This window comes from Microbacterium sp. PRC9 (assembly GCF_031844125.1).
Classification (GTDB): domain Bacteria; phylum Actinomycetota; class Actinomycetes; order Actinomycetales; family Microbacteriaceae; genus Microbacterium.
In genome coordinates, this window is record NZ_JAUZUR010000013.1 from 1 (window position 1) to 56181 (window position 56181).

Sequence of the window (56181 nt, forward strand, 5' to 3'; positions counted from 1 at the left end):
ATGCCTCGCAATCAGGGTCGCCCGGACTCCCGACGCGATTCGCCTCTGCGTTTCGACTCGCGAGCTCGCTCAACGACCACGTTCCTCGCTCGCTCAACGACCGGAGCAAAATGACTGACACACTCACTCCCGCCCCCGCCGTCTACACCGATCCGACGGGCGCCGACCGCCACCTTCCGGATCCCGAGGCCGACGCCCGCGTTCGCGCAGACGACCGCGGCCACGTGTTCCACTCGTGGAGCGCGCAGGCGCTCATCGATCCGCTTCCCATCGCCGCGGGTGAGGGGTCGACCTTCTGGGACTACAACGGCAACGCCTACCTCGACTTCAGCTCCCAGCTGGTGAACCTCAACCTCGGGCATCAGCATCCGGATCTCGTCCAGGCGATCCAGAATCAGGCTGGTCGTCTCACGACGATCCAGCCGTCGATGGCCAACGACGTGCGCGGCGAGCTCGCCCGCCGCATCGCCGAGGTCGCGGGCGACGGCTTCGAGAAGGTGTTCTTCACCAACGGCGGCGCCGATGCGAACGAGAACGCCGTGCGCATGGCGCGCCTCGTGACGGGCCGCCGCAAGGTGCTGTCGATGTACCGCAGCTACCACGGCAACACCACGACTGCGATCTCGCTGACCGGCGACCCGCGCCGCTGGCCCAACGAGCCCGCCGACGGCTCGACCGCGAAATTCTTCGGCCCCTACCCGTACCGCTCCGCGTTCCACTCGTCGAGCGCCGAGGAGGAGACGCAGCGCGCGCTCGAGCACCTCGAGCAGACCATCGTGCTCGAGGGCGCCACCACGATCGCGGCGATCATCATCGAGACGATCGTCGGCACGAACGGCGTGCTGGTGCCGCCGCCGGGATATCTCACCGGCGTGCGCGAGCTGTGCGACCGCTACGGCATCGTCTACATCGCCGACGAGGTCATGGTGGGCTTCGGCCGCGTGGGCGAGTGGTTCGCGTTCCAGGCGTTCGACGTGAAGCCTGACCTCATCACCTTCGCGAAGGGTGTGAACTCGGGCTATGTGCCACTCGGCGGCGTCGTGATCTCCGACACGATCGCCTCACACTTCGACACCGTGTCCTTCCCCGGCGGGCTCACGTACTCGGGCCACCCGCTCGCGTGCGCGGCGGGCGTCGCCACGTTCGAGGTGTTCGAGCGCGACGGCATCCTCGAGCGCGTGCGCGACCTCGGATCGCGCGTCGTGGAGCCGCGCCTGCGCGACCTCGCGTCGCGGCATCCGTCCGTCGGCGACGTGCGGGGAATGGGCCTCTTCTGGGCGATCGAGCTCGTCAAGGACCGCAAGACCCGCGAGCAGCTCGTTCCCTTCAACGCGAGCGGGACGGATGCCGCACCCATCGCCGCGGTCGCCGCGGCGTGCAAGCGGGAAGGGGTGTGGCCGTTCACGCACTTCAACCGCGTTCACGTGGCGCCTCCGCTCGTGATCACCGAGGACGAGCTGGTGCGTGGACTCGACGTCATCGCCCGGGCCCTCTCGACCGCCGACGAGTACGTCACGCGCTGATCAGCATCCTTTTCCGGCCCCGCGTCCACTTCGGACGCGGGGCCGCTGCACGCCCGTCATTCGAATCGTTCCGATGCGCGGGAATGAATCATCCCTCCCCGCCGTTATCTCTGTACTCAGCACCATGTGCTGCTCCAGGAGGGGACCGTGGGAAAGAACTACATCGACATCGAGAACGACCAGGGCGAGATGCTGCGCTACCGCAAGCACGTCAACGGTCGGGGCCTGATCGCGCACGGAGCGAAGGTGCACCCCAGCGCCATCGTCGAAGCGGGGGCGTATGTCGAACCGGGCGTGCAGATCGCCGCGGGCGCGCACGTCGGCCGGGGCGTATGGGTCGAGACGGATGCCGTGATCGGACCCGACGCCGAGATCGCACCGCACGCCCACATCGGGCCGCGCGCGGCCATCGGCCCGCGCGCGAAGATCGGCGTGCGCACCCAGGTCGGGCACGACGCCCGTGTCGCCGGAGGCTCGCTCATCGGCGACGACGAGACGATCGCCGACGGCGAGCGCGTCGCCACGGACAAGCGCGGACTGCGCCTGGCTGCCTGATCGTCGCGGTGGCGCGTCGGCGCCACCGCATAGGCTCGCGTCGTGCTCAGACGCGTGCTCATCGGAATCCTGCTGCTCGTCATTTCGGGCACGGCCTGCTGGTGGTTCGTCGGGCGCGACGCGGGCGCCGAGGTCGCACAGCCGGCACCGGGCATCTCTTCCACGATGCCGGCGATCCCGGCCGACGCATTCGAGATGACCGTCGAGAGCGTCCACGACGGCGACACGCTGCGCGCTCGCGTCGCCGTCCCCAACGCCGTCGTCGGCGATCTCGAATCCACGCGCGTCCGTCTGCTGGGCATCGACACCCCCGAGATCTCCCCCGAACTCGACTGCTGGGGTGCGGAGGCGACGACGAAGCTGACGTCGCTCATCCCTGTGGGATCGACGATCTGGGTCGCCGCCGACCACGAGGTGCATGACCAGTACGGCAGAACGCTGCTCTACGTCTGGACGCCCGACGGCCGTTTCGTGAACGGCGAGCTCGTCGCGCAGGGCGATGCGCGGGTCGAGGTCTATTCGCCCAATCGCAGCCAGGAGACCCTGCTGCGCTCACTCGAATCCGCGGCCGTCGCCGCGGCGGCCGGGCAGTGGGGCGCGTGCGACTGAGCGGTCACGCGGGTTGAGCGGTCAGGCGAACAGGAACAGCACGAACCCGATGAGGGGCAGCGTGCCCTGGAGGAGCGCCGCCCGCAGGTACCGCAACCCGGTCGTGAGCAGCACCAGCGCGGCGGCGACCATCGACCCCAGCGCGAACAGCACGAGCGCGAGACCCGCCGCGTGGACGGGCGCGGTGTCGCTTCCCGCGAAGAGCAGCACCAGCCCGATGACGACGCCGATCGCGAGGAACAGGTTGTAGAAGCCCTGGTTGTACGCCATCGGCTTCGTCGTGTCGGCGGCCGCCTGGTCGGCCACCCCGAACCGCTTCCAGATCTTCGGTTGCGTCCACTGGACGCTCTCCATCACGAAGATGTAGACGTGCAGGAGCGCCGCGAGCGCCGCGAAGACCGTTGCCAGAATCGCCACCATGAGCGAACCATATCGTCCCGGCTACGCTGAACGCATGGCGAAGGGCGGGTCGCGCACAGGCGGACGAGGTCGCGGCGCATCGGGCAAGCGTCCGGGCGCAGCATCCGCGTCGTCCTCGAAGGCGAAGCCCGCCAAGACGCGGCGGCCGCAGCCGTCGCCCGGGCCGTCGCCGACGCCGCCCGTCGAGCCCGCCATGCCCGCGACTTTCACGCTCGGCGCGATCCCGGGTGCGACGCCCGGCAAGTGGATCGACATCTGGAACGACCGGATGCCGCGGACCAGCCTCGAGCTCGTGCCCCTGGCGGTCGCCGATCAGCGTCGCGCGCTCCTCGACGGCGAGGTCGACGCGGCGCTCGTGCGGCTGCCGCTCGACAAGGACGGCCTCCACGTCATCCCGCTGTACGACGAGGTCCCGGTGGTCGTGTGCGCGAAGGACTCGCACCTGACCGCCGCTGAGGACGAGCTCGACGCGGCGGATCTCGTGGGCGAGGTGCTCATCGTGCCGCAGGACGACGTGCTCGCCATCCAGCTCCCCGGCAGTGTCGCGCCACGGTTCGCGCCACCGGCCGACACCGGCGAGGCGATCGCCACCGTCGCGGCCGGTGTCGGGATCGTGGTGGTGCCGATGTCGGTCGCACGACTGCATCATCGCAAGGACGTCGAGTACCGCGCACTCAGCGGGGGTCCGCTCTCGACGGTGGCGCTCGCGTGGACGGCTGAGCGGACCACTCCCGCGGTCGAGGCCTTCGTCGGCATCGTGCGCGGGCGCACCGCCAACTCTTCGCGCGGCTGAGCGCGCCTGCGCCGAAGCATGGAATGAGGGGTGCCGCCCCAGTCCCATGCAGCACCCCTCGAGGATCGGCGGCGAAGACCCAGAGCCGATTCTGCGTTCCCCAAGAAGGTCTTCTGTCAGCGCCTCCGACCCCCCGTCGGCTGGGCGCAAGCCGTTCCGATGACCAGGAGCACGCAGCATCCGTCCTGATACACGGAACGCGAAGAAACCTCAGAACCCGGCGCCGTGCACCTGGAACGGGGCGACGATGCCGGTGCGGACGGATGCCGCGGCCAGTGCTTCCGAGGGGGCTACGCCCGCGGCGAGGCCCTCGTGCATGGCCGCGAGGAGCTCGCATGCCGCGTCGTCGGCGACGATGACGGGTGCGGCGATGACGCTGCGAACACCCGCGTGCAGCCACACCCTCGTCATACCCAACGCCTCTTCGCCCCACCTCACCGAGGAACGACCGACCTCGCACGCCGACAACACGACAGTGTCGGGGACGACCGGGATGAGGTCGATGTCGTAGCCGAACAGGGTGCCGTCGGCGAGTTCCAGACCGGAGAACATCGGGTTGTCGAGTGCGTGACGGCCATGGGCGGCGACATGCAGCACGTCGACCTCAGAGGCCAGAGCGGTGACCTCCGTGACTGTCGCTTCGGCGCCGGTTCTCACCTGGGCTCGGCTCCACGCGGTCGAAGCCGCGGACACCTCCTCCTCTCCGCGGGCGACGCGGGGGCCGGCTGCGAAGCCGGCGGACCTCGGCGCGCGCGCAGCACTCGAGCGCTGAGCGATCCAGGAGGTGACTGACGTCGCCACCGACAGGGGGCGACGGCCGATCGCGGGGAGCATCATCCACGGGACACCGGAGAGGACGCCCGCGGCCGTGACGAGGATCCGTTCCGCGCCCGAGAGCGCGCGAACGGGAGCGCAGAGGATCCGCGACAGGGTCGCCAGCCGCTCGTCGAGCCCCCGGCGGACCACCGCCGCCATCGGCCCCGCGGTCACCGTCGCCGCCATGTCGAGATCGGCCCGCAGGCCCCGCAGCGCGAGCCTCACGGCATTCCAGTCCAGTGCGATCAGTTGTCGGCTCCCGCGTGTGATGGCGAGTGCAGCGAGCTCGACTCCGTCGAACACGTAGGACACGAGCGCATCGCCGTCACCCAGTTCTGCGACGGCGTCGTCGAGCGTCGCGCGGACTCTGAGTTCACCGGCGGCGGTGTGCGACCACTGCCGCTGACGCGCGCGGTCGCTGAGGAGAGCGGCCCGCGGTGTGGCGAGCCATTCACCGTCCGGCGCCGCGGCGCGCAGCACCCGCAGCTCCGCGAGATCTGCCGCCAATTCGGGGTCGGGCGGCGGGCGAAGCGGTGGGAAGGATCCCATCACCGAGCGTGCACGCTCAGACCATTCGAAGACGGCGGCATGGTTGCCTGATCTGAGGGCCGAGGCCAGCCCGGTCGTGATCAGCCCCGCACCCTTCATCGCCGCGGAGACCTGTATGTCGAGGCTCCCCACGGCATGGCGGGTGCGATCCAACAGATCGAGCCCGGCGGCAGCGTGACGACGGGTGTCGGCCTCGCGGCCCTGTGTGGCGGCATGTGCCGCGCGCACCTCATGCGCGAGGAGCCCCACCTCCAGCGGAGTGCGCCGTCCGATACGCATGACCGGCTGAGCGCCGCCGTGGCCGCTCCTGATGCGCGCCAACGCGTCCGTGAGCCGGAGCGCCTCCGCCTCGGAGTTGAATCCGTGCGCCTTGAGGCCCGCCGTGACATCCAAGACTCTCGTGCGCGCGGGCAGCCGCTGTCCCGCCCTCACCGGACCCCCGGCGCGGTCGACCCGCCCGACCGTGAGCCTGGCACGCAGACCGATCGCCTCAGCACGCACAGCCCAGCCCGAGCTGCCGATCGTGGCGAACCGCCGCGCCGATGCGGCGGCCACCCGTGCCGCGCGGACCGGATCGTGGCTGAGCAACGATCGAGCGAGGTTGTAATCCGCCGTGGCACGGTCGCGCGGAGCACGATGGCGACCGAACGCTTCCGACACCGCTGCGAGACTGCGCTCGGCCTCTGTCACCAACCCTGCTTCGCGGAGCACCTCCGCGCGGTCGAGCTCGTTCACGGCCGCCCACATCGCTGACTCCCCATCGAGCGGTTCCCGGACGGACTGCATCGTCTGCAGGGCCGCCACGAGATCCCCGCCGAGCATGAGCGCATAGCCGCGGTTGTGCACGGCGAGGTTCGCCTCGGTGTCCATGCCCGCTGCCCGATAGGCACCCTCCGCCAGGTGGAGATCCGAGACAGCCGCGTCGAGACGGCCGCGCTGCATGTCGACGAGACTGCGGTTCATCCGCATGTTGGCCTGACGCACCGGCTGATCGCTGAGCCCACGGATGCTCTTGTCCAGCCACCCTGCCGCGTCATCGAGCAGCCCGCGTTCCAGCGCGAGCGACCCGAGCTGACCGTGCAACTGGGCGATCGCGGCCTCCGACAGACCGTCCCGCCCGAGGGCGTCCAGGCACAGCTGCTCGCCACCATCCACGTCGCCGAGGCGAGCGAGCACGTAGGCCGTCGTGCCCGCGATGCGCGCACCGAGCTCGATGTCGCCCTCGGCTTCGGCGCGCGCGGCACCGGCCGCGAGCACGCGCCGAGCGTCTATGAAGCTCCCTCGGGTCGCGAGATGCCAACCCCGCTGGTAGAGCTGTTCACCGGTCGCCGCCACACAGCCATGATGGACCCACCCGGCAGACGAGTGCGACCGGCAGGCCCCGCCAGCCGCACTCTTCTCTCCCTGGCTAAGGGGCCGTCTGACCCGGGAGCGGTGTCGACTTGTCCCGCACCTTCACCCATTCGAGCGCCTTTGCGACGGGGTCCTGCCCCGGAGCCGCAGTCTTGGCGGCACCGGGATCCATCAGGGATGGAGCGAGAGCCCGTGCGATCCGACCCGAGACGTACGGTGCGGCGAACGAGGTCCCGCTCCAGATCGCGTAGCCACCGGAGAAGTCGTCCGGGTCCAGGCTCTGCCGTCGACGGTTGTCGCGGTCGGCGCGTGTGCCGGCCTGCACGCCGCCCTCGAACGACGGGAACGCGCTCACGACAGAGGTGCCGGGAGCGAAGGCTGTCACCCAATCGCCGACGTTGCTGTACAGCGCGACGGATGTCGCTTGAGGATTCAGCGCCCCGACGGCGATGTGCTGGGCAAGCCCCGGCGGCTCTTCGAGTTTCAGCTCGGGATCGCCGTCCTTGGACAGCGCGGCGGGAAACGCCGGTCGTTCCGTCGCATCGTTTCCGGCGGAGCACACGACGACGCACCCCCGGCGGCGCAGCGCCACGAGTGCCTTATGGAGTCGCAGGCTGAAGCGTCCATCCTCGGGAGTCTCGTGGTAGTAGCCGAGCGAGAGGTTGACGACGTCGACGACGTTCTTCGCCTTGTCCGAGTCCATCCAGAGCGCGAGGTCTTCGAGCGCATCGATGAGCTCGCTCTCGAGCACTGCGCCATTGCTGTCGGCGACACGGATCGAGATGAGATCCGCCTCCGGGCAGACCTGACGGATGATGCCGCAGACGAACGTACCGTGGCCGGCGGCGGCGTCGAGGAACCCATCGAGAGGTCCGGACTGGTCGCCGTGGATCTCGGGATCCGTGAGGGGATCCTCGACACCGATCACGTCCCCGGTTCGGCTCGGCCAGGGGAGCCTACGCCGGACGATCACGGGGTCGACCGTGTCGATCGCATCGGCCGGCTCGTCATCGAGGTCGTCGAAGCGCTCCGGCCTCGACGGCGCGGGCGTGGCCGGCTGTGACGGCGTGGTCTCGGCCGGGAGCCACGGGTGGACACCGCACCCGGTGTCCACGACGGCGACGACGGGCCTGCGGCCGCCTTCGGCGACGACGCGCGTTCGCCGCGGCGCCGTCCCGAGGAACGACACGAGCTCGAGGCCCCCCGTCCCGGGATAGGCGTAGCCCGCGGTTCCGCTCGGGTTGGTCATGCCGTGCGGGTTCGTCATGCCGTGCGGGTTCGTCATGCCGTGCGGGTTCGTCATGCCGTGGGGGTTCGTCATGCCGTGAGGATTGACGCCCACCGGATCGATCGTGAGCACGTGATCCAGCCCGACATTGCGCAGTGCATCGATGTCGACGGACGGCACCTCCACCAGCGGCTGCTGCGGGGCCCGCGATCGGGACTCCGCCCGGATGGGCTCCGCAGCCCGCGCCGCGGTCTTGGCGACGTCGCGACGCACCTCGCGGCGGATCTCCTGACGGCGTTGCTCGCTCACCTCGCTGGGGGCGCCTTGTTCAGAAAGGCCGCGCGCTGCGGGCTCAGGGCGCTGCGACGCGCCCTCCTGTCCGCGATCGGCCTGCTGCTCCGCGGCCAGACGTCGCTGGTATTCGGCTTCCTCGAGGGCCACCCGACGCGCGTGCTGCAGCAGCCGCCAGGCGTCGACGGCGGGAACCGGTTCGTCGTCCCGCTTGTCGCTCGGAAGCTGGATGATGCGCGCCCGCGTGAGAGCGGGCTCGTTCTCCGCAGATGGCCGGATCTCATCGAGGTCGACCTCCCACCCGAGCTCCTGGCCCGCAGCGAGCAGCGCACCCTTCGCGTCGGCGGTCTCACCCGAGATCACGAGATGGCCTGGCGCGTACGCCGAGGGGAACGCCTCCACTCCCGGCACGATGTCCCGACCGGGATCGAGCGGAACGCCGAGCGGGGCGCCCGCCTTCACTCGCGTACGCCACGATCCACCGGCACGCTCGTCTTCGGCCATGTCATCTCCTCACACACGTGGGAGCCGCGGCCCCCAGGCCGCGGCATCCGTTCTTCGTATCTCGAACTGGTTGTCAGACTTCGAACTGCGGGGTCTGGAAGTCGCGCAGCGCGCCGTCGGCGTCGCGCACCACCAGGCGAAGCCGCGCCATCCCGGGCGTGACCTCGTCGAAGGCGAAGCGTCCGTGCTCGCCCGGTTCGGCCGACCACTCGCGGTCGCCCTGGATGAGACGGATGGCGAGGGCCGTGGCGTCCACCCATCCGTCCACGCGCCGGTCGCCGCCCTCGGTGGCGGTCACGTGCAGCAGCACGCTGGTCGTGCCGTCGCTGAACTGGAGAGTCGCCGTGTCGGTCTCGCCGCGCACGGCCGCGAACGTCCCCTCGACCAGCGTCAGGAGTGCGTACTCCCGCGACAGGTCCTCGACGGCGACGGCGGCGACCATCTGGTCCACCAGGTCGGCCGGCACGGGGTCGACGTCCTCCCACATGCGCCGCATCCGTGCGAAGAGCGCGGCGTCGGCCGCAAAGTCCTCAGTTTCCATCGTCGTCACCTCTCCATCCGTCTCCCTCGAGTACGGCGCGTAGCTTCGCGAGGCAGCGCTGGCGGGTCGGTCCGATCGATCCGATGGGCATCGCAAGGTCTTCGGCGATGCGGGCATAGTCGGGGCGGTCCTCGAACGCGACGATCCGCAGCAGGCGCTGGCATCGTTCGTTGAGCGTTCCGACCGCTGTCCAGAGGCGACGGGTCTCGTCGTCCTGCGCGGCGGTCTGCTCGGCGGATTCGTGGACGGGAAGGTGCGGTTCGAGCGACTCGGCCTCGGTGGCATCGGCACGCCGGTGCTGTTTGCCGACTCGCCACGCCTCACGGCGCGCGCACATCGTGAGCCACCCCGACACCGCGAGCGGGTCGTTGATGGTCTCGTGACGGCGCACGAGCGTCAGCCAGGTCGTCTGCACGACGTCCTGCGCCAACGAATGGTCGAGCCCGTACGCCCTCACGACGTGCCATAGCGGCGGCGTCATCAGGCGGACGAGTTCGTCCATCGCACGGCTGTCGCCTTCACGCCACCGCACGAAGAGTGCGGCGGCGCGCTCCCATCGCGCCGGCTCCACGGAGTCGACGGATGGTTCGGCGTCAGCCTGCGTCATAGCGCCCATTCTGTCCACACCATGCCCGAGCGCGATAGTGCGGGTTTGATACACGCACGCCGCCCGAATACCGACGATTTCAGCCGTCTCGCAGGGTCCGGGAGTGGAGACCTAGAATTCGTGCATGACGACCGCGCCGTTGCTCTATGTCTGCGTGCGCCCGCAGCTGGGTGCGGCGGCCGCCGAATACGAGTCCTTCCGCACCGCGATGCACCTCGACGAGAGCCGCCTCGCCCGCCACGACCTGGTGCGCGAACCGCTTCCGGACGACGTGTTCGAGCGCTACTCCGGCTTCCTCGTGGGCGGCAGTCCGTTCAACGTCACCGACCCCGAGTCGACGAAGACCGACGCTCAGCGGCGCCTCGAAGCGGCCCTCGCCCGCATCGCAGAGCGCACCGCGACCGGCGACGGTCCGGCCGCCCTCTTCACCTGCTACGGCATCGGCATCGCGACCCGCACCCTGGGCGGCACGGTGAGCCGTGCCTTCCCCGAGGACACCGGCCCCGTGGCGGTGGAGCTCACGAAGCGGGCCTCGGCCGACCCGCTGTTCGGCGCGCTCGCGAATCGCTTCACCGCGCTCACCGCCCACAAGGAGGGGACGGAGAGCCTGCCGCCGGGAGCGGTCCTGCTGGCGAGCAACGACGGATGCCCCGTCCAGGCGTACCGCGTGGGCGAGCGGCTCTACGCGACCCAATTCCACCCCGAGCCGACCACGAAGGCGTTCACCGAGCGCATGGCCGTGTACCGCGACGACGGCTACTTCGATTCCGCGGACTACGACGCGATCGCGGGACGCGTGCTCGCAGCATCCGTCACGGAGCCCACGCGGCTGCTGCGGGCGTTCGCCGACCGCTTCGCGCCCGCCTGATCACACCTCGGCGTTGCGGACCGCGGTCAGCGCGCGCACTGCGGTGCCGATGAGCGCCGCACCGAGGATCAGTGCGGCGACGACGATCGCCGTCACCCCGATCGCGGTGCTGTGCGGCTCGCCCTCCAGCCGGCCGACCGAGAGCCAGATCAGCCCCCACGCGAGCGCGAGCGCCGGCCCGAGGCGCCAGCGGCTCGCGATCTCGATTCCGAGCCCGATGACGGCGACGGCGATGAGGACGACCACGCCCCACAGGTCCGCCGACGCCTCCCACTCGGGCGCTCCGATCGAAGTCAGCCAGGCCGTGATGTTCGCGACGGTGGCGAGCGTCACCCAGCCCAGGTGCAGGCCCGTGACGCCGTCGACCAGCAGCCGATCGGCCCAGCCGTCGGCGGGCTCGATGACGGTGCGGCTGAACGTGACGCCCAGCAGCGCGAGCAGCACGATGATGGCGAGCACCGTGAGCCCAAGCGAGCCGAACTGGGCCGTGACGAGCCACAGTCCGTTGAGTGCCATCGTGCCGGCGATGAGGTATCCGAGCGCTCGCTGCCGCTCGCTGCTGCGCTGGCGCGGCAGCGCCTGCCACACGGTGTAGGCGAACAGCCCGACGTAGATCGCGGTCCAGATCGAGAACGCCGGCCGCGCCGGCGCGAGGTACGAGCCGTCCTGGTCGAGCGCACCGTCCTGCAGCGCCTGCACCGGCGTGCCGCCGAACAGGCCGGTGCCGACCATGGCGGCCACGATCATGAAGCAGAACGCGCTGATGACGATGATCTGCCGGGCGAGGTCCTTGGCGGTCATCCTCACACGGTAAGGCGCACGCCACCCCGCCACGAGGGCTCTTGACATCCCGTCACCCGACGGATACCGAGGGTCTTACGCGCCGCCCGGCGGGTCGAGCAGCAGGGCGACCCGCTCCGAGAGATAGGCCTCGAGCGGCATGAGTCCTCCGGCGGCGCTCCATCTCACGCTGGGCACGCCATCGGCAGGGAACAGCGGAGCGGATGCCTCGCCCCTGTCGACCGCGCCGGGCTGCAGCATCCGCCATCCGATGTGCACGGTCTCGCCCTCCGCGAAGCCGCCGCGACGTGCGGCGGCGGCGAGTTCGGCGCGCTGCCGCTGGGACTCGGCGGTGTAGCCTCGCCGGGCTTCGTGCCGGGCGCGGAGGATGTCGCCCGTCGCGAAGACGGCGTCGTCGGTGAGGAGCAGCACTCCCAGGTGCCACGCGTCGCCGCGCCGTTCGATGCGGGCGGCGCGCGCCACCCCCAGGAAGCGCTTGGGCACGATCAGTTCGCCGAGCGCTTCGCGGGGCACGTCGGTGAGCCGCGAGCGGGTGGCGTCGAGGAGTTCGAGGGTGCTCACGCCATGTCGTCCAGGAGGGACGGGCTCGCCGTCAGCCGCTCGCCGCGCAGCGCCATGCCGACCAGCGGGAACAGCAGCACCGACAGCATGCCGCCCGCGACGAGCACGGTCTGCTGCGTCGTGTCGAGGATCTTCTCGTCCACGCCGATCTGGGTGACGGCGACGATGATCGGAAGCCCGGTCGCACCCAGGAGCGCGATCGACAGCCGCTCGCGGCGCGAGGACCCTTCGGGTGCGGCAAGCGTCGATGGCAGCCCGCGGACGACGAGAAGCGCGACGAGCACCAGCGGCACCAGCCAGAACAGCACGGGGTCGTCGAGCAGGCCCTGGAGGTCGAACGTGATGCCCGTGTAGATGAAGAAGATCGGCACGAGGAAGCCGAACGCGACGCCCTCGATCTTGCTCTCGACGGCGTCGCGGTCGTGCTCGGAGGCGTCGCGCATGAGGAGGCGCCAGATGATGCCGGCGGTGAAGGCCCCCAGCAGCATGTCGAGGTCGAGGACGATGCTCAGCGCGACGAGGGCGGCGAGGATCACGAACACCACCCGGATCGCGAACTGCCCCGAGGTGTGCAGCGTGGAGTTCACGAACGAGTGCATCGCGCCGCGCGGCACCCGGAACGCGAGCCAGATCGCGAGCCCCGCGAACGCGGCGAACAGCGCCAAGACGATGGTGGACAGGCCCGGCTCGCGGCCGCCGAGGAAGATCGAGATCGCGATGAGCGGCCCGAACTCGCCGACGGCGCCGACGGCGCCGACGGCGCGGCCGAACGGGGTGCGCAGCTCGCCGGCGTCCCGCAGGATCGGCAGGAGGGTGCCCAGCGCCGTCGAGCACAGCGCGACGCCGATCACGATCGCCGCCTCCCCGGGCGCGAGCAGCCAGCCGGCCGCGATGCCCGCGGCGAGGCTGATGATCCACCCGAGCGACGCGCGACGGCCGAGGCGTCCGCGGAACGATCCGAACTCGATCTCGGTGCCGGCGACGAAGAACAGCATCGCGAGTCCGAAGTTGGCCAGGACGTCGACGAAGGCGTTCGGCCCCGCCCAGCCGAGAACCGCGGGCCCGATCAGGATGCCGAGCACGAGCTCGAACACCACCACGGGCACGCGCACCCACCGCCCGAGACCTCGGGCCAGAATCGGGGCGAGCACCCCCAGCAGCGGAATCAGCAGGAGCGTCGAGGGTGTGAGACCGTCCACGCGAACAGACTAGCCAGCCGGGGTCACCCCGCCGAGACCCCCTCGAGCCAGCGGAGCATCGCCGGCAGCGCCAGATAGGCCACGGTCCCATGGTTGGCGAACGGGATCTCGTGGTACGTCACGTCTATGCCGAGGTCGGCCTCGTGCTGTGCGAACTCCGTCGTGTCGGACGGCACGACGAGCTCGTCCTCGAGCCCCTGCGCCAGGAACAGCGGGGCGTCGAACGCGGTCGCCCCCGCCGAGTTCTCGTCGAGCAGGCTCGCCCAAGGCTCGGTCTTCGTGGGATCGCTCATGGTGAAGTCGCCCACGAGCGGCTGCCCGATCTCGTGGAGCTCGGAGATGTTCGTCAGCAGGCACAGCTGGTTCATGCGCGGCACGATCTCTTGCGCGGTCGGCGTGAGGATCCCGTCGAGGGATGCCTCGGGGTAGACGTCCGCGTAGGCGGTGAAGGCATACGACCCGATGGTTACCCCCGAGATGTCGTCGAGGTGTGCGCTCATGAGGCCCGGCAGGTCTGCCGCCGGCGCCGCAGCGGCGACGGCGCGGATGTCGAGCTCTGGCGCGTAGTCGGCCGCCTGCTGAGCGGCGAAGAGCACCGCCTGACCGCCCTGCGAGTGGCCCCACAGCACGACCCGCTCGCTCGCTCGGGCGTCCGTGATCGCGCGCGCGGCCCGCACGGCGTCGAGCACCGCGTTGCCGCCGGTGACGCCGACGAGGTACGAGTCGGGACCTGCCGTGCCCATGCCGACATAGTCCGTCGCGACGACCGCGTACCCGCGGTCGAGGAGGAACCGCAGCCCCTCGATGCCGACGAACGGGTCGAAACCGTACGACGGCGCGCAGTCGCGCGCGGCACCTGTCGTCGGGTGGCCCCACGACACGACGGTGCGTCCGCGCGACGGTGCGGGCGTCAGCGGCGCGACGAGCACGCCGGTCGCGACCGCCGGATCGCCGTGCACGTCGGTGGTGCGGTACATGATCCGCCATGCCCGCGCGGCGAACGGTGCGCCGAGGAGTGCGTCGGCCTTCACGAGCGAGCCCGGCTCACCGTCGGCGGCGTCGTCGGGCTGGGCGTAGAACGCGTCGATCCCGGGGCGCTCGAGCGCATCACCGACGAGCCGCGCCTCCTCTGCGGCGACGACCCCGCCCACGACGGCGAGCGTCGCCGCCACGAAGGCGAAGACGAATCGCTGCCGGCGCGCGCGGCGCGTCGAGGTCCCCATTGCTGCGACGGTAGCGCGTCGCACGCCGGGAACGCGCGCACCGGCACCGCACGGCGGGCGCGGCAACGTGCGTTTCCGGACGGACCTCGGCTCAGTTCTCCAGCTGCCGCTCGGGCGGGGTCAGCTCTGCGCGGCTGCGCCGGTGGCCGATGAGCGCGAGGATCACGCCGCCCACGAGCCACGCGCCGAGGATCGTCCACTGCGCCCACGTAGAGGCCTCCGGGAAGTACATCACCGAGCGCAGCAGGTTCGCCGATGCACCCGGCACGAAGAACTGGACGACCGCGCCCCACGGCTCGGGGAGGAACTGCGGCGGCAGGGCGGCGCCCGCGATCGGGTTCGCGATGAACATCGTGATGACAGCCCCGACGGCGATCCCGGGAGGGCCCATCAACGCTGCCAGCCCGATGATCAGCGCGGAGGTCGCGGCGACGCCCACGCCGAGCACCGCGAACAGTGCCGTGTTCGGTCCGCGGGCGGTCGACGAGTACCTCGAGAGCGCGGCCGCCGTCCTCGCGAGCGGACCCCCTCCGCCCGTTTAGACGGGACGCACTCCGGGGTCGTCGACGGGCCGGGTCGCAGCATCCGGAGCGGTCTCGACAGGGGCGGGCACGGCGGCGATCTCGCGGACGGCGACCGGAGCGACCTGGCCCGCGCCGCCGCCTCGGATCTGCCGGTGCAGACGCTCCATCCGGGCGTCGAGTTCGGCGGCGGTCTCGGCCGCGTCCTTGAGGCTCTCGAGCAGCTCGTCGGGCACGCGCGTCGCGTACTTGTAGTAGATCTTGTGCTCGAGGCTCGCCCAGAAGTCCATCGCGATGGTGCGGAACTGCACCTCGACGGGCACTTCGATACGCCCCGTCGACAGGAACACCGGCACCTCGAGGATCGCGTGCAGGCTCTTGTAGCCGTTGGACTTCGGCGACGCGATGTAGTCCTTGACCTGCAGCACGCGCACGTCGTCCTGGGCGGTGAGCAGGTCGAAGAGGCGGTACACGTCGGCGGTGAAGCTGCACGTGATGCGGATGCCGGCGATGTCGGTGATGCTCCGGCGGATCGAGGCGAAGTCCCCGTCGATGCCCTTGCGCTGCACCTTCTCGACGAGGCTGTCGGGCGATTTCACGCGGCTCGAGACATGCTCGATCGGGTTGTAGTCGTGCGTCAGCAGGAACTCGTCGCGCAGGATGCCGATCTTCGTCTCGACCTCCTGCAGGCCGAAGCGGTACTCCATCATGAAGCGCTGCAGCTCGTCCCGCAGCTCCCGGAGCTCGCTCGGTGAGACGGTGATCTCACCCTCGTCGGACGCCGTCGCGGGCACCAGAGGTGCGGGAGTCGCCATGCCTTTCACGCTAGGCGGCAGTTCTACGAGAGTCCTGTGAGGAACGGTCCCCACGGCCCCTCCGGCCGCATGGGCCCAGCTGCGCCTTCGGCGCCACAGGAGGGTCAGGCGTCGTCGAGGGCGCGCTGGGCGCGCTCGTTCGCCTGGGCGGCGTCCCGGGCCTTCGCCGCCACGTCGGACCGCTCGTCCTCGACCGCGTCGAGCTTCTCCACGGCCGCCCGCTCGTCGGCTTCGAGCGCGGCGAGGTCGCGGCGGAGGTCGTCGATGCGCTCCCGCACGTGGTCGACCCGCTCCTGCGCCTTCGCGCGTCGCGCGTCGACGCGCGCGAGCTCGCGCTCCGCCTCGTTCGCGAGGCGCTCGGCCTCGCGCGCCGCCTTCTCCGCAGCCTTGCGGGCCCGGCGCTCGGCGAGGTCGTCGCGCGGGGGTGCGGACACGGCTCCGGGGAGCGACCCGCCCACCGCGTCGGTGAGCGCGGCCGGGTCGATGTCGCCCGCCTCCAGGGGCTTGACAAGCCGGGCTGTGAGGACGGCGGCCGCGGCCGAGGCATCCATCACCGCCGCATTGATCGTCTTCTCGACGTCGTCCCGCGCGGCCGTGCTCAGGGTGCCGCCCGCCTCTTCCGCGAGCCCCACCGCCTGCTTCGCGAGGGCGGCCACCAGCTGACGTCGTTGGCGGCCGAGGCGCGCCAGCTCGGCGGCGTCGAGGTCGTCCTGTGCTTCGCGGAGCGCGGTCGACAGCTCCACCGCGTCGGCGAGCTGCCCGTCGCGGGCGAGCAGGTTGACCGCCCACGCCGAGACGGTGGGCTTGCGCAGCGCCTTGAGCCGCTTGGCGAGCGCCGGCGCCGCGAGCCCCGCACGGGCGTTGCGGGCGGCCGTGAACTCCGCCGGCGGGAGGGCGTACAGCTCCGCGGCGATCGCGTCGAGCTGTTCGTCGGCGTCGGCCATGCGCCCATTGTGTCCCATGGCCCCGACCGTTCTCAGGACCGACCGCGGCGAGGGCGACCAACGCCGCGTTGCCGCGGTGGCCGAGGCGCGCGGCATCCGGAGCGGTCCTGCAAACGGTTCGGAAGGCCGCGGGATCGCGATCCCGGAAGCCCCGCCGCGAAGAGCTCGCGAGGGGCCGCCAGGGTCAGACGATCTCGTAGAAGCGCCAGAGACCGAACTCGGGGACCAGCACCCGGACGTCGGACCACCCCGCCGAACGCGCGTAGCCGCGGAGGGTCGAGGGGCGCATCACCGTGCCGGTGCCGGCGCTCGGGGTGTGCGAGCGACCGTCGGGCAGGCAGACGAAGAGGCTGAATCCGTAGAGCAGTCGTTCGAGCTCGCTCGCGTTCGCGGCGAAGCGTTCCTCGGTGGCCTCATCCATGATGACGACCATGCCGTCGTCGCTCACCGCGCCGCGCGCCGCCGAGAGCACCTCCACGGGATGCGGCATGTCATGCAGGCACTCGAACGCGAAGACGGCGTCGAACGGGCCGTACTCGGCGACGAGCGCCGCGTCGCACAGCAGGAACTCGACGCGGTCGGCGACCCCGGCTTCAGCGGCGTTCTGCCGGGCCGCCTCGACGGAGGCCTCGTCGATGTCGAGACCGACCACGCGCAGCTGCGGGTACGCCTTCGCCAGGGCGATCGAGGACCAGCCGCCGCCGAAGCCCAGGTCTGCGATGCGGGCATCGGGGCGCCGGAGCACGGCATCGAGCCGGCTGATCCCCGCGAAGAGGTCGGGCAGATCGTCGAACCACGGCCGGTTCATGTCGGCCTGCGCCTCGCGGGCGTGCCGGCCGAGCTGCTCCCAGCTGACGCCGCCGCCGGTGCGGTAGGCGTCGAGGAGGGCGCCGATCTGGGTTCCCGAGGCCGCCATCATACGAGCGAGCGGTTCGAGGTAGGACAGACTTCCCCGGTCGAGCAGCACCTCGGCGACACCCGGAGCGAGGCGGAACCGCCGAGCGGCGGGATCAGCGTCCTCATCCGCGCGCAGGATGCCGGTCGCGCACTGCTGCTCGAGCCACTCGCGGGCGTACCGGGCGTCGGTGTGCGTGCGCTCGGCGAGTTCGTCCGCGGTGAGCCCGTCGGCCCGCGACAGCACGGCGTACCAGCCGAGCTGCGAGCCGAGGTGGACGGCCATGAGGTCCATCCAGCCGAGCGTGGCATCCATGATCCGGTCGGCGAAGGCCGCGGTGGCCTCGGTCTCGGTCGTCACCTCGGACTCGGTGGTCGTCGTGGACATCTTGTTCTCCTTCACGAGTGCTCCGTCTGGTGTCTGACCCCGACGCTACGGAGCGTGAGGGAGCCGCCACGTCCGCAGAACCGCGCAGATCCGCCCCGTGCGTCTGCACCATTCGATGCAGGGCCCGTCACCGAACGCGCTTCCCGGCGTGCTCGCGCCACCATGCGGCGGCGGCCGTGCGCGATCCGACGTCGAGCTTCACGTAGATGTTCGCGAGGTGCCGGCTCACGGTCTTCTCGCTGATGAAGAGCTCGTCGGCGATCTGCCTGTTGGCCCTGCCCTGCGCGACGAGCTCGACGATCTCGCGCTCCCTGGCGGTCAGCGGGCCGCCGTCTTCGGCAGCCGCGGATCGCACGACCACCGGAGGCGCGCCGAGGCGCTCGAAGATGGCACCAGCCTGCTCCCGCAGCTGCGCGGCCAGCGCCGGCTCTCCGCGGAGCTCATGGGCGGTGGCGAGCCAGCAGAGCACGTTCGCCTGCTCCCAGGGCTGCCCCAGGCGCCGGAAGAGGTCGAGGGCGGCGTGCAGCCGGCCCACCGCGCCCGCGGCATCGCCCGCCTGGATCAGGATCATCCCGCGTCCGTGGGCCGCCCACGCCTGGAACCCGTCGCTGCCGAAGGCGCGCGCGTCGTCCTCGAGCTCGTCGAGCAGGTGCTCGGCCTCCCGGGGCCGCCCGTGCGCGAGAGCGATCTCGATCCCCGGACGCAGCAGCCGCGCGCGGCCCATGCGATCGCGCTGCTCGAGCGCGGCGGCGATCATCGCCGCGGCCCGCTCGGTGTCGCCGTCCGCGAGCACCAGCAGCGCCTCTCCCGGCACCGGGTCGATGCCCGCCTCGCTCGCACGACGGTAGGCCTCGCGTGCTCCGGCGGCGTCCCCGCGGAGCCGCCGGATCTCGCCGAGCTGGTTCCATCCCTCACCGGCGATCCAGGGGTGATCGGATCCGAGGTCCTCGCACGCGCGCTCGAGCGCCGCTTCCGCAGCATCCCATTCCCCGCTCGCGGACTGGAGCTCGAGTCGGTGCACGCGGCAGACGCCGGCGTAGAGGACGTGCGCGCCGCGTGCGGCGCACCAGGCCTCGGTCGCGCGGGTCCAGTCGGCCATGCGGCGGAAATCAGCGAGCTCATGGCACACGTGGATGGTGGTGCACAGCACATCGCCCGCCCACTCCGGCTCGAGTTCGTCCGACACGACGCAGAGCATCGCCTCGTCGAGTTGCGCGAATCCCTCGGCCGTTCGCCCCGCCCGGATCGCGTGCATCCCGGCCACGACCGCGCTCAACGCGGACACCGCGGGCCTGCGCAGCGCGTCGGCCAGCTCGCGCATGCGCGACACGCTCTCGGCCGGCCACAGCGCGCCGGTGCCGTCGAGGTCCATGCTCGCCGTGAGGTACACCTCGTACGCGTGCCCACGACCATCCGGAAGATCGGCGAGGATCCGCCGCGCGCGCCGCGCCCACGCCGTGCCGACCGTGATCTCGGCGCGGATCAGGCGCACGAGCGCGACGACGAGCGCCGCTTCGGCCGCGCCCATCGCGTCGCCCTCGTCGGAGAGCACACGGAAGGCCGACTCGAGGCGCCCGAGGCAGGCGTCCTGGCGCCCGAGCCACCACTCGCACGACGCGAGCGCGCGCAGGTCGGCACCGGTGGCCGCGGCGTCGCGGCGGGCCCCCTCGAACGCCTCCCGCGCCGCCTCCCAGTCACCGGACCGGTATGCCGCCCGAGCCTGTTCGAGCACGGCGACCGTGTCCGCCATGCCCGAATGCTACCGCCGTCATCGCGCCGTGTCCGGTCGTCGCTGCGCGACCCGATGCGCGTGCGCCGACACCCCGTACAGCACGAGCATGATCGCCATCGTCGTGAGGTAGAAGCCGTGCAGGATCCAGATCGGCCCGAACGGCAGACTCAGCACGTAGACGGTGTAGACCGCATTGCCGACGTTGCCCATCAGGAGCGCGCTGAGGCTGTACGAGCGCAGGTCGCCGGAGCGCACGGCCTTCACCACCATCGGCAGGTTGGCCGCGGCGAACAGCACGGTCGAGACCGCACCGGCGAGCGTCGCAGCATCCATACAGGGAAGATACGGATGCCGCCCCCGGCGATACATCGGCAGTTCTCCCCATTCCCGCCGGGCGCACCTGCACGATTCAGCCCGCGCGGGTGCGGTCCTGCCGGGACGCTTTCTCCGCCCGTTGCCCCGGGAGCCGCGAGGTCCGGGAATCGCAGAGTCTCAGGCCCACGAATCTGCGAAGTCCGGACTTCGCGGAGAATCTCGGGCCCGGTAGCCGCGAGGTCCAGGAATCGCAGAGCCTCAGGCCCGCGAATCTGCGAAGTCCGGACTTCGCGGAGTCTCGGGCCTGGTAGCCGCGAGGTCCAGGAATCGCAGAGTCTCAGGCCCACGAATCTGCGAAGTCCGGACTTCGCGGAGAATCTCGCCTGATCCGCAAAGACTCCCCGCGAGCCGGCGTCCGGGATTCCCATCGCTGTCGGCCGACGAGCCTGCGAAGTCCGGACATGGACGGGGCGTGAGAGAGAGCGCGGACGCGCCCCCGCGAGAGCGGGAGAGCTCAGGAGGGGAGGACGGATGCTGCCTGCCGCGCGGCGCCGAGAGCCACGTACTCTCCGGGCTCGGGCACCTCGACCGGCAGGCCCAGCACGAGGGGCGCGATCTCGCGCACCGCCGTGGACTGCGCGCCACCGCCGACGAGCAGCGCGCGCTCGAGCGGCACGCCGAGTGCACGGAGGGCTTCGAGCCCGGCGGCGAGCCCCGAGAGCATCCCCTCGACTGCGGCACGCGCGAGGTTCTCGCGCGTCGTCGAGGCGAGCGTCATGCCGGTGAGCGAAGCGGTGGCGTCGGGGAGGTTCGGGGTGCGCTCGCCTTCGAAGTAGGGCACCAGCGTCAGGCCCGCTGCGCCCGGCTGGGCGGACAGAGCCAGCCGCGACAGCTCGGCGTGGTCGACGCCGAGCACGCGCCCGATCGCGTCGAGCACGCGCGCCGCGTTGAGCGTCGCGACGAGCGGCAGGAACCGGCCCGTGCAGTCGGCGAAGCCCGCGACTGTGCCGGAGGGGTCGATCGTGCGCTCCTCGCTCACCGCGAACACCGTCCCGCTGGTGCCGATCGACACGACCACGTCTCCGGGACCGGCCCCGAGCCCGAGGGCCGCGCCCGCGTTATCGCCGGCGCCGCCGCCGACGCGCCGTCCCGCGGCATCCGTCACCCATTCGTCGGGTCCGAGCACGCGCGGCAGCGCGGCGTCGTGGCCGAGGGCGGCGATGAGCAGCTCGTGGTCGTAGCCGCCGGTGGCAGGGTTCCAGTAGCCCGTCCCCGAGGCGTCGGAGCGGTCGGTGACGAGCTCGTCGAGCTCGGGGCCGCGCGGTGACCCGCCCGCAGACCCGAACCCGCGCAGCCGCCAGGTCAGCCAGTCGTGCGGCAGGGCGACGGCGGCCACGCGTGCCGCGTTCTCGGGCTCGTGGTCGCGCAGCCAGCGGAGCTTCGTGATCGTGAAGGATGCCACGGGCACGAGGCCCGTGCGCCGCGCGAGCTCCTCGGCGCCGAACTGCGCCGTGAGGTCGGCCGCGGCCTGCGCCGAGCGGGTGTCGTTCCACAGCAGCGCGTCGCGGACGACGCGTCCCTCGGCGTCGAGCGCCACCATGCCGTGCTGCTGCCCGCCGATCGCCCAGGCCTCGACGTCGTCGATCCCTCCGGCGTCGGCGATCGCCTCCTGCAGCGCGCTCCACCACGCCTCGGGGTCGACCGACGTGCCGTCGGGGTGCGACGAGCGCCCCTGCCTGACGACCGCCTGGGTCGCAGCATCCACGATCACGACCTTGCAGGACTGCGTCGACGAATCGACCCCCATGACGAGGCTCATGTGCGCTCCTTCACGCTGTTCGATCGCGCTCCGACGGCGTCGGCCCCAGACCGTGAGACGACAGATGAGGGACGAGACCCTGGGATTCACCCAGGGTCTCGTCCTGCGACTGTCTTCTCACGATCGAGGCGGGCAGATCGGGAGTCGCGGTCGGTGTGGGATGGCTTCAGCCGCGGGCGCCGAGCAGGTGCTCGGTCGCGAGCTGCTGGAGGCGGACGAAGCCGAAGCCCTTGCCGCCGAGGTACGCGTCGGCGTCGAAGTCCTCATACGCCGAGCGGTCGGCGAGGAAGTCGTCGTACGTCTCACCCGGGTTGAGCGTCGGAACCGACAGCTCGTCGACCTTCGCGGCGGCGAGCGCCTCCTGCACCTCGGGGTCGGCGCGGAAGGCCGCGGCGCGCTCCTTGAGCAGCAGGTAGGTGCGCATGTTCGCCGCGGCCGAGTCCCAGACGCCCGTCTCGTCCTCGGTGCGCGAGGGCTTGTAGTCGAAGTGGCGCGGGCCGTCGTACGCGGGCACGCCGCCGGGGCCGCCGTTCTCGAGCAGGTCGACGAGCGCGAACGCGTTGTGCAGGTCGCCGTGGCCGAACACGAGGTCCTGGTCGTACTTGATGCCCCGCTGGCCGTTGAGGTCGATGTGGAAGAGCTTGCCGTGGAACAGCGCCTGCGCGATGCCGGCGGCGAAGTTCAGGCCCGCCATCTGCTCGTGGCCGACCTCGGGGTTGAGGCCGACGAGCTCGGGGCGCTCGAGCGAGTCGATGAACGCGATCGCGTGCCCGAGCGTGGGCAGCAGGATGTCGCCGCGGGGCTCGTTCGGCTTGGGCTCGATGGCGAAGCGGATGTCGTAGCCCTTGTCGGTGACGTAGTCGCCGAGGAGGTTGACGGCCTCGCGGTAGCGCTCGAGCGCGGCGCGGATGTCCTTGGCGGAGTCATACTCGGCGCCCTCGCGGCCGCCCCACATGACGAACGTCTTGGCGCCGAGCTCGGCACCGAGGTCGAGCTGGCGGAACACCTTGCGCAGCGCGAACCGACGCACGTCGCGGTCGTTCGACGTGAAGCCGCCGTCCTTGAAGACGGGGGCCGAGAACAGGTTCGTGGTGACCATCGGGATGATCAGGCCGGTGTCGGCGAGCGCGCCCTTGAGGCGGTCGATCTGGGTCTGGCGCTCAGCATCCGTCGATCCGAAGGCGAACAGGTCGTCGTCGTGGAAGGTGAGTCCGTACGCGCCGAGCTCGGCGAGCTTCTCGACGGCGTGGACGACGTCGAGGTGATTGCGGGTCGGTCCGCCGAAGGGGTCGGTGCCGTTGTAGCCGATGGTCCAGAGACCGAACGAGAACTTGTCGGCGCGGGTGGGGGTGGGCATGACGCTCCTTCGCGATAAATGTTGCTGCCGACAACCTATACCAGAATGGATGCTGCGTCCACCACGAACGGCGCTTCCCGCGCGAACGGCGCCTCCAGGCTCGCGAATCGATGATCAGATGACGCCGCGGGTCCACGCGTGTCCGGTTGTGACCGGAAGTTCATCAGGCCTTAACACCCGGTTCCGGTCCGAGCGCGGAGAATGATCTCGGGAGCGCGATCCGGTCGCGCGGACGCCGGCGTCAGCCCTGGTCGGCCCATCCCAACACGTCAACCCCCCTGCGCGAAAAGTGCAGGCGAGGCGCAGGATCAGGGCACGACGAGAGGAGCCTCCCCCATGGTGCTCGAGAGGCCGTCCTCACCGGTGAGACGCGGCGCGCTGCGGTCGCGCGTCCTGCCGCCACGGAACGAACTGGCGCCGCGGCGACCGGAGTCGCCGGCGCCCGACGACTCCGCCGTCCGGTGGGAGCGCATAGACATCGATCGCTACGAGGTCAGCACCGCCGGGGCGACCGCCGGCTTCATCGATGTCGTCGGGGCCGTGTTCGTCGTCCTCGCCGGGCCTCGCTACGACCGGGCCGTCGAAGTGCTCCAGACGCTCGACTTCGCCCTGGCGGTCGACGCGATCTCCCCGGCCGGTGCCGAACGCCCGTCCGCCTGATCCTCCACTCCACGCCGTCACACCGGTTTGAAGCCGCACGCAACAAATCTCGAAGTGCCGCCGCGCCGCCCTCTACAGTGAGACGGTGAGCGATCCAACGGCCGCCGAGGGCGTGCGTCAGCGCAACCTGGCCCGGCTGCTGCGCCTGGTGCACCTCGAAGGACCGCTCTCCCGCGCGCGACTGACCGAGGCCACGGGCCTCAATCGATCGACGATCGCGGACCTGGTGGCCGAACTGGTGCGCGAAGGGCTGGTCGTGGAACGCGCGCCCGATCCATCCCGGCGGGTGGGGCGTCCCTCCCCGGTGGTCGCCGCCGACGCACGTGTGATGGCGATCGCCGCCAACCCGGAGGTCGACGCGCTCACGATCGCCGCCGTCGGCCTGGACCGCGGCATCCCGGTCCGCGAGCGCATCGAGCTCGACCGCCTGCTGTCTCCGGACGAGACGGCACGGCTCATCGCGGAGCGCGTCGAGACGTGGCGCGCCGGCGAACTCGCACACGCGCGCATCGTCGGTGTCGGCCTCGCGGTGCCGGGGCTCGTGCGGGCAGCGGACGGGCTCGTCCGCAACGCGCCCCACCTGCGCTGGGTGGACGCGCCGGTTCGCGACCTCGTCGCCGAGGCCACCGGCCTGCCGACCGTCGTGGGCAACGACGCGACGCTGGGGGCGATCGCCGAGCATCTCTACGGCGCCGCGGCCGGCTTCGATGACGTCGTGTACCTCAACGGCGGCGCGAGCGGCATCGGCGGCGGCCTGATCGTGCACGGCAAGCCGCTCCTCGGCGCCGGCGGCTACACCGGCGAGTTCGGGCAGAATCGCCCCGGCATCGCGTCGGCCACCGACCGTCGCGCCGGCGACGGCGTGCTCGAGGACGAGGTCAGCCGAGCCCGGCTGCTCGCCGCCGTCGGGCTTCACGCGGCGGACGAGCCGACGCTCGCCGCGGCTGTGTCCGCAGCGGGCCCGACCGCGGCCGAGGAGGTCGCCCGGCAGCGCCGCATCCTCTCGACGGCGCTCGCCAACGCCGTCAACGCGCTGAACCCCTCGGTGGTCGTGCTCGGCGGTTTCCTCGCGACGATCGCCGCGGTCGATGTGCCGGGACTCGGGACCATGGTCCAGGAGCAGACGATGTCGGCGACCAGCGAGCATCTCCTCATCCGTGTCGCATCACTGGCCGAGGATCGCCTCCTCATCGGGGCCGCCGAGGCCGCCTTCGCCGAGCTGCTCCGGGATCCTGGCGGCGCAGCGCGGAGCTGATTCACGCCGGCGGGGCAGTGGTGTCCCGGGGCACGAGCCGCGTCGGCAGCTTGACATGCGTGACGGCGGGTGTGCTCCCCTCCATCAGCTCCAGGAGCATGCCGACTGCCTCGGCGCCGAGCATCTGCATGGGCTGGCGCACCGTCGACAGCGCGGGCGTCGACTTGGATGCCTCGGGGACGTCGTCGAAGCCGATCACCGACAACTCGCGGGGGATGTCGATACCGAGCTCGGACGCCACCCTGACGATCTCCAGACCGGAGATGTCGTTGGCGGCGAAGACCGCGGTCGGCCGGTCGGGCCGGCGGAGCATCTCGAGTGCGGCCACGCGGACGGCATCCTGCTGGTAGCTCCCCGAGCCGACCAGCGCCGGATCGAGGGGGATGCCCGCATCCGCGAGTGCGCGTCGATAGCCGGCGTCGCGGGCGATCGACGAGCGCAGGTCCGGACGACCCGCGATGAAGCCGATGCGCGAGTGACCGAGCTCGATGAGGTAGCGCGTCGCCTGCAGCGCACCTCCGAAACTGTCGCACTCGACGGTCGGCAGATCGGCAGGACCCGTGTGCGGGTCGATGGCGACGACCGGCACCTCAGCGCCGACGTTCACGACGGTCGGGGTGACGATGATGGCGCCGTCGATGAGTGTTCCGCTGAGGCGCGACAGCGACCGCCGCTCCCATCCCTCCGCGGCACCGTGTGACCCTGAGTAGGCGAGCAGGTCGTACCGCGACTCGCGCAGCGCCTCGCCGACGCCCTTCAGGACCTCGGCACTGAAGGGCTCGAAGTCGGCGACGAGCACGCCGATGACACCCGTCTTGCGCGATCGCATGCTGCTGGCGATCAGGCTCGACTCGTATCCGAGCTCGGCCACGACGGCGAGAACCTTGTCCACCGTCTCGCTGGCCACGCCATAGCGACCGTTCACCGCCTTCGAGACGGTTGCGACCGAGACGCCCGCTGCGGCGGCGACGTCGGTGATCGTGGGACGACGGGCCATGTCTCGAAATCATAACGGCATCGAAACCGTTATTGAAAACGTTTGACAGTTATTTGTTGTCAAAGGACACTTTTCTCGCCCGGTCCGCACGCCGGGCGGTACGCGACCCGATCGCGTCGACCACCAGCACCTCGCAGCAGAGGTGCTCCTCGAAGAAGAGACGGGAATCACATGATGCGCAAGAGGATCCTCGCGGGTTCCGCAGCAGTCATCGTCAGCGCGCTCGCGCTCGCCGGCTGCAGCGCCGGCGGCGGCGGCAGCAGCGACGGCAACGTCGAGATGACGCTGTGGCAGAACTCCACGACAGGCCCGGGCCAGCAGTTCTGGAAGGACGCCATCGCCGCGTTCGAGAAGGAGAACCCCGGCGTCACGATCAAGATGCAGTCGATCCAGAACGAGGACATGGACGGCAAGCTGCAGACCTCGCTCAACGCGGGCGACCCGCCGGACATCTTCCTGCAGCGCGGCGGCGGCAAGATGACCGCGATGGTCCAGGCGGGTCAGCTGATGGACCTGACGGGGAAGATCGAGGGCGAGGCGAAGGAGAACATCTCCGAGGGCTCGTTCAAGGCCGAGACCTACCAGGACAAGGTGTGGGCGATGCCCCTGTCGGTGCTTCCCGGCGGAATCTTCTACAGTCAGGACCTCTACGACGCCGCGGGCGTCACCGAGACCCCGACGACCATCGACGAGCTCGTCGCGGCGAACGACAAGCTGAAGGCGACCGGCGTGGCGCCGCTCGCCCTCGGCGCGAAGGACGCCTGGCCGGCTGCGCACTGGTTCTACTGGTTCGCGCTGCGCGAGTGCGCCCCGAAGACGGTCGAGGAGACCGGCGACTCGAAGGACTTCAGCGACCCGTGCTGGCTGAAGGCCGCCGAGGACCTCGCCGATTTCGCCGCCACGGAGCCGTTCAACGACGGCTTCCTCACCACCTCCGCCCAGCAGGGCGCCGGCAGCTCGGCCGGCCTCGTCGCGAACCACCAGGCCGGTGGCGAGCTGATGGGCGCGTGGGACCCGGGCGTGATCGCCTCGCTCACCCCTGACGAGAAGCCGCTCCCCGACCTGGCGTGGTACCCCTTCCCGGAGGTCTCCGGCGGCAAGGGCGAGCCCGGCTCGATGATGGGTGGCGTCGACGGCTACTCGTGCTCCGCGAAGGCACCCAAGGAGTGCGTCGACTTCCTCAACTTCGTCGCGTCCGACGACCAGCAGACCGCGTACTACAAGGCGTTCAACTCGCCGCCCGTGAACCAGGCCGCACAGGCCGAGGTCACCGAGCCCTACCTGAAGCAGATCCTCGAGGCCTACAACGCGGCCCCGTTCGTCTCGCAGTGGCTCGACACGGTGCTCGGGCAGAACGTCGGCAACGCACTCAACGTGGCGGTCGTCGACATGCTCGCCGGACAGAGCACGCCCGACGAGATGATCGCTGCGGCCAACTCGGCCGGCGCGAAGGGATAAGGAACACCCGCATGCACAAGAGCGCGACACCGAGTACGGACGATCGCCCGGAGACGGATCGCGCGGAGCGCACCGGGGGCGGTGGCGACACGCCGCCGCCCCCGGCATCGCCGCGCCGCCGACGCCGCGGGATCGGATGGTCGGGCCGCCTGGAGATCGCCGTGCTGGTCGGACCCGCACTGATCTTCTTCGTCGGCTTCGTCATCTTCCCGGTGATCATGGCGGCGTACTACGGCTTCTTCAACTGGCACGGGTACGGCCCGCCGACCGACTTCATCGGCCTCAAGAACTACGTCACGATCCTCACCGACCCCGACTTCCAAGAGGCGCTGGGTCACAACGGCTTCATCGTCGTGATGTCCCTCATCCTGCAGGGACCGGTGGCACTGCTGCTGGCGCTCCTGCTCAACCGCAAGATGCGCGGGCAGTCGATCATCCGGGTGCTCATCTTCGTCCCGTACGTGATCGCGGAGGTCGTCGTCGGCACCGGCTTCAGTCTCATGCTCGCCACCAACGGTGCGCTCAACGGTCTGCTGGAGAATCTCGGCCTCGACCAGTTGACCCGTGACTGGCTCGCCGACCCCAGCATCGCGATCTGGACGCTCATGGCGATTCTCACGTGGAAGTACGTCGGCTTCGCCGTCATCCTCTTCCTCGCGGGCCTGCAGGGCATCCCCGAGGAGCTGTACGAGGCGGCCGCCATCGACGGCGCGAGCTATTGGCAGATCCAGCGTCGCATCACGATCCCGCTGCTCGGCCCGACGCTGCGCATCTGGGCGTTCCTGTCGATCATCGGCGCGCTCCAGCTGTTCGACCTCGTCTACATCATCTGGGGGCAGTACGTGGCACCCGTCGCCGGCACCTCGACGATGGCGACGTACATGGTGGCCAACGGCCGCAACGCCGGCAACTTCGGCTACGGCAATGCCGTCGCCGTCGTCATCTTCCTCATCTCCCTCGTCGTCGCGCTCGTCTACCAGCGCTTCGTCCTGCGCCGCGACACCGCGGGAGCACTCACCGAAAGGAACGACGGATGACCGCCGTCTCCGTCGCGACCGACGCTGTCGCGACCACGCCACCGCACGCCCCGCGGCGTCAGCCCATGCGGGCCGGAACGCCCGCCGTCTACTTCGTCGCACTCGTCGTGATCGCGCTGATGCTCGGGCCGGTGATCTACATCATCCTCGGCGGCTTCCGCTCGAACTCGCAGATCACGACGAACCCGGCGGGTCTGCCCGATCCGTGGGTGTTCACGAACTACTTCGACGTGCTCACCGAAGGCACGTTCTGGACGCTGGTGCTCAACTCGACCGTCGTCGCCGTGGTCACCACGGGCGGAGTCATCGTGCTGGGCCTCATGGCCAGCTACGTCCTCGCCCGCTATCACTTCCGCGGGCGTGGCGCCCTCTACGCGCTCTTCGCCGCCGGGCTCATGTTCCCCATCACCGTCGCGATCACGCCGCTGTACATCGTGGTGCGCGACATGGGACTCATCAACACACTGGCCGGCGTCATCCTCCCGCAGATCGCGTTCGCCCTGCCGACGACGATCATCATCCTGGTGCCGTTCCTACGGGCCATTCCCGACGAGATCCAGGAAGCGGCCTTCATCGACGGCTGCAGCCGCCTCGGCTTCTTCTGGCGCATGGTGGTCCCCCTCGCCGTGCCCGGTGTCATCACCGTCGGGATCCTCGCGTTCATCGCGAGCTGGAACAGCTACCTGCTGCCGCTGTACCTCCTCAACGACAACGCGAACTTCACGCTCCCCCTCGGCGTGCAGGCCTTCTCTTCGCAGTACTCCGTCGACACTGCGAAGGTGCTGGCGTTCACCTCGCTGTCGATGATCCCCGCGCTGGCGTTCTTCAGCCTCTTCGAGCGGCGGATCGTCGGCGGCCTGACGGGAGCGGTCAAGGGATGAGCGGCTACGGACTGCGCACCGTCTCGGAGCGCGTGCTCGCGCTGCACGCACAGATGACCCTCGACGAGAAGCTCGCCCAGCTCGTCGGGTACTGGGTCGACCAGGGAGACGAGGTCGTCGCGCCGATGGCCGGCGAGATGGTGACCTCGACGCGCTACGAGGACGCCACCGCGAACGGCATCGGGCACCTCACCCGCGTGTACGGCACGCGGCCGGTCGACCCGGTCGCCCGCGCCGAGTGGCTCTGGGCGGAGCAGCGGCGGCTTCGCGAGCAGACCCGCCTCGGGATCCCCGCGATCGTGCACGAGGAGTGCCTCACGGGACTCGCCGCGTGGAAGGCGGCCACCTTCCCGACGCCGCTGGCCTGGGGCGCGGCCTTCGACCCCGAGCTCACCGAACAGCTCGGCGCGGCGATCGGCCGCTCCATGGCCGAGCTCGGAATACACCAGGGCCTCGCGCCGGTGCTCGACGTGATCATGGACTCGCGATGGGGTCGTGTCGACGAATGCATCTCGGAGGACCCGTACGTCGTCGGCACGATCGGCACCGCGTACGTCAAGGGACTGCAATCGGCCGGTGTGCACGCCACCCTGAAGCACTTCGCCGGCTATTCCGCATCGCAGGCCGGCCGCAACCACGCGCCCGTGCACATGGGGCGCCGCCGGCTGCAGGACGTCATGCTGCCGCCGTTCGAGATGGCGGTCCGCGACGGCGGCGTGCGGTCGGTGATGAACTCGTACGCCGAGATCGACGGTGTTCCCGTCGCATCGAACCCCGAGCTGCTCACCACGCTCCTGCGCGACGAGTGGGGATTCGACGGCACCGTCGTGGCCGACTACTTCTCGGTCGCATTCCTCCACGCGCTGCACGGGATCGCCGCCGATCCCGGCGAGGCGGCGTTGCTGGCGCTGCGGGCGGGGATCGACGTCGAGCTGCCCACGGGCGACGCGTTCGTCGCGCCGCTGCGGGCGCTCCTCGGCTCGAGCGCTCAGGGACGCGCCGATGTGGATCGCGCGGTGCTCCGCGTGCTCTCGCAGAAGGAGGAGCTCGGCCTTCTCGACGAGGACTTCTCGTCGCCGCCGACACAGGTGGAGCTCGACGGCCCGGAGCTTCGCGACCTCGCTCGCAGAACGGCCGAGGAGTCGGTCGTCCTCCTCGGCAACGACGGCGTGCTCCCACTGACGGCGCCGCGCAGCATCGCGCTGATCGGCCCCAACGCCGACGCCGCAGAGTCGCTCATGGGCTGCTACTCGTTCGCCAATCACGTGCTGGCGCACCACCCCGGCACGCCCCTGGGCTTCGAGATCCCGACCGTCGCGGAGTCACTGCGCGCGGAGTTCCGCGATGCGGCCATCGTGCTCGAACAGGGCTGCGACGTCGAAGGCGACGACGAGCGCGGCATCGCCGCCGCCGCCCGCTCGGCGGCGGACGCCGATGTCGCGATCGTCGTCGTGGGCGACCGCGCCGGTCTGTTCGGACGCGGCACCGTCGGCGAGGGCAACGACGTGGACGATCTGGAGCTTCCCGGTGTGCAGCGCCGGCTCGTCGAGGCCGTGGTCGCCACGGGCACCCCGACCGTCGTGGTGATCGTCTCGGGACGCCCGTACGCGATCGGCTGGATGCTCGACGGCAGCACCGCTGCCGCGGCTGTGCTGCAGGCGTTCTTCCCGGGAGAGGAAGGCGGACCCGCGATCGCGCGGATCATCTCGGGCGCTGCCGAGCCGTCCGGTCGGCTGCCGGTCTCGCTGCCCCGGTCCGCGGGCGCTCAGCCGTACACGTATCTGCACCCCCGGCTCGGCGGTCCGACCGACATCACGAGCGCCGACAACACGCCGGCGAGACCGTTCGGCTTCGGGCTGACGTACACCTCGTTCGCCCGAGACGATCTGACCGCTTCGGATGCCGCCACCGACGGCACGATCACCGCGCAGGTGCGGCTGTCGAACGTGGGCGATCGCGCAGGCACCGATGTCGTGCAGCTCTACGCCCGGGACATCGTCGGCTCGGTCACCCGCCCCGTCGCACAGCTGCTCGCGTACCAGCGGGTCTCCCTGGCTCCTGGGGAGTCGGCGACCGTCACGTTCTCCGTGCCGACCTCACGGCTGGCGTTCACCGGACGAGAAGGCCACCGGATCGTGGAGCCCGGCGCCATCGATCTGTGGGTGGGAGGATCGTGCGCCGAACGCGACACCGAGACCCGGATCGAGCTCGTCGGACACGTGCACGCGATCACCGCTGACGAGCCTCGAGTGGCGACGGCTGCGGTCTCGGCCCTGGTCCCCGACCCCCGTTGAAAGAAGGGCCCCGAGTGCGTGCAGCACTCGGGGCACTTCGTCTGGGTTGACGTCCGCAATCCGCCCCCGCTCGACAGGTCAACCGGCCCTCCACAGGACGAAACCTCGCACTTCGCTCCTGCAGAACCCCGGTTGACCTGTTGAAGCACGCAGGGAGGAGGACGGATGCCGCGACCCGCCGCGCAGGTTCGGCCTCAGAGGCTCCGCCACGCCTCGGCGGGTGTCAACGGCACGAGCGCAGGACGCTCGACCGTGGAGCGCAGGGACTCGCGCACACCCGAGGCCGCGGACGCGGCGAGCGCCGTCATGATCTCGAGCACGTGAAGGGCCATCGCCCCGCTCGCACGGCCCTCGCCCGCGACCAGGTCCAGCAGGCCGATCCCGCGCCCGGAGTCGACGTATCCGGCCGAGGGCTGGAGCGTCTCCCACGACCCGCCGCGCGCATGCAGCTGCACGTCGCCGGCGAAGTTGTTCGGGTCGGGCACGATGAGCGATCCGTCGACGCCGTGCACCTCGATCGGCGCCGCCGTGGAGCGGACACCGTCGAAGCTCATCGTGACGGTCGAGATCGCGCCCGACGCGTGGTGCAGGATGCCGGTGAGGTGCGTGTCGACCTCGACCGGCACGCTCTCGCCCGCCCGCGGGCCCGAGCCGATCATGCGCGCGTCGCGCGACCGCGATCCGGCGCCCGACACCGCGGTGACAGGCCCGAGCAGCTGAACGAGCGACGTCACGTAGTACGGCCCCATGTCCAGGAGCGGCCCGCCGCCCTCGCGGTAGTAGAAGTCGGGCTGCGGATGCCACGACTCGTGGCCCGCCGAGATCCACATCGCCGACGCCGACACGGGCCGGCCGATGCGCCCGCCGTCGATCGCGGCCCGCGCGGTCTGCACGCCGGTGCCGAGCACCGTGTCGGGCGCGCCTCCGACGCGGACGCCCGCGGCGGCCGCGGCATCCGTGATCCGCGCAGCGTCCGCGAAGGTCGCCGCGAGCGGCTTCTCACCGTAGACGTCCTTGCCGTGCGCGATGGCGGCGAGCGCGACCTCGGCGTGTGCGGCCGGGATCGTGAGGTTGAGGACGGTGCGGATGCCGGGATCCGAGAGCAGCTCGGCGGTCGTGAGCGCGCGGCAGCCCGGGATCGCCTCGGCGGCCGCTTCGGCACGCGGGAGGTCGAGGTCGGCGACGGCCGCGATGCGCACACCCGACGCCGGAAGCAGGGTGTCGAGGTACTGGCGGGAGATGACGCCGAGCCCGACGATCCCGATGTCGGTCACCGCGCGGCCCACAGCATCCCCCGTTCGACGATCGTGCGGACGTTCGCGTCCTGCAGCACTTCGGGAGAGTGACCGGGCGTGGCCACGAACACCCGACCCTGGCCCCAGTCCCGCGTCCAGACCGCCGGAGAGACGATGGGGCGGTGCCACGGGTGGTACGGCTGCACGGGGTGCGTCGTCGTCGCCAGCACATCGATGAGGTCGTCGTGCAGCACCCAGTACTGCTCGGTGGTGAGCGTGAAGTCGTCGATGCCGGCCGTGATGTCGTGCGAGCGGCCGAGCTCGGTGATCTCGACCATGTAGTCGAGGTAGTTGTCGGTCTGGTCGCCGTGCACCTCGTCGGGGTGCTTCGACGGGTGGGTCGCGAACTGGCCGCCCACGAGCTGCAGGTAGTCCGAGCTCGCGCGGAACGAGTCGGCGATGCCGCCGTGCCAGCCGGCGAGGCCGGTGCCTGCGGCGACGGCGTCGCGAAGGCCACGGATCGCCTCGTGCGACGCCTGCGACATCGTCACGGACTGCAGCACGAGGTCGGTGGCCGCCATGCGGTCGGCGTCGGCGTAGACCTCGGGGTCGTCTTCGACGGTGACGTCGAACCCGCTATCGCGGAGGAACGGCAGGAAGAGGTCGGTCGCCTCGACCGGATGGTGGCCGTCCCATCCGCCGCGGACGACGAGGGCGGTGCGGGTCATGCGGGGGTCCCTTCGGGGTCGGCGGCGGCGGATGCCACCGGCGTGAGGATGCTGTCGTGCGCGGCGCTCTGCTCGACGGCGGCGAGCACGCGCTGCACCTGGGCGGCGTCGGCGAAGCTGGGCGAGACCGGGATCTCGCCGGCGACCGCGCGCACGAAGTCGACGGCCTGGTGCGCGAACAGGTGCTCGTAGCCGAGCCCGTGCCCTGCGGGCCACCATGCTCCGGCATACGGATGCTGCGCCTCGGTCACCTGCACGCGCCGGAAGCCCTGCGCGGCATCGGCCGCGGCGTCGTACACCTCGAGCTCGTTCATGCGCTCGAAGTCGAAGGCGATCGCGCCGCGGTCGCCGTTGATCTCGATGCGGTTGGCGTTGCGGCGGCCCGTCGCCATCCGCGTCGCCTCGAAGACGCCGAGCGCGCCGCCGTCGAAGCGCGCCGTGAAGGCCGCGGCGTCGTCCACGGTCACCGGCAGACGGTCGGACGTGTCGGCGGCGACCCCGCCGAGGCCCTCGACCGCCGAGCGCCGGGGCCGGGACGTGACGAACGTGTGCATGGTGGCCGACACCGCCTCGATGTGCTGACCGGCGAGCCACTGGGCGGTGTCGATGCTGTGCGCGCCGATGTCGCCGAGGGCGCCGGAGCCCGCGCGGTCGCGGTCGAGCCGCCACGTGTGGGGCGAGTCCGGATCGCTCAGCCAGTCCTGCAGGTACTGCGCGCGGACATGCCGGATCTCGCCGATGCGCCCCTCCTCGATGAGCCGGCGGGCGAGCGCGAGCGCCGGTGTGCGGCGGTAGCTGAAGCCGCACATCGCGACGGCGCCGGACTGAGCGGATGCGGCTGCCGCGGCATCCGTCATCTCCTGCGCTTCGGCGACCGAGTTCGCGAGGGGCTTCTCGCACAGGACGTGCTTGCCGGCGGCGAGCGCCGCGAGCGCGATCTCGGCGTGGGTGTCGCCGGGGGTGCAGATGTCGATCGCGTCGATGTCGTCGCGCGCGACGGCTTCGCGCCAGTCGATGCCGTGCTCGGGCCACTCCCAGCGCGCGGCGGCCTCGGCCGTGGCGTCGGGGCGATGCCCGACGAGCAGCACCCGCTGCGGCGGGAGCGGAAGGTCGAAGAAGTGCGGCGCGGTGCGCCAGGCCTGCGTGTGCATGCGGCCCATGAAGCCGGTGCCGATCAGCGCGATCCGCAGCAGAGATGTCGTCGTCGTCATCGTTGTGGCCCTTTCCGGAACCGACGATGCCATCGGCTCTGGCGCCGGTCGAGGATCTTGCGCAAAACTGGTCGGGTGCCAGCCCGAGTGACCCTCGTCGACGTCGCGACCGAAGCCGGAGTGAGCGTCGGCACCGCGTCGAGGGCGCTGTCGGGCCGCGGCGACCTCGCTCCTGCGACGCGGCGCCGCGTGCTGGCGGCGGCGCGTGCGCTGGGGTACACCCGCGATCCGTCGGCCGGTGGGCGCCCCGCCGGCACGGCGCGCCTCGTCGACCTCGTGCTCGGCTCGTACCACAACGCCTACTCCGACGAGGTGACCGCCGGCGCGCGCAGCGCCGCCGCCACCGCGGGCTACGACCTCGTGCTCACCGAGGAGCGCGACACGCCCGACGACGACTGGCCCATGCGCATCCGCCGGCGCGGCTCGGCCGGTGTGGTGCTCGGTCTCATCTCGCCGACCGCGTCGCAATTGGCCGCGATCACGGATGCGGAGATCCCGGTCGTGCTGATGGATCCGCAGGCCGAGACCTCCCGAGGGCTCACCAGCGTGCGCACGACCGACCGCGACGGCGCGTTCGGGGCGGCGACCCACCTCGCGGAGCGGGGCGCGACGCGGTTCGCGATCGTGCTGGGATCGCCGCCGTACCGCTACGGCCGGGCGCGGAACGCGGGCTTCCGCGAAGGGCTGCGCCTGGCCGCCCCCGGTGCCGACCTCGCCGCCGTGCAGGCGGATTGGGGCGGAGCGGCCGCGCGCGAGGCGGCGCTGCCTCTGCTGCGCGGCCTGCGCGCCGGTGAACGGCTCGGGGTCTTCGCGTGCACCGACGAGATGGCCGCCGGCGTTTACGCCGCGGCCGCGGCGACCGGGCGCCGCATCCCCGACGACGTGCTCGTCGTGGGCTTCGACGACCTGCGCGGTGCGCGGTGGCTGACGCCGCCCCTGACGACCGTGCGGCAGCCGATCCGCGAGATGGCCGCGGCCGCCGTGACGGCCCTGGCCGATGCCGCGGCCGGCGCGGCGCTTGCGCCGTCGCCGATCGTCCTGCCGACGCAGCTCATCGAGCGCGGCTCGACCTGAGCGAGCACAGCGTCGGATCCGCACCTGCGGAGACGACCCCCGACACGCCGGTGGCGCCCGCCGCTTCGCGGCGTGTCGCCATGCGGGTCCGCAGGAGCGGATCCGACTCTGTTCGCCGAGGGGACGGATGCCGGGGGCCCGAGCGTCCGGACGGACCGGTGGCCGCGGCATCCGAACCGGACGAAACGTCGCATGTCGGCGCGCGGGGCACGCGAGTAGCGTGGGACCAGTCTGACGGAAGGCTCCACATGTCGATCACGACCGAATCCCAGGCCCGCACCAACCGCCCCGCGAGGAGTGAGGCGGAGCTGCAGCAGATGGCCAAAGACCACCTGTGGATGCACTTCGCCCGCCAGTCGGTGATGACCGACGGACCGGGGGTCCCGATCATCGTCAAGGGCGAGGGCCACCACATCTGGGACTCGCGCGGCAAGCAGTACATCGACGGGCTCGCCGGCCTGTTCGTCGTCGCCGCGGGACACGGCCGCAAGCGCCTCGCCGAGGTCGCCGCGAAGCAGGCCGAGCAGCTCGCCTTCTTCCCGATCTGGTCGTACGCGCACCCCGCCGCGATCGAGCTCGCGGACCGCCTCGCCGACTACGCGCCCGGCGACCTCAACAAGGTGTTCTTCTCCACCGGCGGCGGCGAGGCCGTCGAGACCGCCTTCAAGCTCGCGAAGTACTACTGGAAGATCCAGGGCCAGCCCACCAAGCACAAGGTGATCTCGCGCTCGGTGGCCTACCACGGCACGCCCCAGGGTGCGCTCGCGATCACCGGCATCCCCGCCATGAAGTCGATGTTCGAGCCGGTCACCCCGGGCGGCTTCCGCGTGCCGAACACCAACTTCTACCGCGCCGACGACATGGGTGCGCCGTCCGGCAGCCTCGAGGAGTTCGGCGTCTGGGCCGCCGACCGCATCGAGGAGATGATCCTCTTCGAAGGGCCCGACACCGTCGCCGCCGTCTTCCTCGAGCCCGTGCAGAACTCGGGCGGCTGCTTCCCGCCGCCTCCCGGATACTTCCAGCGCGTGCGCCAGATCTGCGACAAGTACGACGTGCTGCTCGTGTCGGACGAGGTCATCTGCGCCTTCGGCCGCATCGGGCACATGTTCGCGTGCGATGCGTACGGCTACGTCCCCGACATGATCACGTGCGCGAAGGCGATGACCAGCGGCTACTCGCCGATCGGCGCCACCATCGTGAGCGACAAGATCTACGAGCCCTTCGCCCACGGCGACCGCGCGTTCTACCACGGTTACACCTTCGGCGGTCATCCGGTCTCGGCCGCCGTCGCGCTCGAGAATCTCGACATCTTCGAGGAGGAGGGTCTCAACGAGCACGTGCGCGAGAACTCGCCGCTGTTCCGCTCGACCCTCGAGAAGCTCTCCGACCTGCCGATCGTCGGCGATGTGCGCGGCGACGGGTACTTCTTCGGCATCGAACTGGTGAAGGACAAGGCGACGAAGGAGACCTTCGACGACGACGAGTCCGAGCGGCTGCTGCGCGGGTTCCTGTCGAAGGCGCTCTTCGACGCCGGCCTCTACTGCCGCGCCGACGACCGCGGCGACCCCGTCATCCAGCTCGCCCCGCCCCTGACGATCGGGCCGAAGGAGTTCGACGAGATCGAGCAGATCCTGCGCAGCGTCCTGACGGAGGCGTGGACGCGACTCTGACCCGCGTCAGCGGCGGTCTGCGCGCGTTATTGTTGGCGCGTGGGCACGATCTACTACGGCGGCGGCGGGATGCCGATCCATATCGAAGACCGCGCACTCGCGCACCTGAAGGTCGTGATCGCGACCAAGCTGCGACGCGACGAGAGCTTCACGGTCTCGTGGAAGCATCCGGACGACCAGCCGCGCGGGCGCAGCACCATCTGGCTGCATCCGTCGATTCCCCTGCGGTTCGTGTTCGACGATCCCGAGCCCACCGAGCTCAGCCGGGCCTGGATCGAGGAGCTCGCGAACTCCGCCAGCTCGACCGGCGGCATCATGCTCATCGCCGAGCACTTCGACACCGGTCCCGTCCCGGTGCTGGGAGCGGAAGGCGACTCTCAGGACGTGACGCTCGGCAACGTCGACGTCGACCACCTCGATGTCGAGCGCCTCACGGTCGGCGGCACGGAAGTGACGCCGAGCGACGACGAAGACTGAGCTCAGCCCTCCGTCGGCGGTGGCGGATCTTCCTGCTCGGGCTCCGGCAGGATCGTCAGGCCGTTGGGCCCGCTCGCCGCGAGCATCAGCTTCTCGATCCAGGTGCGGTTGATGCGCGGCTGACGGCTGCCGAAGAAGTGGAACTGGATCGGCACCGAAGGGTGGATCCAGAAGCTCCGCCGGCCGCTGCCGTCGCCGATCTCGACGTCGAACATGAACGGCTCGGACCGCCGCAGCTTGTTCATCATCACGATGCGCAGATGCGCCAGCGTCCGGTCGTCGATGTCGACCGAGTTGGCGTTGGTGTCGTAGATGAACCGGCCCATGGCAGGAGCCTATTACCGGATCAGCGCGGCGCGAACGCCGCCGCGAACAGCGCTCGCGCACGGCGTGCGATCGCGGGCCGCTGTGCCGGATCGGCGCGGGCGAGCTCGGTCGCCAGCATCCCGGTCGCGAGGGTCACATCCTCGGTCTCGATGTGGGCTCCGATGCGTCCGGCGGCCCGGTCACGCGCGACCAGGCGCTCCACGAGCGCCTGGAATCGCGCGCCCAGCGACGCGACACGGCGATCGGAGAGATCCGCGGTGATGAGCTCGATGAACGCCGTCGACACGACGGCCTGATCGACCACGCGATCGAGCAGATCGTCGATCGTCCGGTCGGGCGGCACGGTGTACTCCTCGAGGTCGCGCACGTTGTCTTCGAAGACGGCGACGGCGAGGGCGGTGCGATCGGGGAAATGACGGTAAAGGCTTCCTTGCCCGACACCGGCGCGCTTGGCGACGGCGCTGAAGGGGGCCTGAAGGCCTCCTTCGGCATAGACCTCGCGGGCAGCAGCGATCAACGCCTTGCGGTTGTCGGCGGCTGCAGCGGGGCCTCGGTTCTGGCGAGGGAGCGCACGGGGGGATGCGGTGCTCGGCACGGGTGTAGCCTAGTACCGGACACAGTTGTCCGGTAGGGAGCCGCCCCGAAGGATCCTCATCCCCGGACCCGCAGCCCCGCTGAACTGCATGAAGAAGGGACAGATCATGAGCACCACCACCGCTCCCCTGACCGGAGCATCCACCATCCAGACCTGGCTCGACGACCCCGCCGGCGGCGCCGCACTGCGCGGTCTGCTCGCCCAGGGCGGCCAGACCGCGGAGACCCTCGCGCCCATCGCGGGCCTGCCCATCAGCAACCTCGTCGCGATGAGCGGCGGCGCCTTCCCGCAGGCCGCCCTCGACGCACTCGTCGCGCAGGTCAACCCCGACGCCGTTCCCGCCGAGGCCCCGGCCGCCGAGACCCCGAAGGCCGAGTGGGCCGAGAAGGTCACCGCCGGCCGCTTCACCGGACAGACCGTCATCGTCACCGGCGCGGGCTCCGGCATCGGCCGCGCCACCGCATCGCGCGTCGCACGCGAGGGCGGGCGCGTGATCGCCGTCGACGTCAGCCAGGACCGCCTCGACGAGTTCGTCGCCGCGCACGCCGGCGCCGAGGTCGTGGCCCTGACGGCCGACATCACCGACGACGAGGGCGTGGCCCGCATCATCGAGGCGGCCGGCGACCGGATCGACGCCCTCGCGAACATCGCAGGGATCATGGATGACATGACCCCGGTCGGCGAGGTCACCGACGCGGTCTGGGATCGCGTCTTCCGCGTGAACGTCACCGGCACGATGAAGCTGATGCGCGCCGTCATCCCCGCCATGCTCGCGCAGGGCGGCGGCTCGATCGTGAACACCTCGTCCGAGTCATCCCTTCGCGGTTCGGCCGCCGGCGCCGCCTACACCGCGTCGAAGCACGCGGTCGTCGGGCTGACGAAGTCGAGCGCGTTCATGTACGGCCCGAGCGGCATCCGCGTGAACGCCGTCGCACCGGGTGCGGTGATCACCAACATCGAGGCGAAGTTCACCTCGCCGCTCGGCGCCGACCGCGTGCGTGCCGGCATGGCTGTCATGACGCCGCCGGTGGCCGCCGACCGCCTCGCCGCGTCGATCACGTTCCTGCTGAGCGACGACGGCGTCAACGTGAACGGCCAGAACCTCGCGAGCGACGGCGGCTGGTCGGCCGCCTGACCCGCCCGCGACGCCCCGGCCGACCCGAACCGCGGGCCCGCCGGGGCGTCGCTCTGTCTCAGAACGGCCAGACGAGCGGCACGTACCAGACCGCCACCACGAGGAAGAACAGGGCCAGCGGCAGGCCGAGCTTCCAGTAGTCGCCGAAGCGGTAGCCGGCGGGCTCCATCACCATGAGGTTCGCGGGCGTCGCGATCGGGGTCAGGAACGCGGCCGCACCCGCGACGGTCAGCGCCATCATGAAGGGCTGCACCGAGAGGTCGAGCGATTGCGCGACCGAGATCGCGATGGGCGCGACGATGAGCACCGTCGCGGTGTTGCTGATGAGCTGCCCCAGCACCACCGTCAGCCCGCACAGCGCGAGCAGGGCGATGTGCGGCCCGGCGTCGCCGAGGAACGACAGCATCCAGTCCGCCACGAGGTCCGCGGTTCCGGTGCTGATGAACGCCGTCGACAGCGGGATCATGCCGGCGATGAGCACGACGGTGGTCCACGAGACCGAGTGGTAGGCCTGCGTCACGGTGACCGTGCGGGTCAGCACCAGGGCGCACGCGGCCAGCAGAGCCGCCACCGCGGGCGGAACCAGCCCCGTCGCGAGCAGCAGGATCATCGCCAGCAGGATGCCGATCGCGCGCTTCGCGCCCTTGCCGAGCGGGATCGACCGGCGCAGCTGCGCGGGGTCATCGACCACGAGCACACCCGGATCGCTCGTGCGCCGCGTGAGGTCGTCCCACGCGCCCTGCAGCAGCAACGCGTCCCCGGCCTGGACGACGAACTCGGTGCCCTTGAGCTGCTCGTCGCCGCGACGGGCCGCGAGCACGACGAGGTCGCCGTCGGGCGTGGTCATGCCGGCGCACACGTGCTTGCCGATGAGCGGCGACCGGGGTGCCACGACCACCTCGGTGACGCCGGTCTCGGGGCCGAGCAGCACGCCGGTGTCGAGGGTGAGCGAGTACTGCTGACGCAGCAGGCGCGCGTGCCGCACGAGGTCCAGCGGCATGAGCGCGCCCTTGCGCTCGGGCACGAGAGCGCCGCCGACGAGGAGGATCGCCACCGTGCCGAGGAGCACGGGAATGCCGACCAGCGCGAACTCGAAGAACCCGAACTCGCGACCTCCCGCCGACGCGGCGAACTCCGACACGATGATGTTGACGGGCGTGCCGGTGAGCAGCAGGAGCGACCCCGCGGATGCCGCGAACGCGAGCGGCATAAGGAGCTTCGACGAGGCGATGCCCGCGCGGGCGGCGACGACCACCACGAGCGGCAGGAGTGCGGCGACCGCACCGTTGATGCTGATGAGGGCGGTGAGCCCGGCCACGAGCAGCGCGATCACGACCAGCAGGGTCGTCCGCTTCGTCCCGGCGCGGCCGATGACCTTCTGCCCCGCCCACGCGGTGACGCCCGTGGCGTCGAGCGACTCGCTCACCACGAACAGCGCCGCGATGAACAGCACCGTCGGGTCGCCGAACCCGGCGAGCGCCTGCGGCAGCGTCAGCACGCCGGTGAAGAAGAGCGCCAGCGCGACGCCGATCGCGACGATCCCGATGGGCACGCGGTTGCTCACGAACGCGATCACCGCGAGCGCGAGGATGACGAGCGTTGCGGTGACGGGGTCCACCCGCCCAGCGTAGCCACCGCCTCTCCGGCGGCTTGGGGTTGGGCTTCTCGGCCCGTGTCCCAGGCGGCTTCGACAGGTCAACCGGGCCGCGACAGGAGGATCCGCGGGGAAAGCTCCTGCGGAACCCCGGTTGACCTGTCGAACGGGAAGGGACGGATGCTGCTCCCCGGGCGCGCGGACCTCAGCCGCGGAGGGTTGCGAGCCCGGCGACGTCGTAGGCGAGCTCGACGGCCTCGAAGATCGCGGCGTCGATGCTGCGGGGCGCGAACGCGTCACCGATCACCACGACACGAGGGGATCCGGATGCTGCGGCCGCGGTGTCCGTCGCGAGGCCGGTGACCCCGACCGACGCGCGCGGCTCGATCGCCACGACGGTGTCGACGCCCGGGATCGCGCCCGCGGCCCCGGTGAGCATGTCGCGCGCGGTCACCGCGCCGGGCTCGATGCTCATGACGCGGTGCGCGACGCTCCGGCGGAAGCCCCCGTGCGTGCCGAGGCGCTCGAGCAGCAGCGGCCGGTCGTATCCGGCGCCGATGTGCGGGAACAGGGTCTCGAAGGGTGTGATCAGCTCGAGCTCGTCGACGCGTTCGAGCAGCGTCAGCACGATGCCGGCGGCGTACGCCGTGCCGTCGGCATCCACCACCGCGATCCGCCGTCCGAGCCGCGCCCCCGACACGGCGGCGAATGCGTCGATCGTGCCCTCGGCGGGGAATCCGTCGGTGTAGGCCCCGCCGAGCGCGAGCGAGGTGGTCGCCGGCGCGACGGCGCCGGTGGCGTCGACGACACCGTCGACGATCCCGAGCCCGCGCACCGTCTCGGCCGTCGCCTCGACGCCGAGCCGCACGTCGACGCCGGCGGCCCCGAGGTCGCGCTCGAGGTCGTCGACCAGCAGGCCCACGCTCTCCCGCCCCGGAACCCGCCGGGCCAGGCGCAGCTGTCCGCCGAGCTCGTGCGCCCGCTCCAGCAGCGTGACGGCGTGCCCGTCGGTCGCGAGCTCGACGGCGGCGCGCATGCCCGCGGGACCGCCGCCCACGACGACCCACCGCTGCGGCGACGCCGTGCGCGGGCGTTCGCCGCGCTCGAGCTCGCGGCCGGCGAGCGGGTTCACGGTGCACGACATCGCGAGTCCGCGGCTGCCGCGGCCGAGGCATCCCTGATTCAGACGGATGCAATGGCGGATGCCGCGCTCCCCCGTGTCGACGGGTGCGAGTCCGAGGAGCTTGCGGCCGAGATCGGGGTCGGCGATCTGGGCGCGGGTGAGCGCGACCATGTCGGCGATGCCGGAGGCGACGACGTCTTCGGCCTCCTCGACCGAGCGGGCCGCGCCGACCCCGAACACCGGCACGTCGGGATTCGCGGCTTTGACCGCGGCGACGTCGTCGCGCAGCCACGCGTACGGCATCGGCGACGACGGGAAGACGTAATGCACGTTGTGGTACCCGCCTGCGGCGAGGTCGAGGAAGTCGATCCGGGACTCCTGCCGGAGGCGCGCGATGACCTCGCGCATGCCGGCGCCGTCGATCCCGTCCCGGTGGAACTCGTTCGCCACGATGCGGATGCCCACGGTGAAGTCGTCGCCGACACGCTCGCGCACGGCCCGCAGCACCTCGCGCGGGAACCGGGTGCGGCCCTCGAGGTCGCCGCCGTACTCGTCCTCGCGGGCGTTGTACAGGGGCGAGAGGAACTGGTGCAGCAGGTAGCCGTGCGCCATGTGGATCTCGACGCCGTCGAACCCGCCGTCGCGCGCGTACTCGGCCGACAGCGCCCATCCCCGGGCGAACGAGGCGATGTCGGCGTGGTCCATCGCCCGGGTCGCGTGCCCTGTCGACGGCGAGATCAGCCGCGACGGCGCATACACGGTGCGCGGGCCGTCCGGCCCGTCGGGCTGCGCCTGCGCCCCATGGTGGTTCAGCTGCACGAAGATCTTGGCACCGGCTTCGTGCACAGCATCCGTCATGCGCTTCGATGCCGCGACCCCCTCGGGACGGTACGCGTCCTCGAAGCCCCGGATCGACCCGGTCGGGTGCACGAAGTGGTTGCCGGCGACGAACAGCCCGCACCCGCCGAGCGCGCGGCGCACGTAGTACGCGCTCTCGCGGTCCGACTCGACGCGGTCGGAGTACTGCTTCGAATGCGCCGTCTGCATGATGCGGTTCGGCACCGTGACGCTGCCGATCCGCAGCGACTGCGCGAGGACGGACGAACGGATGCCGGGGCTCGCGGTCATGCCCCCGAGCCTACGACCGCCCTCGTCAGAGCGCCGAGAGGGCCTGGTCGAGGTCTGCGAGGAGATCCGGCGCCGACTCGATGCCGACCGACAGGCGAACGACCTCCGGCGGGACGGCCAGCTCGGTGCCGCGCACCGAGGCGTGCGTCATCTCGTCGGGGTAGTTCATGAGCGACTCGACGCCGCCGAGCGACTCGGCCAGCTGGAAGAGGCGGGTCGACTCGGCGAAGCGGCGTGCGGCCGCGGCATCCGCCAGCGCCACCGAGACGATGCCGCCGAACCGGGTCATCTGCCGCGCGGCGAGCTCGTGCCCCGGGTGCGAGGCGAGACCGGGGTAGTAGACGCGCGCGACCGCGCCGTGCCCCGACAGGAACTCGGCGATCTCCTGCGCGTTCTCGCTGTGCCGCTGCATGCGCAGGGCCAGCGTCTTGATCCCGCGAGTCGTGAGCCAGGCGTCGAGCGGGCCCGAGACCGCGCCGACCGCGAACTGCAGGAACTTCACCTCGCCGTACAGCGCGTCGTCGCCCAGCACGAGGGCGCCGCCGACGACGTCGGAGTGCCCGCCGAGGTACTTGGTCGTCGAGTGCACGACGACGTCGGCGCCGAGCGCGAGCGGCTGCTGCAGCGCCGGCGACGCGAACGTGTTGTCGACGACGACGAGCGCACCGGCGTCGTGCCCGAGCTTCGCGAGCCCCGCGATGTCGGTGATGCGCAGCAGCGGGTTGCTGGGGGTCTCGACCCACACGATGCGGGCAGGCCGCTCCTCGAGCGCCGCCCGCACGGCGTCGAGGTCGCTCATGTCGACGACCCGGATCCCGATCCCCCACCCGCCCAGCACACGCGCGATGAGGCGGTAGGTGCCGCCGTACACATCATTGCCGAGCAGCACCTCGTCGCCGGGCTTCAGCGCGGCGCGGAGCAGCGCGTCCTCGGCGGCGAGGCCCGAGGCGAACGACAGCGCGTGCGCACCGCCCTCGAGGGCCGCGAGCTGGGTCTCGAGGGCCGTGCGCGTCGGGTTGCCGCTGCGTCCGTACTCGTACCCCTCGCGGAGCCCACCGATGCCGTCCTGCGCGTACGTCGTCGAGAAGTGCACCGGGGGGATCACCGCACCCGTCGTCGGGTCGAAGGCCTGCCCGGCGTGCACCGCCCGGGTCTCGAAGCCGCGGTCGTTCGTGGACTCGGTCATTCGGGTGCTCCTTCGGTGGGGGTGACGGATGCTGCGGGGCCCGGGCCGACGTCGAAGCCGTGGTCGCGCATCCAGTCGTCGTCGTAGAACCGGTTGAGGTAGCCGCGGCCGTGGTCGGGCAACAGCACCACGACGACGGCGTCCGCCGGCAGACCCCGGGCGGTCCGCAGGGCGGCGACGACCGCCATGCCGCTCGATCCGCCGACGAGGAGGCCCTCCTCGCGGGCGAGCCGCCGCGTCATCTCGAAGGACTCGGCATCGGGGATGCGGTGGATCTCGTCGGGCACCGACGGGTCGTAGCTCGCGGGCCAGAAGTCCTCGCCGACGCCCTCGACGAGATAGCCGTGCAGCGGACCGCCGGAGTAGATCGATCCCTCGGGGTCGGCGCCCACGACCCGCACCGCGCCGTTCGACACCTCGTGGAGGAATCGGCCGGTGCCCGTGATGGTGCCGCCGGTGCCGATGCCCGCGACGAAGTGAGTGACGCGGCCCTCGGTGTCGCGCCAGATCTCGGGCCCGGTGGTCTCGTAGTGGCTGAGGGGCCCGTTCGGGTTCGCGAACTGGTTCGGCATGAACGCCCCGGGGATCTCGCGCACGAGACGGTCGGCCACGCTGTAGTACGAGCGCGGGTCCTCCGGCGGCACGCTCGTCTCGGTCACGACGACCTCGGCGCCGTAGGCCTTGAGCACGTCGACCTTGGCGCCGGCGAACTTGTCGGGCACGACGAAGATCATCCGGTAGCCGCGCTGCACGGCGACCAGCGCGAGACCGACGCCGGTGTTGCCGCTCGTCGGCTCGACGATCGTGCCGCCGGGCTGGAGCAGGCCGTCACGCTCGGCGGCGTCGATGATGCGGCGGGCGATGCGGTCCTTGGCGGAGCCGCCGGGGTTGAAGTACTCGACCTTCGCGAGCACCGTCGCGGCGATGCCGTCGGTGACACGGGTCAGCTGGACGAGGGGGGTGTCGCCGACGAGGTCGGCCACGCTCTGGGCGTAACGCACGTTGTGTCCTGGAGTGTTGCCGCGCGGGTGCGCGGAAGGTTGTCGGGGTCGCTGAGGTCTGCGTGAAGCGGGAGCTTCAACAGCAGGGGCGACAACACCGGCAGGTCAACACGGGCGCCAGTCTATGCGCTGGGCGGGATCACGTCGAGAAGGAGCAGATCACCAGGTCGCGACGTACTCCGATCGCCGCACGAGCGCGGCCTGCTCGACGAGCGGCAGGGAACGGTCGACGGCCTGCACGACGCGGCGCGCCACCTCGGGCGACGTCAGCTCGTAGTCCACGAAGTCGCTGTTCGACGCGTAGACGCCGATCGGCAGGGTCAGCGCCTGGAAGAAGCCGAACAGCGGCCGCAGCTGATGCTCGATGATGAGCGCGTGCCGCTCGCCGCCTCCGGTGGCTGCCAGGAGCACCGGCGTCCCGACGAGGTCGTACTGGCCGACGAAGTCGAACAGGTGCTTGAACAGCCCCGTGAAGGAGGCCCGGTACACGGGGCTCGCGACGACGAGCAGGTCGGCGGACTCGATCGCCTGCAGCGCGGTCTCGACCTCGGGGGCGACGTCCTCGCGCTTCAGCGCGCCGGCGAAGCCCGCGCCCAGCGCGGCGACCTCGACGAGCTCCGTCTCCGCCGGGATGCGCTGCGCGACCGAGGCGAGGATCGTCCGCACGAGCGCGGTGGTGCGGCTCGGCTCGTGGAGGGAGCCCGACACCCCCACCACCCGCAGCGGGCGGTCGGCGATGGTCGGGATGGCGGGTGCTTCCCGCAGCACCTCGGTCATACCGGCACCACGTCCAGCGACGGCGCGGGGCCGACGGCCGCGAGCCGGCCGCGCGAACGCGACCACTGGCTCCATGAGCCCGGGTAGACCACGACGTCGATGCCGGCGAGGGCACCGGCGAGGGCCGTGTGCGTCGCCGCGATGCCGGAGCCGCAGTACGCGGCGACCGAGACGCCGTCGACGACGCCTGCGGCCGCGAACTCGGCACGGATCTCGTCGGGCGAACGGAACTTGCCCGCGGTCAGATGCACCGTCGTCGGAAGGTTCACCGCGCCCGGGATGTGCCCGCCGACCGGATCGAGCGGCTCGGCGTCGCCGCGGTACCGCTCGGGCGCGCGCACGTCGAGGAGCAGGCCGTGGTCGGGCCATTCCTCCACGCCGTCGATGTCGGCGACGCCCTCGGTGATCTCGTCGAGCACGACGTCCCCGGGCGGTCGAGGCAGCACGTCGCCCGTCTCGAGCGGAAGCCGCTCGGCGAGCCAGCCGCGCAGGCCCCCGTCGAGCACGCGCACGTCCGCGAGCCCGGATCGCGTCAGGACCCACCACGCGCGTGCCGCGGCGACCGAGTGCACGTCGTCGTACGCGACGACGGTGTCGCCGCCCCGGATGCCCCACCGCCGAGCAGCGGCCTCGAGCTGCGCGCGCGGCGGCAGCGGGTGGCGTCCCTCGCGCGGATCGCCGCGGCGAGCCAGTTCGTGGTCGAGGTCGACGTAGACCGCACCGGGCAGGTGCCCGTCGAGGTACGCCGGCCGGCCCTCGGGCTGGTCGAGCCGCCAGCGCACGTCGAGGATCCGCGGCGGGGTTCCGTTGCGGATGAGATCAGCGAGCTCTGTCGGCGAGATGATCGGGGAAGGCATGAGGTCATGCTCGCCCGGCCGCCGACCGCGCGGGATGTTGTGACGACACACGCCGCGACACGACGACACGGGGCGTCACACGCAGTCATGTGTCGGGGCCGATCGCGCCGGCGGCGCGGTGTGTCTCGCGCCGAATCCGGGTCGGCTCGCGCGTGCGGCCGTACGATTCCGCCAGAACCGATGGAGGAACGGATGCCGCACCCTCGCGCGACACGTGAATCCCGGGCTCCGCGGCGGTCGCGCGCGGCCCGGCTGCTGGCCGGACTCGCCATCGCGGCGGGGCTCACGCTCCTCGCCGGGTGCGGCAACGGCGGGATCCCCGTTCCGACCGCGCTGCCGACCGGGCTGCCGACGAACCTGCCGACCCGGACGGCATCGCCGGAGCCGACGGACGAGCCGACACCCGAGCCGACGCGCGTCCTCCCGACGCGTTCCCCCGCACCCACCCCGGAGCCGACGCCCGAGCCCACCCCCGAACCCACCGTGGTGCCCGAGCCCACGGCCGAACCCACGACGCCCGTGCCGGCGCCCACCGTCGTGCCCGAGCCGACGGCGACATCGACTCCCGAGCCGACGGCGACTCCGACCCCGACGCTGACCCCCACCCCGACGGCGACACCGACCCCATCCGCGACGCCTTCGCCCACGGCCGAGGCGGGCGACGACGCCGCCGCGCCCATCGACTGGGTGCCCTGGGTCGTCCTGGTGGTGCTGCTCGTCGCGGCGGCCGTGATCTACCTCATCGTGCGGCGACCGCGGCCGAAGCCGCCCACCGAGACGTAGGCCCGGGCTCAGCCGCGGAGCGCCAGAGCGAATGGCAGCACGTCGGTGGCGCCCGCGCGGCGGAGCTCGCGGGCGGCGACGGTGAGGGTCCAGCCACTGTCGACGCGGTCGTCGACGAGGAGCACGGGGCCCGCAGGGATGTCGAGCCCGGCGGCGGAGAACCGGCCCCAGACCCCTGCGACGCGGAAGGCGCTGTTGCCGCCGGGCTGTCCGGTCGGCCCACCGTCGACGAGCTCGAGTGTGCCGAGGAGCGGCAGGCGGCCGATCTCGGCGATGCCGCGGGCGAGCGAGCCGACGAGCTGCGGCTTCGTGCGCGACGGCATCGCGACGACCGCGACGGGGCGGGTCTCCCACCCCCATTCCGCGAGGACGCGCACGCACGCCCCGAGCACGTTCTGCGGCACCGGCGCGTCCGCGGCTCCTGCCGCGAACAGGTCGCGCAGCGCGCCACCCCAGCCCAGGTCGGTGAGACGCGCGAGCGCGCGCCCTTGCGCGGCCTGCTCGTCCGCGGCGATGCGACCCTTCACCGGCACGCCGAGCCTGTCGGCACCGGTCGGCCACTGTCGCCTCGGCTCGATCGGCACCCCGACGCGGTCGAGGGCGGCGGCCGCGGCATCCGTCGCTCCTGACGCGATCGCCGTCGGGAACCACGCGCCGGCGCAGTTGTCGCAACGCCCGCAGGGCGCCGCCGAGTCGTCGTCGAGGGAGCGCTGCAGAAACTCCATGCGGCAGCCGGAGGTCTCTTCGTACTCGATCATGTGCTGCTGCTCGGCGACGCGCTCGGCCGCGATGCGGCGGTAGCGTTCCTCGTCGTACGTCCACGGTTCGCCGGTCGCGATCCAGCCGCCGCGCACGCGGCCGACCGCGCCATCGACGTCGAGCACCTTCAGCAGCAGTTCGAGCGGTGTGCGGCGGATGTCGACGACGGCCTCGAGCGCGGGCGTCGACATGGGCCCCGTCGCCGCGCCGAGCGCGGCGAGCACGCGCTCGGCGCGATCGCGATCGGGCATCGAGGCCGTCGCGAAGTAGTGCCAGATCTCGCGGTCCTCGACCCCCGGCAGCAGCAGCACGTCCGCGGAGTCGGTGGCCCGGCCGGCACGGCCCACCTGCTGGTAGTACGACACCGGCGACGACGGCGCCCCCAGGTGCACGACGAACCCGAGGTCGGGCTTGTCGAAGCCCATGCCGAGCGCGCTCGTGGCCACGAGCGCCTTGACCCGGTTGTCTTTCAGGAGCGCCTCGGACTCTTCACGCTCGTCGGTGTCGGTCTGCCCGGTGTACGCGCGCACGTCATGTCCCCGCTCGCGCAGCAGCCGTGCCGTGTCGTTCGCCCCCGCCACCGTGAGGGTGTAGATGATGCCGGATCCGGGCAGGTCGCCGAGGTGGCTGATCAGCCAGGCGAGCCGGCTCGGCGAGTTGGGCAGCCGCAGCACGCCGAGCCGCAGCGACGCCCGCGCGAGCGGACCGCGGATCGTGATAACGCCGTGCGCCGAGGCATCCGATTCCGCCATACCGGCATCGAGCTGCTCCGCGACGTCGGCCACCACGCGACTGTTGGCGGTCGCGGTGGTCGCGAGCACCGGCACGCCCGCGGGCATGCGCGCGATGAGGTCGCGCAGGCGCCGATAGTCGGGGCGGAAGTCGTGGCCCCAGTCGCTGATGCAGTGCGCCTCGTCGACGACCAGCAGGCCGATGCGGGTGACGAGCTGTGGCAGCTGCTCGTCGCGGAACGAAGGATTGTTGAGGCGTTCGGGCGACACGAGCAGCACGTCGACCTCGTCGCGTTCGAGCTGTGCGAGCACGTCGCCCCACTCGTGCGCATTCGTCGAGTCGATCTTCACGGCCCGCACCCCGGCGCGCGCGGCCGCGGCGATCTGATCCCGCATGAGGGCCAGCAGGGGCGACACGAGCACGGTCGGCCCCGCCCCGCGCCGGCGGAGGAGCAGCGTCGACACGAAGTACACGGCCGACTTGCCCCACCCGGTGCGCTGCACCACCAGCGCACGGCGGCGCTCGTCGACGAGCGCCTCGATCGCCTCGAACTGGCCGTCGTGGAAGTCGGCGTCGTCGCGTCCGACGAGGGTGCGCAGCACCTCGAGGGCTTCGGTGCGGGTCGTCGTGGTCGCTGTCACCCTCCCACCCTGCCCCATGGTCCTGACAGCCGTGCCACCGTCCCGACCTGGCCTCCCGGCCTCGTGCTAGCGTGGCCGCGACGGAGGAGGTGCGCGTGCTCGAGACGATCGCCGTCGCGCTGCGCCTCGTCGTCGAGGTCCTCGCGACCGCCCTGCGCCCCGCCACGGAGCTGGTCGGCGCAGCTGCCCGCTCGCTGTTCGAGCTCGCTCCCGCGCCCCAGCCGGAGGCCGGAGCCCTGGTGATCGCCGCCACCGTCATCGCGACGCTGGCCCTCCTCGCCGTCGCGATCGCCGTCCTCCTCGTCCCGGCGCGCATGATCGCGACCGCGGCCCATCCCCGCCGCGCGATCGCCGACGCGACGAGGCTCACCGCGTCCCACCCCGACGCTCCCGGGCACTCCCGTCCCCGCGCCCCGGGTTCCGCGGCCCTGGCCGCGTAGCCCGACGCCCGTTCCCCTCGAGGACCGCTCGCCGGTGCCTTCGTGGCCGTATGCCACGAAACAGCACCCGACGAACGGACACCACCATGGACCTCTACGCCTTCCCGCCTGTCGCCGCGATCCTCGACGCGGCCTACTCCCTGCTCATGGGCCTCGCTGCCCTGCTCGAACCTCTCGCCGGGTCCGCGGCGGCCGCAGCATCGGTCATCGTCCTGACGCTGCTGGTGCGGGCGGCACTCGTCCCCGCGGGGATCGCGCAGGCGAAGGCCGAGCAGACCCGCAGCCGCCTCGCACCGAAGCTGCGAGACCTGCAACGGCGTCACAAGAAGGACCCCGAGCGCCTCCAGCGCGAGACGATGAAGCTCTACTCCGACGAGAAGGCGTCGCCCTTCGCGGGGTGTCTCCCGATGCTCGCTCAGGCGCCCATCGTGGCGATCGTCTACGCCCTCTTCCTCCACACCGCGATCGCCGGACACGCCAACGCGCTGCTCGCGCATGAGCTGTTCGCCGTCCCCCTCGGCACGAGCCTGGTGAGCGCGATCGCCGCGGGCGCGGCCCCGGCCGCCACCCTCGGGGTGTTCGCGGGGGTGCTCGCGGTCATCGTCGTGGTCGCCGAGATCACGCGGCGCGCGTTCCGTCCGCAGATCGACACGACACCGGATGCTGCGCCCCTGGCCGGTGCCGGCATGGCGAGGCTCGCCGGAGCGCTGCAGTTCACGACCGCGGTGTTCGCCCTCTTCGTGCCGCTCGCCGCCGCACTGTACCTCGCCACGACGTTCGCGTGGACCCTCGTGCAGCGCGTCGTGCTGCGCAGGTTCTACCCCCTCGCGACGACGTGAGCGGGCGGCGCCTGTTCGCTCGCCGCCTGCAGGTCCATGTGCAGGTCCGCGACGATGTCGGGAAGCGCGACGCCGACGATGGTGCCGTCCAGCACGATCAGTCCGAGGCCGATCGAGAGCACGGCCAGCGCGAGCCACTCCCGCCGGGTCGGTGCGAGCGTCGTCTCGGTCGAGGTCACAGGAGGCCTCTCTCTCGTGCGACGGCGACGGCGCGCGAGCGGCTGTCGACGCCGAGCTTGGCGAAGATGTGGACGAGGTGGGTCTTCACGGTCGCCTCGGTGACGAAGAGGGCTTTCGCGATCTGCGGGTTCGACGCACCCGTGTCGAGCAGTCGCAGAACCTCCTGCTCCCGGTCGGTGAGCCGCACGCGCGGGGCACGCAGCACCTGCACCACGCGCTCGCTCAGTTCGGGAGTGAGCGCCAGCCGGCCGGCCGCAGCCTCCCGCACGGCTCGCGCGATCGCGTCGGGCGGGGCATCCTTCAGGACATAGCCGGAGGCCCCGGCTTCGATCGCACCGAGGATCTCGGCATCCCGATCGAATGTGGTCAGGATGATGACGGCGGGTGCCGGAATGAGGGCGCGCATCTCGGCGGTCGCCGCCACCCCGTCCATGCCCTCGCCCATCCGCAGGTCGCACAGCACGACATCGGGCGCGAGGTGCCGGGCCAGGGTGACCGCTTCCTCGCCGGTCGCGGCCTCGCCGACGACGTCGATGTCGGGGTGGCCTGCGAACAGCGCCCGCACGCCCGCACGCACGATCGGGTGATCGTCGGCGATCAGCACGCGAAGGCCGGTCACCGTGCCACCCCCGCCACGATCGGGACGGACGCCGACAATGCGGCACCCGCTCCGGGTGCGCTCTCGACGTCGAGTCCGCCCCCGAGCTCGCGCAGCCGTTCGCGCATCGCCCGCAGCCCGTACCCGCCGCCTGATCCGGCGGCAAGACGCTCCCAGCCCGCGGCATCGAACCCCACGCCGTCGTCGACGATGTCGAGCCTCACGCTGTCGCCGCCGTCGACGAGGCTGACGACCACGCGATCCGCCTTCGCATGGACGCGGGTATTGGCCAGCGCGGACTGCGCGGTGCGCAGCAGCGCGACCTCGACGACGACGGGAAGGGCGGGGACCGTGTCGTCGACGCGCAGCTCGGTGCGGATCCCCGTCTCCTCGGTGAGCCGTTCCAGCATCCGGCGCAGCGCGTCGGCGAGGGCTGAGCCCTCGAGTTCGGCCGGCATGAGGGCGTCGACGATGCGCCGGGTATCGGCCAGTCCCGCGCGGGCGAGATCGCCGATCTGCGTGAAGGTCCGCGCCGACGGCTCCGGTGCGGTCGGCGCGGCACCGGCCGCCAGCATCCCGATCGACGTGAGGCTCTGGGCGATGGTGTCATGGATGTCGCGGGAGAGGCGCGTGCGCTCCGCGACGGCGCCCGCATCCCGCTGGGCGCGGGCGAGCTCGTCCTGCAGCTGCGCCATCTCGTCGTGCGCGCTCACGAGCGACGAGATGAGCCGGCTCCGCTCGCGGCCGTCGCGAACGAGCTCGAGGTAGCCGCGCGAGATGCCGAGGGCGAAGACGCCGCCCACGAGAGGGCCGATGACATTCGCATACGTCGTGGCTCCGCTGTGCACGAGGGGTGCGGCGATGACGACGGCCAGCACGCCGATGCTGAACGGGATCGCCCAGCGCATCCGGAGCACGAAGCCGGCGAGCAGCCACAGCGGGAACGCCAGCCACACGAACTCGGGCGAGATCGCGACGGCGCCGATCCAGATGAGGGCGAGGCCCACGAGCCAGCCGGCGGCGACGCCGCGATCGCGTGTGCGCTCGCTCAGCAGCAGTCCGCCGAAGTACCACCCCGCGAACACGACCGAGACGGCGACGACCCAGGGAACCGGTGTGCCGTCTCCCGCCGCGCGAACGGCTCCGATGATCAGCAGTGCGGCGGTGATGACGGATTGGCCGACTCGGATCGACCCGACCAGCGCGCGCCAGGATCGCGTGGGTCGCAGCGCCGGGTCGCCATCGGCGTCAGCCGACGGGCTCGCGGAGAGCTGAGACATCCGGCGCCACCCCTTCCTCTGGGTCGCGATCCTCTCGATCGCCCGTGGCCGCCTGCCGGCGGATCCGGCCCGGCCACCACATCCGATCGCCGATGAGTGAGAACAGCGCGGGCACCACGAGGGTGCGCACGACCAGGGTATCGACCAGCACCCCGACCCCCACGATGAGCCCGAGCTGCCCCAGCGTGACCAGCGGCAGCAGGCCCAGGGCGGCGAAGACGCCGGCGAGCACCAGACCTGCGCTGGTGATCACTCCGCCTGTCGCCGCGACGGCGTTCACCATCCCGGGGCGGGTTCCGGCGGCGCCTGCTTCGACGCGCGCGCGATGCACGAGGAAGATCGTGTAGTCGACGCCGAGCGCCACGAGGAAGAGGAAGGCCAGCAGCGGAACCTGCAGGTCCAGCGCCGTCCATCCGAAGAGCGTGCGGCCGAGCCACGCCCCCGCACCGATCGCGGCGACCGCGCTCAGCGTGTTGACCGCCAGCAGCACCAGTGGTGCCACGAGTGCGCGCAGCAGCGCCATCAGCACGATCAGGGTCGTCGCGAGGACCAGCGGCGCGATGAGCAGGAAGTCGCGCACGCTCGCCTCACGGACATCGAGCGCGGCACCCGCCGGCCCGCCCACGAGAGCGGACGCGGATGCCTCGTGCGCGGCGTCGCGCACGTCGCGGACCAGCTGCAGGCTCTCCGGCGATCCGGGCTCCGCGTCGCCGACCACCAGGAGCTTGTGGAGGGAGGAGTCCGAGCTCTCCTCCACCGGCGTGACCCGTTCGACCCCCGCGACGGCGTCGATCGCGTCGGCGACGGCATCCGCGTCGTCCGCCTCCACGATCACGATCATCGGCTCCGCTTCGCCCGGCGTGAAGTGCTCGACCAGGACGTCGAGACCGGCCGCGGACTCGGAGGGCACCCGGAACCGCTCCGACTGCGTGAGCCCCAGCTGCACGCCGACGATTCCCGTGGCGAGCACCCCGAGCAGCACGAGGCCCGCGCCGACCGGCGGGAGCGGGCGTGCCACGACGCGCGCGCCGACCCCCCGCCAGGCCCCCACGCGCCCCGGCTCCTGCCCGGGCCGAGGGATCACGGGCCAGAAGATGCCTCGCCCGCACACGGCGAGCGCGGGCGGCAGCACCAGGAGCACCGCGGCGAGGGCGATCAGCAGTCCGACCGCAGAGGCGATGCCGAGGCCTCGCGTGCCCGGCACGACGGCCAGCAGCAGAGTGAGCAGCGACAGCACGACGGTGACGTTGGATGCCGCGATCGCGGGCACGCTCGCACGCCACGCGCGCGCGAGCGCCGCACGATGGTCGTCGACCTGCGCGAGCTCCTCGCGGTACCTCGAGACGAGGAGGAGCGCATAGTTGGCTCCCGCGCCGAAGACGAGCACGCTCACGATGCCGGTGTCGAAGTGCAGCTCCAGAGCCGTCCCGAGCGCGGCGGTGGCCTTGGTCGCGAGCTGATCGGCGAGCGCGACGACGATGAGCGGCACGAGCCAGAGGACCGGCGATCGGTACGTCGCGATCAGCAGCAGGGCCACGATCCCGATCGTGACCAGGAGGAGGGTGAAGTCCGCACCGTCGAAGGCGGCCGCGATGTCCGCCCCGAAGGCGGCGCCGCCCGTGACCTTCACGTCGACCCCGGCGATCGGATTCTCCGAGGTCACGGTGCGCACGTCATGGACCGCCTGCTCCGCGGCATCCGCGTCGTCCGTGACCGGGAGCGTCGCGGCGATGACCGCCGCCCGGCTGTCCTCGCTCAGCTGCGGGCCGGTCGCCGTTCCGCCCGTCGCGCCGCCGACCTCAGGTATGAGCGATGCGAGCGCGTCGAACTGTGCGGTCGTCAGCGCGCCGCCGTCCGCTCGACTGGCCACCACCAGGAGCGACTGATCCGCGGCCCCTGGGAACTCGTCGGCGAGCGCTGCGACCTGCCCGCCCTCGGACTGCGGGATGACGGCATCGCCGCCCGCGTCGAGATCCGCGCGTCCGAGCGCTCCGAGGAGTGCG

At 71.4% G+C, this 56181-nt stretch carries 51 protein-coding genes and 1 pseudogene (1 of these 52 only partly in view); 18 read left to right on the top strand and 34 right to left on the bottom strand.

Annotated features, from left to right (window positions below):
• Window positions 1-110: 110 nt before the first annotated feature.
• The 3 genes from Q9R33_RS19730 to Q9R33_RS19740 all read left to right on the top strand — a co-directional run bounded on the left by Q9R33_RS19730 (window position 111) and on the right by Q9R33_RS19740 (window position 2687).
• Window positions 111-1523: an aspartate aminotransferase family protein gene (locus tag Q9R33_RS19730; RefSeq protein WP_311294859.1), complete on the top strand. Its 1413-nt coding sequence runs from the start codon at window positions 111-113 to the stop codon at window positions 1521-1523.
• A 147-nt stretch (window positions 1524-1670) separates the two neighbouring features.
• Window positions 1671-2078 (top strand): transferase, encoded by a 408-nt coding sequence (locus tag Q9R33_RS19735; protein WP_056372272.1) that lies wholly within the window; start codon window positions 1671-1673, stop codon window positions 2076-2078.
• Between the two features lie 42 nt (window positions 2079-2120).
• On the top strand, window positions 2121-2687 hold the full coding sequence (locus Q9R33_RS19740; protein WP_311294860.1) for a thermonuclease family protein: 567 nt from the start codon (window positions 2121-2123) through the stop codon (window positions 2685-2687).
• Window positions 2688-2708: 21 nt separating this feature from the next.
• On the opposite strand, the gene Q9R33_RS19745 is transcribed toward Q9R33_RS19740, so the two are convergent.
• Window positions 2709-3107 carry a DUF1304 domain-containing protein gene (locus Q9R33_RS19745; RefSeq protein WP_310250171.1) on the bottom strand — a complete coding sequence of 133 codons (399 nt, stop codon included), beginning with the start codon at window positions 3105-3107 and terminating at the stop codon, window positions 2709-2711.
• Here Q9R33_RS19745 and Q9R33_RS19750 point away from each other — a divergent pair.
• Window positions 3106-3900, top strand: a complete 795-nt coding sequence (locus tag Q9R33_RS19750) for a LysR substrate-binding domain-containing protein (protein WP_311294861.1) — start codon at window positions 3106-3108, stop codon at window positions 3898-3900. The genes Q9R33_RS19745 and Q9R33_RS19750 overlap by 2 nt on opposite strands.
• A 210-nt stretch (window positions 3901-4110) precedes the next feature.
• Here the strand turns inward: Q9R33_RS19750 and Q9R33_RS19755 are convergent, their stop codons facing one another.
• The 4 genes from Q9R33_RS19755 to Q9R33_RS19770 all read right to left on the bottom strand — a co-directional run bounded on the left by Q9R33_RS19755 (window position 4111) and on the right by Q9R33_RS19770 (window position 9789).
• On the bottom strand, window positions 4111-6600 hold the full coding sequence (locus Q9R33_RS19755) for a CHAT domain-containing protein (protein WP_311294862.1): 2490 nt from the start codon (window positions 6598-6600) through the stop codon (window positions 4111-4113).
• Window positions 6601-6673: 73 nt separating this feature from the next.
• The gene (locus Q9R33_RS19760) at window positions 6674-8641 is read right to left on the bottom strand and encodes a S8/S53 family peptidase (protein ID WP_311294864.1); all 1968 of its coding nucleotides are present in this window, start codon (window positions 8639-8641) and stop codon (window positions 6674-6676) included.
• A gap of 73 nt (window positions 8642-8714) precedes the next feature.
• Window positions 8715-9182 (bottom strand): hypothetical protein, encoded by a 468-nt coding sequence (locus tag Q9R33_RS19765; RefSeq protein WP_056372401.1) that lies wholly within the window; start codon window positions 9180-9182, stop codon window positions 8715-8717.
• Window positions 9172-9789: an RNA polymerase sigma factor gene (locus Q9R33_RS19770; RefSeq protein ID WP_056372262.1), complete on the bottom strand. Its 618-nt coding sequence runs from the start codon at window positions 9787-9789 to the stop codon at window positions 9172-9174. The genes Q9R33_RS19765 and Q9R33_RS19770 overlap by 11 nt, the downstream gene beginning before the upstream one ends.
• Window positions 9790-9913: 124 nt before the next feature.
• Here Q9R33_RS19770 and Q9R33_RS19775 point away from each other — a divergent pair, with 124 nt between their 5' ends.
• On the top strand, window positions 9914-10657 hold the full coding sequence (locus Q9R33_RS19775) for a glutamine amidotransferase-related protein (RefSeq protein ID WP_310250185.1): 744 nt from the start codon (window positions 9914-9916) through the stop codon (window positions 10655-10657).
• Here the strand turns inward: Q9R33_RS19775 and Q9R33_RS19780 are convergent, their stop codons facing one another.
• The 12 genes from Q9R33_RS19780 to xylA all read right to left on the bottom strand — a co-directional run bounded on the left by Q9R33_RS19780 (window position 10658) and on the right by xylA (window position 23226).
• Complete coding sequence (locus tag Q9R33_RS19780; protein ID WP_311294865.1) at window positions 10658-11458, bottom strand: tryptophan-rich sensory protein; 801 nt, start codon at window positions 11456-11458, stop codon at window positions 10658-10660.
• A gap of 75 nt (window positions 11459-11533) precedes the next feature.
• Window positions 11534-12019 (bottom strand): glutaminase, encoded by a 486-nt coding sequence (locus Q9R33_RS19785; protein WP_311294866.1) that lies wholly within the window; start codon window positions 12017-12019, stop codon window positions 11534-11536.
• Window positions 12016-13218 carry a cation:proton antiporter gene (locus Q9R33_RS19790; RefSeq protein ID WP_310250192.1) on the bottom strand — a complete coding sequence of 401 codons (1203 nt, stop codon included), beginning with the start codon at window positions 13216-13218 and terminating at the stop codon, window positions 12016-12018. Before Q9R33_RS19790 ends, Q9R33_RS19785 begins: the two co-directional genes overlap by 4 nt.
• A 23-nt stretch (window positions 13219-13241) precedes the next feature.
• Entirely contained in the window at window positions 13242-14441 is a 1200-nt protein-coding gene (locus Q9R33_RS19795; RefSeq protein ID WP_311294867.1) for an alpha/beta fold hydrolase, read from the bottom strand.
• A gap of 91 nt (window positions 14442-14532) precedes the next feature.
• Window positions 14533-14880: a hypothetical protein gene (locus Q9R33_RS19800; RefSeq protein WP_311294868.1), complete on the bottom strand. Its 348-nt coding sequence runs from the start codon at window positions 14878-14880 to the stop codon at window positions 14533-14535.
• A 99-nt stretch (window positions 14881-14979) separates the two neighbouring features.
• Entirely contained in the window at window positions 14980-15777 is a 798-nt protein-coding gene (locus Q9R33_RS19805) for a GTP pyrophosphokinase family protein (protein WP_056372252.1), read from the bottom strand.
• Between the two features lie 104 nt (window positions 15778-15881).
• On the bottom strand, window positions 15882-16721 hold the full coding sequence (locus Q9R33_RS19810; RefSeq protein ID WP_311294869.1) for a transposase: 840 nt from the start codon (window positions 16719-16721) through the stop codon (window positions 15882-15884).
• 184 nt (window positions 16722-16905) lie between these two features.
• Window positions 16906-18003: a class I SAM-dependent methyltransferase gene (locus tag Q9R33_RS19815; RefSeq protein ID WP_311294870.1), complete on the bottom strand. Its 1098-nt coding sequence runs from the start codon at window positions 18001-18003 to the stop codon at window positions 16906-16908.
• Window positions 18004-18130: 127 nt separating this feature from the next.
• On the bottom strand, window positions 18131-19753 hold the full coding sequence (locus Q9R33_RS19820) for a response regulator transcription factor (RefSeq protein ID WP_311294871.1): 1623 nt from the start codon (window positions 19751-19753) through the stop codon (window positions 18131-18133).
• 18 nt (window positions 19754-19771) lie between these two features.
• On the bottom strand, window positions 19772-20068 hold the full coding sequence (locus Q9R33_RS19825; RefSeq protein ID WP_310250209.1) for a hypothetical protein: 297 nt from the start codon (window positions 20066-20068) through the stop codon (window positions 19772-19774).
• Between the two features lie 496 nt (window positions 20069-20564).
• Window positions 20565-21869 carry a xylulokinase gene (xylB, locus tag Q9R33_RS19830; protein WP_311294872.1) on the bottom strand — a complete coding sequence of 435 codons (1305 nt, stop codon included), beginning with the start codon at window positions 21867-21869 and terminating at the stop codon, window positions 20565-20567.
• A gap of 166 nt (window positions 21870-22035) precedes the next feature.
• Complete coding sequence (gene xylA, locus Q9R33_RS19835; protein ID WP_310250215.1) at window positions 22036-23226, bottom strand: xylose isomerase; 1191 nt, start codon at window positions 23224-23226, stop codon at window positions 22036-22038.
• A 336-nt stretch (window positions 23227-23562) separates the two neighbouring features.
• Here xylA and Q9R33_RS19840 point away from each other — a divergent pair, with 336 nt between their 5' ends.
• Together Q9R33_RS19840 and Q9R33_RS19845 are read left to right on the top strand one after the other, a co-directional pair.
• The gene (locus tag Q9R33_RS19840) at window positions 23563-23886 is read left to right on the top strand and encodes a hypothetical protein (protein WP_157549830.1); all 324 of its coding nucleotides are present in this window, start codon (window positions 23563-23565) and stop codon (window positions 23884-23886) included.
• An 85-nt stretch (window positions 23887-23971) separates the two neighbouring features.
• A complete protein-coding gene (locus Q9R33_RS19845; RefSeq protein WP_056372238.1) occupies window positions 23972-25141 on the top strand; it encodes an ROK family transcriptional regulator in 1170 nt (389 codons plus the stop codon).
• A gap of 1 nt (window position 25142) precedes the next feature.
• Here the strand turns inward: Q9R33_RS19845 and Q9R33_RS19850 are convergent, their stop codons facing one another.
• The gene (locus Q9R33_RS19850) at window positions 25143-26138 is read right to left on the bottom strand and encodes a LacI family DNA-binding transcriptional regulator (protein ID WP_056372236.1); all 996 of its coding nucleotides are present in this window, start codon (window positions 26136-26138) and stop codon (window positions 25143-25145) included.
• Between the two features lie 171 nt (window positions 26139-26309).
• Here Q9R33_RS19850 and Q9R33_RS19855 point away from each other — a divergent pair, with 171 nt between their 5' ends.
• From Q9R33_RS19855 to Q9R33_RS19870, 4 genes are read left to right on the top strand one after another with little or no spacing between them, the layout of a single operon-like run.
• Window positions 26310-27596 (top strand): extracellular solute-binding protein, encoded by a 1287-nt coding sequence (locus tag Q9R33_RS19855; RefSeq protein WP_311294873.1) that lies wholly within the window; start codon window positions 26310-26312, stop codon window positions 27594-27596.
• A gap of 11 nt (window positions 27597-27607) precedes the next feature.
• Window positions 27608-28633, top strand: a complete 1026-nt coding sequence (locus Q9R33_RS19860) for a sugar ABC transporter permease (protein WP_310250222.1) — start codon at window positions 27608-27610, stop codon at window positions 28631-28633.
• A complete protein-coding gene (locus Q9R33_RS19865) occupies window positions 28630-29514 on the top strand; it encodes a carbohydrate ABC transporter permease (RefSeq protein ID WP_056372232.1) in 885 nt (294 codons plus the stop codon). Before Q9R33_RS19860 ends, Q9R33_RS19865 begins: the two co-directional genes overlap by 4 nt.
• Complete coding sequence (locus Q9R33_RS19870; RefSeq protein WP_311294874.1) at window positions 29511-31808, top strand: glycoside hydrolase family 3 N-terminal domain-containing protein; 2298 nt, start codon at window positions 29511-29513, stop codon at window positions 31806-31808. The genes Q9R33_RS19865 and Q9R33_RS19870 overlap by 4 nt, the downstream gene beginning before the upstream one ends.
• A 194-nt stretch (window positions 31809-32002) precedes the next feature.
• Here Q9R33_RS19870 and Q9R33_RS19875 read toward each other — a convergent pair whose 3' ends face one another.
• Genes Q9R33_RS19875 through Q9R33_RS19885 form a run of 3 tightly spaced genes read right to left on the bottom strand, consistent with a single transcriptional unit; the run spans window position 32003 to window position 34982 of the window.
• Window positions 32003-33082, bottom strand: a complete 1080-nt coding sequence (locus tag Q9R33_RS19875; protein WP_311294875.1) for a Gfo/Idh/MocA family oxidoreductase — start codon at window positions 33080-33082, stop codon at window positions 32003-32005.
• The gene (locus tag Q9R33_RS19880) at window positions 33079-33771 is read right to left on the bottom strand and encodes a ThuA domain-containing protein (protein ID WP_056372229.1); all 693 of its coding nucleotides are present in this window, start codon (window positions 33769-33771) and stop codon (window positions 33079-33081) included. Before Q9R33_RS19880 ends, Q9R33_RS19875 begins: the two co-directional genes overlap by 4 nt.
• Window positions 33768-34982 (bottom strand): Gfo/Idh/MocA family oxidoreductase, encoded by a 1215-nt coding sequence (locus Q9R33_RS19885; protein ID WP_311294876.1) that lies wholly within the window; start codon window positions 34980-34982, stop codon window positions 33768-33770. Before Q9R33_RS19885 ends, Q9R33_RS19880 begins: the two co-directional genes overlap by 4 nt.
• Before the next feature lie 75 nt (window positions 34983-35057).
• On the opposite strand from Q9R33_RS19885, the gene Q9R33_RS19890 reads away from it, so the two are divergent.
• From Q9R33_RS19890 to Q9R33_RS19900, 3 genes and pseudogenes are all read left to right on the top strand, one after another.
• A complete protein-coding gene (locus Q9R33_RS19890; RefSeq protein WP_311294877.1) occupies window positions 35058-36056 on the top strand; it encodes a substrate-binding domain-containing protein in 999 nt (332 codons plus the stop codon).
• Between the two features lie 248 nt (window positions 36057-36304).
• Window positions 36305-37726: an aspartate aminotransferase family protein gene (locus tag Q9R33_RS19895; protein ID WP_310250945.1), complete on the top strand. Its 1422-nt coding sequence runs from the start codon at window positions 36305-36307 to the stop codon at window positions 37724-37726.
• A gap of 39 nt (window positions 37727-37765) precedes the next feature.
• Window positions 37766-38068 (top strand): annotated as a pseudogene (locus tag Q9R33_RS19900) (hypothetical protein); the annotation flags it as partial.
• 137 nt (window positions 38069-38205) lie between these two features.
• On the opposite strand, the gene Q9R33_RS19905 reads toward Q9R33_RS19900, so the two are convergent.
• Both Q9R33_RS19905 and Q9R33_RS19910 read right to left on the bottom strand, forming a co-directional pair.
• Window positions 38206-38529 (bottom strand): ATP-dependent DNA ligase, encoded by a 324-nt coding sequence (locus Q9R33_RS19905; protein WP_311294878.1) that lies wholly within the window; start codon window positions 38527-38529, stop codon window positions 38206-38208.
• A gap of 20 nt (window positions 38530-38549) precedes the next feature.
• On the bottom strand, window positions 38550-39125 hold the full coding sequence (locus Q9R33_RS19910; protein WP_311294879.1) for a helix-turn-helix domain-containing protein: 576 nt from the start codon (window positions 39123-39125) through the stop codon (window positions 38550-38552).
• A gap of 106 nt (window positions 39126-39231) precedes the next feature.
• On the opposite strand from Q9R33_RS19910, the gene Q9R33_RS19915 reads away from it, so the two are divergent.
• Window positions 39232-40260: an SDR family NAD(P)-dependent oxidoreductase gene (locus tag Q9R33_RS19915; RefSeq protein ID WP_311294880.1), complete on the top strand. Its 1029-nt coding sequence runs from the start codon at window positions 39232-39234 to the stop codon at window positions 40258-40260.
• A 58-nt stretch (window positions 40261-40318) separates the two neighbouring features.
• Here the strand turns inward: Q9R33_RS19915 and Q9R33_RS19920 are convergent, their stop codons facing one another.
• The 6 genes from Q9R33_RS19920 to Q9R33_RS19945 all read right to left on the bottom strand — a co-directional run bounded on the left by Q9R33_RS19920 (window position 40319) and on the right by Q9R33_RS19945 (window position 47926).
• Window positions 40319-41878, bottom strand: coding sequence for an SLC13 family permease (locus Q9R33_RS19920; protein WP_311294881.1), 1560 nt, complete (start codon window positions 41876-41878; stop codon window positions 40319-40321).
• Window positions 41879-42059: 181 nt separating this feature from the next.
• Window positions 42060-44105, bottom strand: a complete 2046-nt coding sequence (locus tag Q9R33_RS19925; RefSeq protein WP_311294882.1) for an NAD(P)-binding protein — start codon at window positions 44103-44105, stop codon at window positions 42060-42062.
• A 25-nt stretch (window positions 44106-44130) separates the two neighbouring features.
• Window positions 44131-45291 (bottom strand): cystathionine gamma-synthase, encoded by a 1161-nt coding sequence (locus Q9R33_RS19930; RefSeq protein WP_310250956.1) that lies wholly within the window; start codon window positions 45289-45291, stop codon window positions 44131-44133.
• Window positions 45288-46292, bottom strand: a complete 1005-nt coding sequence (locus Q9R33_RS19935) for a pyridoxal-phosphate dependent enzyme (protein ID WP_310250959.1) — start codon at window positions 46290-46292, stop codon at window positions 45288-45290. Before Q9R33_RS19935 ends, Q9R33_RS19930 begins: the two co-directional genes overlap by 4 nt.
• Before the next feature lie 159 nt (window positions 46293-46451).
• Window positions 46452-47069: an FMN reductase gene (gene msuE, locus Q9R33_RS19940; protein ID WP_056372207.1), complete on the bottom strand. Its 618-nt coding sequence runs from the start codon at window positions 47067-47069 to the stop codon at window positions 46452-46454.
• Window positions 47066-47926: a sulfurtransferase gene (locus Q9R33_RS19945; protein ID WP_045301294.1), complete on the bottom strand. Its 861-nt coding sequence runs from the start codon at window positions 47924-47926 to the stop codon at window positions 47066-47068. Before Q9R33_RS19945 ends, msuE begins: the two co-directional genes overlap by 4 nt.
• A gap of 192 nt (window positions 47927-48118) precedes the next feature.
• Between Q9R33_RS19945 and Q9R33_RS19950 the strand changes: the two genes are divergently transcribed.
• On the top strand, window positions 48119-48709 hold the full coding sequence (locus Q9R33_RS19950; RefSeq protein ID WP_311294883.1) for a hypothetical protein: 591 nt from the start codon (window positions 48119-48121) through the stop codon (window positions 48707-48709).
• 8 nt (window positions 48710-48717) lie between these two features.
• On the opposite strand, the gene Q9R33_RS19955 is transcribed toward Q9R33_RS19950, so the two are convergent.
• Window positions 48718-50859 (bottom strand): DEAD/DEAH box helicase, encoded by a 2142-nt coding sequence (locus tag Q9R33_RS19955; protein WP_311294884.1) that lies wholly within the window; start codon window positions 50857-50859, stop codon window positions 48718-48720.
• A gap of 53 nt (window positions 50860-50912) precedes the next feature.
• Between Q9R33_RS19955 and Q9R33_RS19960 the strand changes: the two genes are divergently transcribed.
• Window positions 50913-51281 (top strand): DUF6412 domain-containing protein, encoded by a 369-nt coding sequence (locus Q9R33_RS19960; RefSeq protein ID WP_311294885.1) that lies wholly within the window; start codon window positions 50913-50915, stop codon window positions 51279-51281.
• Between the two features lie 86 nt (window positions 51282-51367).
• Window positions 51368-52120 (top strand): membrane protein insertase YidC, encoded by a 753-nt coding sequence (locus Q9R33_RS19965; RefSeq protein ID WP_311294886.1) that lies wholly within the window; start codon window positions 51368-51370, stop codon window positions 52118-52120.
• Here Q9R33_RS19965 and Q9R33_RS19970 read toward each other — a convergent pair.
• The 4 genes in view from Q9R33_RS19970 to Q9R33_RS19985 are tightly spaced (each overlapping or abutting the next) and all read right to left on the bottom strand, a layout consistent with a single transcriptional unit that may run on beyond the window.
• Complete coding sequence (locus Q9R33_RS19970) at window positions 52099-52299, bottom strand: hypothetical protein (protein WP_311294894.1); 201 nt, start codon at window positions 52297-52299, stop codon at window positions 52099-52101. The genes Q9R33_RS19965 and Q9R33_RS19970 overlap by 22 nt on opposite strands.
• Window positions 52296-52919, bottom strand: coding sequence for a response regulator transcription factor (locus tag Q9R33_RS19975; RefSeq protein WP_056372197.1), 624 nt, complete (start codon window positions 52917-52919; stop codon window positions 52296-52298). The genes Q9R33_RS19970 and Q9R33_RS19975 overlap by 4 nt, the downstream gene beginning before the upstream one ends.
• On the bottom strand, window positions 52916-54178 hold the full coding sequence (locus Q9R33_RS19980; protein ID WP_311294887.1) for a sensor histidine kinase: 1263 nt from the start codon (window positions 54176-54178) through the stop codon (window positions 52916-52918). The genes Q9R33_RS19975 and Q9R33_RS19980 overlap by 4 nt, the downstream gene beginning before the upstream one ends.
• Window positions 54147-56181, bottom strand: the 3' portion of a protein-coding gene (locus Q9R33_RS19985) for an MMPL family transporter (RefSeq protein WP_311294888.1). It continues 89 nt past the right edge of the window; only the last 2035 of its 2124 coding nucleotides appear in the window; the start codon falls outside the window, past its right edge; the stop codon is at window positions 54147-54149. Before Q9R33_RS19985 ends, Q9R33_RS19980 begins: the two co-directional genes overlap by 32 nt.

What these genes read in the sequence shown, in the direction of transcription:
- Q9R33_RS19905 (WP_311294878.1), bottom strand. Translation starts at nt 38,529, where the DNA reads ATGGGCCGGTTCATCTACGACACCAACGCCAACTCGGTCGACATCGAC.
- Q9R33_RS19915 (WP_311294880.1), top strand. Translation starts at nt 39,232, where the DNA reads ATGAGCACCACCACCGCTCCCCTGACCGGAGCATCCACCATCCAGACC.
- Q9R33_RS19770 (WP_056372262.1), bottom strand. Translation starts at nt 9,789, where the DNA reads ATGACGCAGGCTGACGCCGAACCATCCGTCGACTCCGTGGAGCCGGCG.
- Q9R33_RS19895 (WP_310250945.1), top strand. Translation starts at nt 36,305, where the DNA reads ATGTCGATCACGACCGAATCCCAGGCCCGCACCAACCGCCCCGCGAGG.
- Q9R33_RS19980 (WP_311294887.1), bottom strand. Translation starts at nt 54,178, where the DNA reads ATGTCTCAGCTCTCCGCGAGCCCGTCGGCTGACGCCGATGGCGACCCG.
- Q9R33_RS19810 (WP_311294869.1), bottom strand. Translation starts at nt 16,721, where the DNA reads ATGGCCGACGCCGACGAACAGCTCGACGCGATCGCCGCGGAGCTGTAC.
- Q9R33_RS19745 (WP_310250171.1), bottom strand. Translation starts at nt 3,107, where the DNA reads ATGGTGGCGATTCTGGCAACGGTCTTCGCGGCGCTCGCGGCGCTCCTG.
- Q9R33_RS19815 (WP_311294870.1), bottom strand. Translation starts at nt 18,003, where the DNA reads ATGTCCACGACGACCACCGAGTCCGAGGTGACGACCGAGACCGAGGCC.
- Q9R33_RS19885 (WP_311294876.1), bottom strand. Translation starts at nt 34,982, where the DNA reads ATGACGACGACGACATCTCTGCTGCGGATCGCGCTGATCGGCACCGGC.
- Q9R33_RS19955 (WP_311294884.1), bottom strand. Translation starts at nt 50,859, where the DNA reads ATGGGGCAGGGTGGGAGGGTGACAGCGACCACGACGACCCGCACCGAA.
- Q9R33_RS19850 (WP_056372236.1), bottom strand. Translation starts at nt 26,138, where the DNA reads ATGGCCCGTCGTCCCACGATCACCGACGTCGCCGCCGCAGCGGGCGTC.
- Q9R33_RS19765 (WP_056372401.1), bottom strand. Translation starts at nt 9,182, where the DNA reads ATGGAAACTGAGGACTTTGCGGCCGACGCCGCGCTCTTCGCACGGATG.
- Q9R33_RS19825 (WP_310250209.1), bottom strand. Translation starts at nt 20,068, where the DNA reads ATGGATGCTGCGACGCTCGCCGGTGCGGTCTCGACCGTGCTGTTCGCC.
- Q9R33_RS19855 (WP_311294873.1), top strand. Translation starts at nt 26,310, where the DNA reads ATGATGCGCAAGAGGATCCTCGCGGGTTCCGCAGCAGTCATCGTCAGC.
- Q9R33_RS19805 (WP_056372252.1), bottom strand. Translation starts at nt 15,777, where the DNA reads ATGGCGACTCCCGCACCTCTGGTGCCCGCGACGGCGTCCGACGAGGGT.
- Q9R33_RS19750 (WP_311294861.1), top strand. Translation starts at nt 3,106, where the DNA reads ATGAGCGAACCATATCGTCCCGGCTACGCTGAACGCATGGCGAAGGGC.
- Q9R33_RS19840 (WP_157549830.1), top strand. Translation starts at nt 23,563, where the DNA reads ATGGTGCTCGAGAGGCCGTCCTCACCGGTGAGACGCGGCGCGCTGCGG.
- Q9R33_RS19945 (WP_045301294.1), bottom strand. Translation starts at nt 47,926, where the DNA reads ATGCCTTCCCCGATCATCTCGCCGACAGAGCTCGCTGATCTCATCCGC.
- Q9R33_RS19880 (WP_056372229.1), bottom strand. Translation starts at nt 33,771, where the DNA reads ATGACCCGCACCGCCCTCGTCGTCCGCGGCGGATGGGACGGCCACCAT.
- Q9R33_RS19780 (WP_311294865.1), bottom strand. Translation starts at nt 11,458, where the DNA reads ATGACCGCCAAGGACCTCGCCCGGCAGATCATCGTCATCAGCGCGTTC.
- Q9R33_RS19925 (WP_311294882.1), bottom strand. Translation starts at nt 44,105, where the DNA reads ATGACCGCGAGCCCCGGCATCCGTTCGTCCGTCCTCGCGCAGTCGCTG.
- xylB (WP_311294872.1), bottom strand. Translation starts at nt 21,869, where the DNA reads ATGAGCCTCGTCATGGGGGTCGATTCGTCGACGCAGTCCTGCAAGGTC.
- Q9R33_RS19775 (WP_310250185.1), top strand. Translation starts at nt 9,914, where the DNA reads ATGACGACCGCGCCGTTGCTCTATGTCTGCGTGCGCCCGCAGCTGGGT.
- Q9R33_RS19730 (WP_311294859.1), top strand. Translation starts at nt 111, where the DNA reads ATGACTGACACACTCACTCCCGCCCCCGCCGTCTACACCGATCCGACG.
- Q9R33_RS19930 (WP_310250956.1), bottom strand. Translation starts at nt 45,291, where the DNA reads ATGACCGAGTCCACGAACGACCGCGGCTTCGAGACCCGGGCGGTGCAC.
- Q9R33_RS19860 (WP_310250222.1), top strand. Translation starts at nt 27,608, where the DNA reads ATGCACAAGAGCGCGACACCGAGTACGGACGATCGCCCGGAGACGGAT.
- Q9R33_RS19795 (WP_311294867.1), bottom strand. Translation starts at nt 14,441, where the DNA reads ATGGGGACCTCGACGCGCCGCGCGCGCCGGCAGCGATTCGTCTTCGCC.
- Q9R33_RS19865 (WP_056372232.1), top strand. Translation starts at nt 28,630, where the DNA reads ATGACCGCCGTCTCCGTCGCGACCGACGCTGTCGCGACCACGCCACCG.
- Q9R33_RS19950 (WP_311294883.1), top strand. Translation starts at nt 48,119, where the DNA reads ATGCCGCACCCTCGCGCGACACGTGAATCCCGGGCTCCGCGGCGGTCG.
- msuE (WP_056372207.1), bottom strand. Translation starts at nt 47,069, where the DNA reads ATGACCGAGGTGCTGCGGGAAGCACCCGCCATCCCGACCATCGCCGAC.
- xylA (WP_310250215.1), bottom strand. Translation starts at nt 23,226, where the DNA reads ATGCCCACCCCCACCCGCGCCGACAAGTTCTCGTTCGGTCTCTGGACC.
- Q9R33_RS19820 (WP_311294871.1), bottom strand. Translation starts at nt 19,753, where the DNA reads ATGGCGGACACGGTCGCCGTGCTCGAACAGGCTCGGGCGGCATACCGG.
- Q9R33_RS19965 (WP_311294886.1), top strand. Translation starts at nt 51,368, where the DNA reads ATGGACCTCTACGCCTTCCCGCCTGTCGCCGCGATCCTCGACGCGGCC.
- Q9R33_RS19870 (WP_311294874.1), top strand. Translation starts at nt 29,511, where the DNA reads ATGAGCGGCTACGGACTGCGCACCGTCTCGGAGCGCGTGCTCGCGCTG.
- Q9R33_RS19760 (WP_311294864.1), bottom strand. Translation starts at nt 8,641, where the DNA reads ATGGCCGAAGACGAGCGTGCCGGTGGATCGTGGCGTACGCGAGTGAAG.